Origin of the sequence: Microbacterium sp. 20-116 (assembly GCF_041079415.1) — a bacterium.
In the GTDB taxonomy this organism is placed as follows: domain Bacteria; phylum Actinomycetota; class Actinomycetes; order Actinomycetales; family Microbacteriaceae; genus Microbacterium.
The window spans coordinates 55,918-98,588 of record NZ_JBFYGP010000009.1 but is presented as its reverse complement, the minus strand read 5'-3'; the positions used below and the strand labels follow the sequence as shown (position 1 = coordinate 98,588).

General features: G+C 70.3%; 52 protein-coding genes (1 of these 52 running past the window's edge). 20 read left to right on the top strand and 32 right to left on the bottom strand.

Translation table 11 applies throughout. The annotated features are described in order from the left end of the window. Positions 1-224: 224 nt before the first annotated feature. Together AB6V29_RS15140 and rpsA are read right to left on the bottom strand one after the other, a co-directional pair. Positions 225-398 (bottom strand): hypothetical protein, encoded by a 174-nt coding sequence (locus AB6V29_RS15140; protein WP_307316423.1) that lies wholly within the window; start codon positions 396-398, stop codon positions 225-227. Positions 399-503: 105 nt separating this feature from the next. After that, complete coding sequence (gene rpsA / locus AB6V29_RS15135; RefSeq protein WP_058622362.1) at positions 504-1,958, bottom strand: 30S ribosomal protein S1; 1,455 nt, start codon at positions 1,956-1,958, stop codon at positions 504-506. Between the two features lie 467 nt (positions 1,959-2,425). Between rpsA and AB6V29_RS15130 the strand changes: the two genes are divergently transcribed. Then, positions 2,426-3,421, top strand: a complete 996-nt coding sequence (locus AB6V29_RS15130; RefSeq protein WP_369359642.1) for a lytic transglycosylase domain-containing protein — start codon at positions 2,426-2,428, stop codon at positions 3,419-3,421. A 4-nt stretch (positions 3,422-3,425) separates the two neighbouring features. On the opposite strand, the gene AB6V29_RS15125 is transcribed toward AB6V29_RS15130, so the two are convergent. The 8 genes from AB6V29_RS15125 to AB6V29_RS15090 all read right to left on the bottom strand — a co-directional run bounded on the left by AB6V29_RS15125 (position 3,426) and on the right by AB6V29_RS15090 (position 14,663). After that, entirely contained in the window at positions 3,426-6,440 is a 3,015-nt protein-coding gene (locus AB6V29_RS15125; protein ID WP_369359640.1) for a hypothetical protein, read from the bottom strand. Between the two features lie 288 nt (positions 6,441-6,728). Further along, positions 6,729-8,426, bottom strand: coding sequence for an ABC1 kinase family protein (locus AB6V29_RS15120; RefSeq protein ID WP_369359638.1), 1,698 nt, complete (start codon positions 8,424-8,426; stop codon positions 6,729-6,731). Positions 8,427-8,478: 52 nt separating this feature from the next. Then, entirely contained in the window at positions 8,479-9,057 is a 579-nt protein-coding gene (locus AB6V29_RS15115; protein ID WP_369359636.1) for a PadR family transcriptional regulator, read from the bottom strand. Positions 9,058-9,147: 90 nt separating this feature from the next. Continuing rightward, positions 9,148-10,122, bottom strand: coding sequence for a phospholipase (locus tag AB6V29_RS15110; protein WP_369359634.1), 975 nt, complete (start codon positions 10,120-10,122; stop codon positions 9,148-9,150). Positions 10,123-10,431: 309 nt separating this feature from the next. Next, positions 10,432-12,111, bottom strand: coding sequence for a glucose-6-phosphate isomerase (gene pgi, locus AB6V29_RS15105; RefSeq protein WP_369359632.1), 1,680 nt, complete (start codon positions 12,109-12,111; stop codon positions 10,432-10,434). Between the two features lie 63 nt (positions 12,112-12,174). Beyond that, positions 12,175-12,900, bottom strand: a complete 726-nt coding sequence (locus tag AB6V29_RS15100) for a CoA pyrophosphatase (protein WP_369359630.1) — start codon at positions 12,898-12,900, stop codon at positions 12,175-12,177. 37 nt (positions 12,901-12,937) lie between these two features. Further along, on the bottom strand, positions 12,938-13,597 hold the full coding sequence (locus tag AB6V29_RS15095; RefSeq protein ID WP_267786811.1) for a G5 domain-containing protein: 660 nt from the start codon (positions 13,595-13,597) through the stop codon (positions 12,938-12,940). 112 nt (positions 13,598-13,709) lie between these two features. After that, positions 13,710-14,663: an intradiol ring-cleavage dioxygenase gene (locus AB6V29_RS15090; protein WP_369359628.1), complete on the bottom strand. Its 954-nt coding sequence runs from the start codon at positions 14,661-14,663 to the stop codon at positions 13,710-13,712. 165 nt (positions 14,664-14,828) lie between these two features. Between AB6V29_RS15090 and AB6V29_RS15085 the strand changes: the two genes are divergently transcribed. Further along, positions 14,829-15,140, top strand: coding sequence for a hypothetical protein (locus tag AB6V29_RS15085; protein WP_369359626.1), 312 nt, complete (start codon positions 14,829-14,831; stop codon positions 15,138-15,140). 17 nt (positions 15,141-15,157) lie between these two features. Here AB6V29_RS15085 and AB6V29_RS15080 read toward each other — a convergent pair whose 3' ends face one another. The 3 genes from AB6V29_RS15080 to AB6V29_RS15070 all read right to left on the bottom strand — a co-directional run bounded on the left by AB6V29_RS15080 (position 15,158) and on the right by AB6V29_RS15070 (position 17,212). Beyond that, positions 15,158-15,532, bottom strand: a complete 375-nt coding sequence (locus AB6V29_RS15080; protein WP_369359624.1) for a VOC family protein — start codon at positions 15,530-15,532, stop codon at positions 15,158-15,160. Positions 15,533-15,629: 97 nt separating this feature from the next. Next, complete coding sequence (locus AB6V29_RS15075) at positions 15,630-16,325, bottom strand: helix-turn-helix transcriptional regulator (RefSeq protein WP_369359622.1); 696 nt, start codon at positions 16,323-16,325, stop codon at positions 15,630-15,632. 59 nt (positions 16,326-16,384) lie between these two features. Further along, complete coding sequence (locus tag AB6V29_RS15070; RefSeq protein WP_369359620.1) at positions 16,385-17,212, bottom strand: SDR family NAD(P)-dependent oxidoreductase; 828 nt, start codon at positions 17,210-17,212, stop codon at positions 16,385-16,387. Between the two features lie 187 nt (positions 17,213-17,399). On the opposite strand from AB6V29_RS15070, the gene msrB reads away from it, so the two are divergent. Both msrB and msrA read left to right on the top strand, forming a co-directional pair. Then, positions 17,400-17,858, top strand: coding sequence for a peptide-methionine (R)-S-oxide reductase MsrB (msrB, locus tag AB6V29_RS15065; RefSeq protein ID WP_144781908.1), 459 nt, complete (start codon positions 17,400-17,402; stop codon positions 17,856-17,858). 38 nt (positions 17,859-17,896) lie between these two features. Next, a complete protein-coding gene (msrA, locus tag AB6V29_RS15060; protein WP_210113123.1) occupies positions 17,897-18,451 on the top strand; it encodes a peptide-methionine (S)-S-oxide reductase MsrA in 555 nt (184 codons plus the stop codon). Positions 18,452-18,499: 48 nt separating this feature from the next. Here msrA and AB6V29_RS15055 read toward each other — a convergent pair whose 3' ends face one another. From AB6V29_RS15055 to AB6V29_RS15045, 3 genes are read right to left on the bottom strand one after another with little or no spacing between them, the layout of a single operon-like run. Further along, positions 18,500-19,027 (bottom strand): N-acetyltransferase family protein, encoded by a 528-nt coding sequence (locus tag AB6V29_RS15055; RefSeq protein WP_369359617.1) that lies wholly within the window; start codon positions 19,025-19,027, stop codon positions 18,500-18,502. Beyond that, positions 18,994-20,289 (bottom strand): FAD-dependent oxidoreductase, encoded by a 1,296-nt coding sequence (locus AB6V29_RS15050; protein WP_369359615.1) that lies wholly within the window; start codon positions 20,287-20,289, stop codon positions 18,994-18,996. Before AB6V29_RS15050 ends, AB6V29_RS15055 begins: the two co-directional genes overlap by 34 nt. After that, entirely contained in the window at positions 20,286-20,693 is a 408-nt protein-coding gene (locus tag AB6V29_RS15045) for an arsenate reductase ArsC (protein ID WP_369359614.1), read from the bottom strand. The genes AB6V29_RS15050 and AB6V29_RS15045 overlap by 4 nt, the downstream gene beginning before the upstream one ends. A gap of 100 nt (positions 20,694-20,793) precedes the next feature. On the opposite strand from AB6V29_RS15045, the gene AB6V29_RS15040 reads away from it, so the two are divergent. Then, positions 20,794-21,144 (top strand): helix-turn-helix transcriptional regulator, encoded by a 351-nt coding sequence (locus AB6V29_RS15040; RefSeq protein WP_210076218.1) that lies wholly within the window; start codon positions 20,794-20,796, stop codon positions 21,142-21,144. A 49-nt stretch (positions 21,145-21,193) separates the two neighbouring features. Next, complete coding sequence (locus AB6V29_RS15035; protein WP_369359612.1) at positions 21,194-22,429, top strand: NAD(P)/FAD-dependent oxidoreductase; 1,236 nt, start codon at positions 21,194-21,196, stop codon at positions 22,427-22,429. 193 nt (positions 22,430-22,622) lie between these two features. Here the strand turns inward: AB6V29_RS15035 and AB6V29_RS15030 are convergent, their stop codons facing one another. From AB6V29_RS15030 to AB6V29_RS15020, 3 genes are read right to left on the bottom strand one after another with little or no spacing between them, the layout of a single operon-like run. Beyond that, positions 22,623-23,120, bottom strand: a complete 498-nt coding sequence (locus AB6V29_RS15030) for a GNAT family N-acetyltransferase (RefSeq protein ID WP_210113119.1) — start codon at positions 23,118-23,120, stop codon at positions 22,623-22,625. After that, positions 23,117-24,070, bottom strand: coding sequence for a dipeptidase (locus tag AB6V29_RS15025; protein WP_369359609.1), 954 nt, complete (start codon positions 24,068-24,070; stop codon positions 23,117-23,119). The genes AB6V29_RS15030 and AB6V29_RS15025 overlap by 4 nt, the downstream gene beginning before the upstream one ends. Position 24,071: 1 nt before the next feature. Then, on the bottom strand, positions 24,072-24,809 hold the full coding sequence (locus AB6V29_RS15020) for a sulfurtransferase (RefSeq protein WP_267786799.1): 738 nt from the start codon (positions 24,807-24,809) through the stop codon (positions 24,072-24,074). Between the two features lie 111 nt (positions 24,810-24,920). Between AB6V29_RS15020 and AB6V29_RS15015 the strand changes: the two genes are divergently transcribed. Genes AB6V29_RS15015 through AB6V29_RS15005 form a run of 3 tightly spaced genes read left to right on the top strand, consistent with a single transcriptional unit; the run spans position 24,921 to position 27,084 of the window. Beyond that, on the top strand, positions 24,921-25,670 hold the full coding sequence (locus AB6V29_RS15015) for a glycosyltransferase family A protein (protein WP_267786798.1): 750 nt from the start codon (positions 24,921-24,923) through the stop codon (positions 25,668-25,670). Further along, a complete protein-coding gene (locus tag AB6V29_RS15010) occupies positions 25,667-26,500 on the top strand; it encodes an endonuclease/exonuclease/phosphatase family protein (RefSeq protein ID WP_369359607.1) in 834 nt (277 codons plus the stop codon). Before AB6V29_RS15015 ends, AB6V29_RS15010 begins: the two co-directional genes overlap by 4 nt. Positions 26,501-26,508: 8 nt before the next feature. Then, a complete protein-coding gene (locus AB6V29_RS15005) occupies positions 26,509-27,084 on the top strand; it encodes a hypothetical protein (protein ID WP_307316371.1) in 576 nt (191 codons plus the stop codon). A gap of 171 nt (positions 27,085-27,255) precedes the next feature. Here AB6V29_RS15005 and AB6V29_RS15000 read toward each other — a convergent pair whose 3' ends face one another. Continuing rightward, a complete protein-coding gene (locus AB6V29_RS15000; RefSeq protein ID WP_267786794.1) occupies positions 27,256-28,785 on the bottom strand; it encodes a catalase in 1,530 nt (509 codons plus the stop codon). A 182-nt stretch (positions 28,786-28,967) separates the two neighbouring features. On the opposite strand from AB6V29_RS15000, the gene AB6V29_RS14995 reads away from it, so the two are divergent. After that, entirely contained in the window at positions 28,968-29,183 is a 216-nt protein-coding gene (locus AB6V29_RS14995; protein WP_210076235.1) for a DUF2945 domain-containing protein, read from the top strand. A gap of 84 nt (positions 29,184-29,267) precedes the next feature. On the opposite strand, the gene AB6V29_RS14990 is transcribed toward AB6V29_RS14995, so the two are convergent. Both AB6V29_RS14990 and AB6V29_RS14985 read right to left on the bottom strand, forming a co-directional pair. Beyond that, entirely contained in the window at positions 29,268-30,731 is a 1,464-nt protein-coding gene (locus AB6V29_RS14990; RefSeq protein ID WP_369359604.1) for a cryptochrome/photolyase family protein, read from the bottom strand. Further along, positions 30,728-30,883: a DUF2256 domain-containing protein gene (locus AB6V29_RS14985; protein WP_150951372.1), complete on the bottom strand. Its 156-nt coding sequence runs from the start codon at positions 30,881-30,883 to the stop codon at positions 30,728-30,730. The genes AB6V29_RS14990 and AB6V29_RS14985 overlap by 4 nt, the downstream gene beginning before the upstream one ends. Before the next feature lie 112 nt (positions 30,884-30,995). On the opposite strand from AB6V29_RS14985, the gene AB6V29_RS14980 reads away from it, so the two are divergent. Beyond that, positions 30,996-31,127 carry a hypothetical protein gene (locus tag AB6V29_RS14980; protein ID WP_369359603.1) on the top strand — a complete coding sequence of 44 codons (132 nt, stop codon included), beginning with the start codon at positions 30,996-30,998 and terminating at the stop codon, positions 31,125-31,127. A gap of 49 nt (positions 31,128-31,176) precedes the next feature. On the opposite strand, the gene AB6V29_RS14975 is transcribed toward AB6V29_RS14980, so the two are convergent. Beyond that, complete coding sequence (locus tag AB6V29_RS14975) at positions 31,177-31,668, bottom strand: pyridoxamine 5'-phosphate oxidase family protein (RefSeq protein WP_210076239.1); 492 nt, start codon at positions 31,666-31,668, stop codon at positions 31,177-31,179. Positions 31,669-31,718: 50 nt separating this feature from the next. After that, positions 31,719-32,069: a biopolymer transporter Tol gene (locus AB6V29_RS14970; RefSeq protein ID WP_210076241.1), complete on the bottom strand. Its 351-nt coding sequence runs from the start codon at positions 32,067-32,069 to the stop codon at positions 31,719-31,721. Between the two features lie 229 nt (positions 32,070-32,298). Between AB6V29_RS14970 and AB6V29_RS14965 the strand changes: the two genes are divergently transcribed. From AB6V29_RS14965 to AB6V29_RS14955, 3 genes are all read left to right on the top strand, one after another. Further along, positions 32,299-32,586 carry a hypothetical protein gene (locus AB6V29_RS14965; protein WP_103210781.1) on the top strand — a complete coding sequence of 96 codons (288 nt, stop codon included), beginning with the start codon at positions 32,299-32,301 and terminating at the stop codon, positions 32,584-32,586. A 12-nt stretch (positions 32,587-32,598) separates the two neighbouring features. Beyond that, positions 32,599-32,802, top strand: a complete 204-nt coding sequence (locus AB6V29_RS14960; protein ID WP_013583139.1) for a cold-shock protein — start codon at positions 32,599-32,601, stop codon at positions 32,800-32,802. Between the two features lie 219 nt (positions 32,803-33,021). Next, positions 33,022-34,137 carry an acyl-CoA desaturase gene (locus AB6V29_RS14955; protein WP_267789391.1) on the top strand — a complete coding sequence of 372 codons (1,116 nt, stop codon included), beginning with the start codon at positions 33,022-33,024 and terminating at the stop codon, positions 34,135-34,137. 47 nt (positions 34,138-34,184) lie between these two features. Here the strand turns inward: AB6V29_RS14955 and AB6V29_RS14950 are convergent, their stop codons facing one another. Then, positions 34,185-34,790 carry a M15 family metallopeptidase gene (locus AB6V29_RS14950; RefSeq protein ID WP_369359601.1) on the bottom strand — a complete coding sequence of 202 codons (606 nt, stop codon included), beginning with the start codon at positions 34,788-34,790 and terminating at the stop codon, positions 34,185-34,187. A gap of 78 nt (positions 34,791-34,868) precedes the next feature. After that, complete coding sequence (locus tag AB6V29_RS14945; RefSeq protein ID WP_369359599.1) at positions 34,869-35,372, bottom strand: metallophosphoesterase; 504 nt, start codon at positions 35,370-35,372, stop codon at positions 34,869-34,871. Positions 35,373-35,479: 107 nt separating this feature from the next. Between AB6V29_RS14945 and AB6V29_RS14940 the strand changes: the two genes are divergently transcribed. Together AB6V29_RS14940 and AB6V29_RS14935 are read left to right on the top strand one after the other, a co-directional pair. Continuing rightward, on the top strand, positions 35,480-36,148 hold the full coding sequence (locus AB6V29_RS14940; protein ID WP_210076247.1) for a response regulator transcription factor: 669 nt from the start codon (positions 35,480-35,482) through the stop codon (positions 36,146-36,148). Further along, the gene (locus AB6V29_RS14935) at positions 36,141-37,217 is read left to right on the top strand and encodes a sensor histidine kinase (RefSeq protein ID WP_369359596.1); all 1,077 of its coding nucleotides are present in this window, start codon (positions 36,141-36,143) and stop codon (positions 37,215-37,217) included. Before AB6V29_RS14940 ends, AB6V29_RS14935 begins: the two co-directional genes overlap by 8 nt. Positions 37,218-37,225: 8 nt before the next feature. Here AB6V29_RS14935 and AB6V29_RS14930 read toward each other — a convergent pair whose 3' ends face one another. Beyond that, on the bottom strand, positions 37,226-37,663 hold the full coding sequence (locus tag AB6V29_RS14930) for a VanZ family protein (RefSeq protein WP_307316346.1): 438 nt from the start codon (positions 37,661-37,663) through the stop codon (positions 37,226-37,228). 111 nt (positions 37,664-37,774) lie between these two features. Here AB6V29_RS14930 and AB6V29_RS14925 point away from each other — a divergent pair, with 111 nt between their 5' ends. Then, positions 37,775-38,158 carry a DUF3054 domain-containing protein gene (locus tag AB6V29_RS14925; RefSeq protein WP_369359594.1) on the top strand — a complete coding sequence of 128 codons (384 nt, stop codon included), beginning with the start codon at positions 37,775-37,777 and terminating at the stop codon, positions 38,156-38,158. Between the two features lie 84 nt (positions 38,159-38,242). Here the strand turns inward: AB6V29_RS14925 and AB6V29_RS14920 are convergent, their stop codons facing one another. Continuing rightward, complete coding sequence (locus tag AB6V29_RS14920) at positions 38,243-38,752, bottom strand: glycine cleavage system protein R (protein WP_369359592.1); 510 nt, start codon at positions 38,750-38,752, stop codon at positions 38,243-38,245. Positions 38,753-38,813: 61 nt separating this feature from the next. Between AB6V29_RS14920 and AB6V29_RS14915 the strand changes: the two genes are divergently transcribed. Beyond that, complete coding sequence (locus AB6V29_RS14915) at positions 38,814-39,092, top strand: DUF6412 domain-containing protein (protein WP_369359590.1); 279 nt, start codon at positions 38,814-38,816, stop codon at positions 39,090-39,092. Positions 39,093-39,211: 119 nt separating this feature from the next. Then, positions 39,212-39,943 carry a YidC/Oxa1 family membrane protein insertase gene (locus AB6V29_RS14910; protein WP_369359588.1) on the top strand — a complete coding sequence of 244 codons (732 nt, stop codon included), beginning with the start codon at positions 39,212-39,214 and terminating at the stop codon, positions 39,941-39,943. Here AB6V29_RS14910 and AB6V29_RS14905 read toward each other — a convergent pair. The 3 genes from AB6V29_RS14905 to AB6V29_RS14895 form a co-directional block, all read right to left on the bottom strand. After that, complete coding sequence (locus tag AB6V29_RS14905) at positions 39,879-41,180, bottom strand: MFS transporter (RefSeq protein WP_369359586.1); 1,302 nt, start codon at positions 41,178-41,180, stop codon at positions 39,879-39,881. The genes AB6V29_RS14910 and AB6V29_RS14905 overlap by 65 nt on opposite strands. Before the next feature lie 135 nt (positions 41,181-41,315). Then, positions 41,316-41,531, bottom strand: a complete 216-nt coding sequence (locus AB6V29_RS14900; protein WP_210076263.1) for an SCO4848 family membrane protein — start codon at positions 41,529-41,531, stop codon at positions 41,316-41,318. Between the two features lie 55 nt (positions 41,532-41,586). After that, positions 41,587-41,928 carry a TraR/DksA family transcriptional regulator gene (locus AB6V29_RS14895; protein ID WP_369359584.1) on the bottom strand — a complete coding sequence of 114 codons (342 nt, stop codon included), beginning with the start codon at positions 41,926-41,928 and terminating at the stop codon, positions 41,587-41,589. Between the two features lie 52 nt (positions 41,929-41,980). On the opposite strand from AB6V29_RS14895, the gene AB6V29_RS14890 reads away from it, so the two are divergent. After that, complete coding sequence (locus AB6V29_RS14890) at positions 41,981-42,343, top strand: DUF2834 domain-containing protein (protein WP_369359582.1); 363 nt, start codon at positions 41,981-41,983, stop codon at positions 42,341-42,343. 41 nt (positions 42,344-42,384) lie between these two features. On the opposite strand, the gene AB6V29_RS14885 is transcribed toward AB6V29_RS14890, so the two are convergent. Further along, on the bottom strand, positions 42,385-42,671 hold the 3' portion of the coding sequence (locus AB6V29_RS14885; RefSeq protein WP_369359580.1) for an SDR family oxidoreductase. The gene runs 574 nt beyond the window's last position; only the last 287 of its 861 coding nucleotides appear in the window; its start codon lies beyond the right edge, outside the window — the gene reads right to left on this strand; it ends in the stop codon at positions 42,385-42,387.

The following is a 42,671-nucleotide window of genomic DNA, read 5'->3' as shown; positions in this document are numbered from 1 at the left end:
GTTCTGGACAGTCCGCCACTTGAGACGAAGCGGGGCCTTCCGGCCTCTCCGCTCTCCCCTGTGGGGCGAACAGGTAATAAGTTACGCGGGAACGACCGACCCGTCGAATCCGGGCACATCTCGGGCGTGTCGCCGGACCGCAGGCGCGGAATCCTGCGGAAACGTCGACGGCCCGGCGTGACCTTCCAGGTCGTCCGGGCCGAACCGCGGGAACGGTATGACGGTCAGGCGACGAGCGTCCATGTCGACGACGAGGTCATGGCATCCGCGTGTCCCCCGGTGAACTCGATCCCGCCGAAGAACATCGCGCCGATGACCAGAGCGAAGACGAACGCGATCGACAGGAAGAGCACGGCCACGCCGGCGAGGGTGATCAGGAGCGGAAGTCGAGAAGCCATGTCTTCATCCTGCCCTGATCCCCCGCTCGTTCACCAGGGCTTGCGCCCGGAAACGACCGAAGGCCGGCACCTCCGAGGAGGTACCGGCCTTCAGTGCGGGACGGATCAGCGACCGGAGAGCTTCTCGCGAAGCGCAGCCAGCGACTCGTCGTCGGCGAGGGTGCCCTGGGCGGGCGACTCGGACGAGAAGGATCCACCGAACGAACCGGTGTCCGTCGGGTTGGCTGCCTCGGCCTCGAGGGCCTTGGCGACGGCAGCCTTGTGAGCCTCCCAGCGACCCTGGGCAGCGGCGTACTCCTGCTCCCATGCTTCGCGCTGAGTGTCGAAGCCCTCGAGCCACGCACCCGACTCGGGGTCGAAGCCCTCGGGGTACTTGTACTCGCCACGCTCGTCGTACTCGGTGGCCATGCCGTACAGCGCCGGGTCGAACTCGGTGCCGTTGGGGTCGACCGACTCGTTGGCCTGCTTCAGCGACAGCGAGATGCGGCGACGCTCGAGATCGATGTCGATGATCTTGACGAAGACCTCTTCGCCGACCGACACGACCTGCTCGGCGAGCTCGACGTGCTTACCCGACAGCTCGGAGATGTGCACGAGGCCCTCGATGCCGTCGGCCACGCGGACGAACGCACCGAACGGAACGAGCTTGGTGACCTTGCCCGGAGCGATCTGGCCGATCGCGTGGGTACGGGCGAACACCTGCCACGGGTCTTCCTGCGTCGCCTTGAGCGAGAGCGACACGCGCTCGCGGTCGAGGTCGACCTCGAGGATCTCGACGGTGACCTCCTGGCCCACCTCGACGACCTCGGAGGCGTGCTCGATGTGCTTCCAGGAGAGCTCGGAGACGTGGACGAGACCGTCGACGCCACCCAGGTCGACGAACGCACCGAAGTTGACGATCGACGAGACCGTGCCCTTGCGGACCTGGCCCTTGTGGAGGTTGTTGAGGAACGTGGTGCGCGACTCGGACTGCGTCTGCTCGAGCAGGGCGCGGCGCGAAAGCACGACGTTGTTGCGGTTCTTGTCGAGCTCGAGGATCTTCGCCTCGATCTCCTGGCCGAGGTACGGCGTGAGGTCGCGGACGCGGCGCAGCTCGATGAGCGAGGCCGGGAGGAAGCCACGGAGGCCGATGTCGACGATGAGGCCACCCTTGACGACCTCGATCACGGAACCGGTGACAACACCGTCGTTCTCCTTGATCTTCTCGACGTCGCCCCACGCACGCTCGTACTGCGCGCGCTTCTTGGACAGGATGAGGCGGCCTTCCTTGTCCTCCTTCTGGAGAACGAGGGCCTCGACGTGATCGCCGACGTTGACGACCTCGTTGGGGTCGACGTCGTGCTTGATCGAGAGCTCGCGGGAGGGGATGACGCCCTCGGTCTTGTAACCGACGTCGAGGAGGACCTCGTCGCGGTCGATCTTCACCACGGTGCCTTCGATGAGGTCGCCGTCGTTGAAGAACTTGAGCGTCTTCTCGACCGCGGCCAGGAAGTCTTCGGCCGAGCCGATGTCGTTGATCGCGACCTGCTTGATAGCCGGGGCGGTCGTTGCGGTAGTCATGTAGTGGGTTGTCCTAGTTGGGTGTGGTGTCGGGCTCCGACTCCTGTACCCGTCGGTCCGAAGACCGGGGGCCGTCGGGCTGGCGCCGCCCGAGGGCGAACTCCAACCACGAGTCGAAGCGAAGCGGATTGTTTGTGCGATGCCACGGGCCCGCCAGACAGACGAACCCAGATGTGACACCCCAGTCTAACGCACCGCGCCTGGCGCGTGGTCGCGGGCTCCGCGCACCCGCCGTCGGGCACGTCGTACGGGGACACCCGACCCTGGCGACGGTGACGGACGGAGCCTGAGGCACCGGGAGCTTCGGGCGAGCGATTCGCCTCGGATCGGCGCTTTTGTCTGGCCGGTTTGAGGCGGTCTGCCCAGGTGGCGTCCAGAAACACGTGCCAGGCTCCCCGTCTTGTGCCCGCTGAACGCGGGTCGGACGGTGACACCCGCACCGTCCTCCCTCACGTGAAACCGGTTTTATGCGCTCTGACTCGACGCCCCCCACCAATCGTCGTGACCGCCGCCTCGCCGCCCGCCGCACTCGTCGTCGCCCCGTGACGACGGTGGGCACGCTCGTGCTCGGCGTCGTCGCGGCTGCGGCTCTCACCGGCACCGCGCCGGCTGCCACGGCTTCCCCCGCAGACCTGTCCACGGCGACGTTCTCTCTCGCCTCCTCGATCACTCCCACGGTCCTCGCCGCCAGTCCCGGTCCCGAGAAGACCCAGGCGAAGACCGCCGAAACCGCGGCCTCGACCTCGATCCAGGCTGCCGCCGCCGTGCAGAAGGACATCGCGGCATCCGGTCTCGACATCGGCCAGCCCGCCACGGTCGACACCACCGCTTTGCAGCACGCGACGGATCGTCTGGAGGCGGCGTCCGCGCTTCCCGAGACCTTCCTTCCCGCCCTCGCCCACGACGTCACCGCGGCCACCGCCTCGGTCGACCAGCGCGTGGCGGAGCTGCGCGGCGGCCTTGACGCCGCCGTCGCCAAGAAGGCCGAAGAAGAGGCCGCCGAGAAGGCACGACAGGAGGCCGAGGCCGCTGCTGCCGCGAAGGCCGCCGCAGACAAGGCGGCCGCGGAGAAGACCGAGTCGTCGTCGGGCTCCAACAGCGGTGGAGGCGGCGGATCGTCGGCCCCCATTCCCACAGGCGGCGGATCGGGCGACAACAGCGTCGCGGGTGCTCAGGCCGCTGCTCGCGACATGCTCGCCAGCCGCGGCTGGGGCGACGACCAGATGTCGTGCCTCGTGTCGCTGTGGAACAAGGAGTCGGGCTGGAACTACAAGGCCTACAACTCCGGTAGCGGCGCCTACGGCATCCCGCAGGCTCTCCCCGGCAGCAAGATGTCGTCCGCCGGTGCCGACTGGCAGACCAACGCGGCCACCCAGGTGTCGTGGGGCCTCGGGTACATCTCGGGCCGCTACGGCACGCCGTGCGGCGCGTGGGGCCACTCGCAGTCGACCGGCTGGTACTGAGCCCTCAGCTCCACCGCATCATCGAGCGCGCCGCTCCGGAGAACCCTCCGGTGCGGCGCGCTTCTGCGAGCAGCGAGAGGTTCTCGGGACCGTTGAGCTCGTGCAGGACGGCCGGACCCACGTGCACCTGCCAGGCGCCGTGAAAGCGGAGAGCGTCCGCCCGACGACGACCGATCTCGGAAGGCACGGCGACGAACTGCCGCGACCCGGAGCGTCCCGCGCGCTCGAGGACGCCGCGCACCCACCACGGCCCTCCGCCGCGATCGACCTCCAGCACGAAGCGCGGCGTCCGAATCGGACCGCACAGCTCCTCCAGGGCGATCCCGAACGTCCTCTGATCGGCAAGGCTCGCGTCCGCCATCCGGATCTCGGCGCGGGTGCCATCGGCATCCCTCCGCTCTCGCTCCCAGACGGGCACCGCGAGCGGGGACCGGACGCGCCCACTCTCGGACAGCGCCGTCCACACCACACGCGCCATGTTCCGCAGCGTCGCCGCGGCATCCCGAGCCTGCCGACGCGTGCGACGCCACGCGGAGAACAGGGGCACGGCCATGACGGCACCGATCAGGATGCTGACTCCCCCCACCGCGACTCCCGCGACGGGTGGCAGGAAGAACGACAACGCGAGCATCGCCGCCGGCGCTCCCGCCGATACTCCGAGCCACCCGCCGAGGGCACGCTCGGCCCGCACCGACGTCGAGAAGACCGGCGTGCGGGCCGGGCGCTCGACCACCGCGGAGAGCTCCTCGCGATCGTCGTACGGGGAGCCGATGCGCCAGGCGGATCGCGTCTCGTTCCGCGGCGGAACCGAGGTCAGGGCGTCGACACGCTCCAGCGACGCACCGGGGGCCTTCTCGAGCACCTCGTCGAGCGCACGACGACGTTCGCGCCCCAGCGCCGCCGGCAGCCCGCGGACGATGCGGTCGGGGTGGTCGGCGTCGAGTCCCCACAAGCCTGCGTGCTTGCGACGGAGGCGGGCGGCATCCGGTTGCGCGTCGAGGGGCGAGCCGGGCGGCAGAAGCGCCGAGACCGTCCAGTTGTGGGCGACCTTCTCGGGCCAGCTCGGATCGCGTCGCAGCGTACGGCCCCGCAACTGCTGCGTCGCTGACGCCGTCGCCACCGCCGTGAGGTCGATCAGGGTGTTCACCGCCGGGCAGTCCCAGCCTTCGCCGAACAGACCGCGCGTGCCCACGACCACCTCGAGCGAGCCGTCGGCGAGCAGCCGGGAGACGGCACCGACCACACCCGACCCCGTGGTCCCCCGCACCTCGAGGACGGCCACATCGTCGGGGCAGGGCTCCCCCGTCACCGGGACGCCGAGCTCGCGCGTGAGCGCCGGAAGCAGCGTGTCCGCGTGGCGGACGGCGACGCGCACCGTCGAGGACGTGACGAGGATCGCGCGCAGCGCCGAGGTGACGGCATCCGTCGCCACGATCGAGAACGTGCGGACGGCGCCGGCCGAGCCCAGGAGCCCCCCGTGGACGTTGCCGTGGGTGACGTAATCGGTCACGACGAGGGCGCGGAGGCGGTCGCCGAGCTCGGTGCGCTCGCGGGCGAGGATGTCGCACGCTCCCCTGTCCTTCGAGAGGGAGGACGCGAGGACCGTGTCGATCGGGTCGCGGGTGCGCCGCACCCCGCGGTCGGTCAGGGCGAAGCCGAAATCGGCGAGCAGGCGGCGCAGCCGGCGCCAATCGTCGGCGCGCGCGGGGTCGGGGAGAACCCGGTCCAGGGCATATCGACCCAGGAGGCGCAGCGTCTCCTCGGTCGTGGGCGCACGTCGCGCCACGGCGGGAAGACGAGCGGTGAGCGGGTCGTCGGGCGCGACGACGGAGAACATCGCCGCGGCGGCCTCGGCACCGGCGAAGTCGACGGCGAAGGCCGCCGAGAGAGCGGCATCGACCGCGGCATCGGGGTCGGACGACTCGGCGGCGGGCGGCGGGGGCTCGATCTCCGCACCGTCGACCGCGCTCCTCCCCGCGGGAGCGACCGGGGCCGGGGCCGAGACTCCCTCGACGGGCGGTTCGAGGGGATCCGCGGGGGCGGAAGGGGCCGGCGGCTGGAGCACCGCGCGGAGGAACTCTCTCCCGGCGCCCACCGCGAAGGTCGTCCGCAGCGCCTCGGCGAGAGCTTCGGCGTGGGCGGAGAGGAACGCCCTCTCCTCACCCGTCGGTTCGACCACGTGGACGAGGTCGCGGTACGGCGCGAGATCGCCCTCGCGCACGACGGCCGGCACGGGAACCTCGAGATCGACCTCGCCCAGCAACGAGACGTAGTTCTCGTATTCGTTCGCATCCTCGGGCGAAGGAAGTGTGGCCGTGAGTCCGATCACGAGCGGCTCCCGACCCACCGCGCGCGACCGCGCGACGAGCGCCGCGACCACCAGCGCCCAGTGATCGAGGAGGTGGTGGCACTCGTCGAGGACGATGGTCTCGACCCCCGCCTCGACCAGGCGCTCCAACAGCTCGCGCGATCGCGGGTGCAGAGCGGCCGTGAGCGCGGCGGCATCCTGTCTCGCCAGAGTGCGCCGAAGAGCGCGGGAACGAGAGCGGATGCCACGGCCGTACGCCGCGGCATTGCTCTGGCTGAGCGCCTCGAGCCATCCCTCGGCCTGGTCGGGAGTGCGATCGTCGGCGATCAGCTCGTCGACCCAGCGGGCGCGCGCCAGGGCCGCGAAGGGTTCGCTGGAGTCGACCACGCTGATCGCCTGGTACGTCAGGGCGGTGAGGTCGGCGGGGCGGTCGGGGTCGTCCGACACGGCGGCGTCATCGTTCGCCAGCACGCGGGCAGCGCCCACCCACTGCGCCCGGATGGCCGTCGTGGGCGCGAAGACCACGGTGCGGCGCCCCCGGCGTGCGGCGAGGAGGAGCCCGAGCAGAGTCTTCCCGGCACCCGGCGGGGCGACGAGGTGCAGCGGCTCCCCCGCGTCGACGTCGACACGGTCGAGCGCGGCGCGCTGGTAGGCCCGGAGCGTTCCGTCGAATCGCCACGCCGACAGGGGACGGCGTGATTCGGTCGACACCGCGCCAGTCTAGGGAGGGGCCCCCGGCGGGCGGGCGGACCGACACCCGCCGGAGAGGACGACCCGTGGACCTTCGGTGGCTCGACGCTGCCGACGACGACGTGCGGCGGGAGCTGCCGACCACCCCGCCACGGGTGGTGGGCGAACGTGCGCGTGGTCTCGTCGTTCATGGTCGGAACGGCGGTCTCCGGCATCCCGGTGTTCTTCGGCGTCGTCACGCTTCTGGGCATGTTCGACGGGCGCTGAGCCGGGCGGCATCCTTCGCCGTCCCACGCGGCTCCGACCCCGTCAGGCGCCGTTGCGTCGAGCGACCCACCCGGCCAGCAGGGCGTGCGAGAGCGGCGCGATCGACACGACCATGAGGATCGTCCCCAGCACCGCCTGCTCGGACTGCAGCAGCACCCCGCCGATGAGCAGGCCCGTGAACAGCACCGACGACACCACCCGGCGCACCATGCGCTCGAGATCGCGCATGCGCCGTTCGATGCGCGGAGTATGCACCGAGACCGATCCGTCTTCGAACCGCGAGATGAGGTTATCGGCGCGACGCGGGAGGCGCGCGGTCACCGCAGCGACCGCTCCGACCTCGCGGACGAACGCCTGCGCGGTATTGCCGCTCTCTTCGCGGATGAGGCGCTGGGCGTAGGGCTCGACGGCATCCCAGATGTTGAAGGCCGGATCGAGGGCGCTGCACATGCCGCTCGTGAGCGACATCGCGCGCACGATCAGCAGGAAGTTCTCGGGCAACTGGAACGGCAGCGACCGCACGACGTCGCCGAACTCGATCGCGAATGAGCGGAACTCGCGCGGATCGACCTCTTGCAGTTCGGCGAAGCCCATGCCACCGAAGCGTGAGAAGAGCTGCGTCATCGCCCGCTCGAGTTGGATCGTGTCGGCCGAGGGCAGCAGGACGCCCACATCGCGGATGCCGTCGACCAGGCCCTTGCCGTCACGGGAGGCGGCCGCGATGAGCACTCGGCGGAGCCCACGGCGCAGGCTCGGCGGGACTTCTCCCATCATGCCGAAGTCGATGAACGTGAACCGCCAAGCCGGGGTGCCGGCATCCGTCGTCCCGGGAAGGGGGGTGACGAAGACGTTGCCGGGATGCGGGTCGGCGTGGAAGAAGCCGTCGTCGAAGAGCTGGTCGAACATGACCTGCGCGAAACGTGCGGCCACCTCGGCCGGATCGATGCCCGCGGCGCGCAGTGCATCGACGTCGTTGATCTTGATCGCCGTGACGTCCTGCAGGGTCAGGACGCGGCGGGTCGTGCGCTCCCACACGACCTCGGGGACGGCGACACCGCCCTCTCCCCCGAAGTCGGCGGCGAAACGCTCGGAGTTCGCGGCCTCGTGGAGGTAGTCGATCTCTTCGAGGCTCGTGACGGCGAACTCCTCGACGAGCGAGGGCATGTCGACACGGTCGCGCACCAAGGCGACCTTGCTGAGCCACACGCCGACCTTGCGCAGGGCGCGCAGGTCGACATCGACGATGCGGTCGATGCCGGGGCGCTGGATCTTCAGGACCACGGCGCTCAGGCCGGTCTCGGCGGCGAGATCCTCCGTCAGCACGGCGCGGTGCGCCTGGCCCAGCGACGCTGCGGCGAGAGGCCCTTCGTCGACGCTCGCGAAGGCGCGCTCCAGAGGCATGCCGAGCTCTTGTTCTGCGCGGGCGCGCATCTGCGCGAACGGGACCGCGGGCACTTCGTCTTGAAGGCCTTCCAGCTGCTTCGTGATGGAGGGCGGCAGGACGTCGAGGCGCGACGACATGAACTGGCCGACCTTGATCATCAGACCGCCCAGGTCGACCGCCAGCACGTGGAAGCGCTGAGCGATGCGTTCGAGCCGCCGGGTGCGGCCCCGGGCGGAGATCCACCCGAGACCGAACCGCGGCAGAAAGAGCTCGAACCACCAGGCCTGCACCAGATAGCGCGCCGCGAAACGGGTGATCCGCCGGTAGCGGGCTTTCATGAGGGCGTCGTCGGTCATCGGTTCTCCTGGATGCCGACGGGCGTGGAGCCCCCGTCGAGCGGGCGTGACCTCAACCCTGGGCGAGGATGGAGTAGAGCTTACGGCGGGCCTCGTCGAGGATCTCGACGGCTTGCGCCACCTGCTCTTTGTCGCCCGTGCGTGCGACCTGGGCCGCGGCCTGGGCCAGCTCGACGCCCGCCTTGGGGAGCGCCGTCATGCGCCCGCCGTCACGCGAACCGGCCGACTCCCACGGGGCGGTGCGCTCGGTGGTCTCGTCGCCGGCGGCGGCACGGCCTTCGGCGGTGAGCGAATAGGTCTTGCGGCCGCTTGATTCCTCGGCCTCCACGAGACCCTCGTCGGTCAGCAACTGCAGCGTGGGGTAGACCGAGCCCGGGCTCGGCTTCCAGGACCCACCGCTGCGATCCTCGATCTCGCGGATGATCTGGTACCCGTGCATGGGCTGCTCGAGCAGCAACGACAGAACCGCCGAGCGCACGTCGCCCTTGTTCATGCGGGGCGTGGAACTGGTCTTCTGCTCGAACTGCGCGCGCAACTGCTCGAGACCCTCGAGGATGTTGGACATCGGCCAGCCGGGGGTGTTGTTGCCACCGCGTCCGCCGAACGCGTCTCCCAGGAATGAACCACTCATGACGACCTCCTTCGCGCGGACCCGATCTGGGCCAGCGATATATAACGATATATCGCTGAGCGCGATCGGGGGTCGTCTTCGAGGGGATTCTCAGTACCAGTTCATCGCCTGCGAGTGACCCCAGGCGCTGCACGGGGCACCGTAACCGCGCGAGATGTAATCGAGACCCCAGGCGATCTGGGTGGCGGCGTTGGTCTTCCAGTCGGCACCGAACGTCGCCATCTTGCTGCCGGGGAGCGCCTGCGGGATGCCCGTAGCGCCGCCGTCGTTGTTGTAGGCCTGGTAGTTCCAGCCGGACTCCTTGGTCCACAGCGACGACAGGCAGGAGAACTGATCGCTCCCCCACCCGTACTTCTCGGAGGCGAGTTGGGCCGCGTACGCCTTCGCACCCTCGGTGGTGTTGACGCGTGCCAGCGCGGCCGCGGCGTCGGCCTGACGCTGAGCTTCTGCGGCAGCGGCGGCCTCGGCCTGGCGCTGAGCCTCGGCGGCGGCGTCGGCGGCGGCCTTGTCGGCCTTGGCCTGGTCGAGGCTCCCACTGACCTCCGCCACGCGAGCGTTGACGCGCTCCGTCTCGGCCTGGGCGTTCTGACTCAACGCGGGCACGAGCAGCACGGGGAGCAGATCTCGCGAGTTGAGGCGGTCCACGGCATCCTGCAGCGCGCTCGTGTCGATGGACGCGTCGCCGATCGAGAGCGGGAGACCGGTCGCGGCGACGTCGGACTGCACGGTGCTCGCGCTCGAGAGCGCCGTCTGCGCTCCGTCGAGGGCGGCGCTCGCCCCGGTGCTGACGGCGTCCAGGGTGGGCGCCGTCGAGACGGGCACGGACGTGCTGGGAGCGGAGAACGAGGACGCCGACGCGTCGGGGAGCGACAGGGGCGCGGCCATCGCGAGACCGGTCGTGGCGACCGTGCCGAAGGCGAGACCGGCACAGGTCGCCGCCGTGACGAGGGTGCGCCTGGCGCGGTTGACGTGGGTGAGCTTTATATCGGAACGCAGCAAGGGAGATCTTTCGTCGAGGGCGCGCTCGTCGGGATCGAGCACGCTGTCGCGCCGTCGGGTCGGCACGGGCCCCGAGTGTGGGTGCTGGTTCTGGACGTTATCTTTTCGTTACCTGGAAGACCGGTGGGAGCGTAGGGGCCGGGCCGCGGTGGGACACGTCGCCGACGACCGCGATTCCGCGCGACATCCGCGCGAGCCGGAAAGCAGCAGAATTACCCCCCTCACCAGGTGATTCGAGGAAAACGCGCGCGCTACGACGCCGCAACATCGACGGGGCGTCGAGCCCAGTCGGCAAGAGGCCGACCCGACGAGGAAAACTTCTCGCCGAATCGGCCTCTTTGCGAAGGCTCTCGCCCACGCAGAGCGTTTTGCGGACTAGCCGCGGTGAGCCCGGTAGTAGTCGAGGAGCGCTCGGGTCGAGGAGTCCTGCGCGGCCAGGGCCTCGTCGTCGCCCTCGATCGCGGGGGCGATCTGGAGGGCGAGCTGCTTGCCGAGTTCGACACCCCACTGGTCGAAGGAGTTGATGCCCCAGATCGTGCCCTGAGTGAAGGTGATGTGCTCGTAGAGCGCGATCAGTTGTCCGAGCACGGAGGGGGTGAGGGAAGGAGCGAAGATCGAGGTCGTCGGGCGGTTGCCCGGGAACGTGCGGGCTGCGACGAGTGCTCCCCGGGTTCCCTCTGCCTCCACCTCTTCGGCGGTCTTGCCGAAGGCCAGCGCCTTGGTCTGCGCGAGGAAGTTCGCCAGGAAGAGACCGTGCACATCGCGACCGTCATCGGCACGGGGGTAGGCCGGGTTTACGAAGGCGATGAAATCCGCGGGGATGAGCCGCGTGCCCTGGTGGATGAGCTGGTAGAAGGCGTGCTGGCCGTTCGTGCCGGGCTCGCCCCAGAACACCTCGCCGGTGTCCGTGGTGACGGGCGTGCCATCCCACCGGACGGACTTGCCGTTGGACTCCATCGTGAGCTGCTGCAGGTACGCCGCGAAGCGGTGCAGCTGCTGCGCGTAGGGCAGCACCGCATGCGACTGCGCGCCCAGGAAGTTCGTGTACCAGACGTTCAGGAGCCCCATGAGGATGGGCACGTTCTGCTCGATCGGGGTGGATGCCACGTGCTCGTCGACCGTGTGGAAACCGGCGAGCAACTCGCGGAAGACGTCGGGACCGAGGGCGACCGCGAGCGACAGCCCGATCGCGGAATCCACGGAGTAACGTCCCCCCACCCAGTCCCAGAACCCGAAGGCGTTGGCGGTGTCGATGCCGAACGCCGAGACCTTGTCGAGGGCGGTGGAGACCGCGACGAAATGGTGGGCCACGGCGTCGGTGCGCGCGGCATCCGAATCGTCGATCGCGCCCTTCTCGGCGAGCTGTGCCCAGAGCCAGTCGCGCGCGAGGCGGGCGTTGGTGAGGGTCTCGAGGGTGGTGAACGTCTTCGACGCGACGACGAAGAGTGTCGTCTCGGGGTCGAGGTCTGCGGTCTTCTGCGCGATGTCGGTGGGGTCGATGTTCGACACGAACCGCGCGTGGATACCGGCGTCGGCGTAGGGAAGGAGAGCCTCGTAGACCATGACCGGTCCGAGGTCGCTGCCACCGATGCCGATGTTGACCACGGTCGTCACCTTCTTACCGGTGACCCCGCGCCATTCGCCCGAGCGCACGCGGTCGGCGAAAGAGCTCAGGCGGTCGAGGACCTCGTGCACGTCGTGGTCGATCTGCTGGCCGTCGACCACGAGGGCGGGCTCGGCGCCGGCGGGACGACGCAGAGCGGTGTGCAGCACGGCGCGGTCCTCGCTGGTGTTTAGGTGCGCGCCGCGGAGCATGTCGGCGAAACGCCCGCGCACACCGGTCTCGTCGGCGAGCGCGACGAGGGCGTCGAGGATCTCCGGGGTGACGAGGTTCTTCGACAGGTCGACGTGGAGATCGCCGACCGTGCGGGTGAGGTCGCGAGTGCGGTCGGCGTCGGAGGCGAACCAGCCGCGCAGATCGGGGGTGAAGCCCTCGCGCAGGGCGCTGAGGCGGGACCAGGCGGAGGTGGTGGTGGGGTCGATAGGCGCAGTCACGGGTTCCACGCTAGCGACCCGCGTCCTTCGCCACGCCGCGGATGACGAAGTACACCGGAAGGGCTACGGGCGACGCACGCCCGAGGAACGTCCTCCGCCGCCGGCGATCGCCTCGGGCAGCGCGATCACTCTCGAGTGATCCCACGGCTCCGTCCACTCGAGAAGATCGAAGAGGCCGTCGAGCAGCATCGCCGTGAACCCCCAGACCGTCTGCGGGCCGCGGGCCGTCTGCAGTGAGAAGGCGGGCCCGCGCCACTCCCGTCCGTCACGCCGGACGACGGTCACCCCACGACGCGCAGGGTCGAGCAGGTCGGCCACGGGGGCTCGGAAGACCGCGGCGGACTCCGCTTCGTCGACGGCGCGGACCGGCGTCGGTCGGACCCACCAGCCGATGACCGGGGTCACCTCGTGCCGAGAGAACGCCAGCGGCACCGGATCGAGCGTCCCCAGCACCTCGACGCCGTGCGGATCGAGCCCGGTCTCCTCGCGGGCTTCACGGAGCGCCGCTGCCACGGCATCCCGATCTCCGGGATCCACCCGACCACCGGGAAAGGCGACCTGACCGGGGTGGGCGCGCAGGGTGCTCGCCCGCGCCAACAGGAGGACGTCGAGATCGCTGGGCACGTTCACCGCCTCGCGAGAGCTCGGGATGCCGTCGAGGACCCCGAACAGGATGAGCACCGCCGCGGCGCGGGCCTCACCCTCGACCGGGACCGCCCGCAGGGCCGGCGAGACGTCGCCGAGCCCCCGGGCGAGGAGGTCTTCGAGTTGGGCGCGGGGAGACGGCATGGATCGAGGCTAGCCGCGGCCTCTGCTCAGCGGGTTCTTAGCGCGGCCCGTTGCAGGCGAAGCCGTCACCGTCGCCATCGAGCTTGTAGACGTCGGCACCGACGACCCGGGCGACACCGTCGAAGTAGGACGGGCCGTTGCCCTTCCCACCCGCGCAGTCGACGTCGGAATCGATGGGCACGCACGCGTCGGCGTAGTTCGGGTCACAGCCCTCGCCGCCGGATGCCGCTTCGACCGGCGCGGGCGGAGGGGGTGCGACGTACGTTCCTCGCGAGGTGACCTCCGCGACCGGCGCGCGACCGACGGATTCGCTGAGCAGAACGCGCTCGGACTCGACCCCGTCGATCGTCGTCACGCGGTAGACCGAGACCTTCTCGCCATCGACGCCCGCCGTCGACACGCGTGACTCTCCCGACGGCAGGGAACCGTCGTCCACCGTCGTCCGTTCGAAGGGCAGGGCGGACGTGACGGTCTGCTCCGACACCGCGACGACGGGTGTCGGCGACGGCGTCTCGGTGGGCGACGACGCCACGAGGCGTCGCGCGTCGCCGGTGGCCGCCGGCTCGGCGGATGAGACGGAAGAAGAGCATCCCGCCGCGAGCAGCACGGTCACGACGACCGCCGTCACCCCCAGGGCGACGTGCCGGGGTCGGTGGGCGCGCAGGCGCGCAGAGATTCGATCGTTCGCAACGGTCATCGTGGTGTTCCCCCCAGAACAGGAGCGCGGCGTCTTCGCCATGCTGATGCTCAGCAGACCAGATCGGAGGCGCCGAGGCAACCACGACTTTCACGCGCCAGCCGCGTCAGGGTCAGCGGCCGCCGGGCATCGCCCCCGCGGCCGCCGTCGTCGTGGTGTCGACGCGAACCGTGAGGGCGACCGTCCACCCCGTGGCGTTGTCTCCGGTCGTCGTGGCCAGTTCGAGCACTCCCCCGTCGTCGCCGAAGACGTTGTCGCTCTCGAGGGAGACGCGGGAGAGGTTGGATGCCGAGGAGGTGTAGGCCGCGTCGGCGTAGACGACGTCGCAGGTCGCGGCGGGCAGGGCCACCTGCGACGTCGCGATGGCGTTGGCGGCGTCGGTGATGGCGTCCGCGTTCGGATACACCTCGAAGTGGATGTGGGGCCAACGCCCGTCGTAACAGGCGGGGAAGATCGAGGTGAAGGAGACGACTCCGTCGGCGCCGACGACCTGAACCCCCCGCAGGTAGGTCTCGTTCTGGATGCCGGACGAGTACATGGAGTATCTTCCCTCGGCGTCGCAGTGCCAGACGTACACCGCAGCCCCGGCGAGGGGGACGTCGCCGTTGGCCATGTCGAGGATGGTGAGGTCGAGCGTCATGGGCACGCCCGCCGCGGTCGCCCCGCCGTCCAGGCTCGAGCGCAGGTCGCTGCGCACGACCCCTGACCTTTCGAGGATGTCCGCGCCGTTCGAGCCGTCACCCGGGTAGGGGCCCGCCGTCTCTTGCGGGATCTCCCCCGCGGGCAGCGCGACAGCCGGTGCGGTCGTCGAGGTGCTCGGGGACGGCGCGCTCAGGGCGGTCGCGCTGGGGCTCGCGGTGGCCGCGGTGCCGGTGGGCGCGCACGCCGCGAGGGTCGCCGTTCCCGCTCCGACGGCGAACAGTCCCAGGAGACGACGGCGGGATACAAGCGTGCGGATGTCGAAGGGCGCACCCTGGTCGACGACCGGCTCGTCGACTCGGTCGAGCAAGCGGCCCTCGAAGGCGGGACCTTCCGGGGTCATCTGGGTGTCGGGGATGCGGCTCATGGTCGGTTCTCCAAGGTTGAGGCGGGCGTTCCCCCGAGGATGGGGAACGCGGCCTGCCCCCGCCCTCACCGATCCTGTGCGCCGCCTGTGACATGGCATCCCCCGTCGGAAAGACCCGCCCCTCACCGGACACGCGCGTGTGAGGATGAGGAAGGGAGGTGCGCGATGACCGGAGTGCTGCACGCGGTGACCCTCGTCGTGAACATGCCGATCACCAAGATCGACGCGCTCGACGCGATCGCCTTCGCCGCCGACGGCGGGGTCGAAGATGCGGGTACCGCCCGCCCCCGCGTCTGGCTCGCCCCGCACGCGTGGGCCGAGGTCGAGATCCCGAAGTTCGCGGATCCCCCGCCGTTCGCCATCGACATCTACTCCGACGTCTCGGGGCAGGTCGCGTGGGCGCAGGCCCGGCGTCTGCACGACGCTCTCGAGCGCTTCGGTTGGAACGTCTCGCCGCCGCGGGCGGGCGTCCGGTAGGCGAGGCCGACGCGCGGCTAGTTTGCCGTGGGCGTACTGAAGAGGTTCACGACGTTGCCGTCGGGGTCGCGGACGAGTGCGGACCGGTTGCCCCACGGCATCGTGGTCGGTTCGAGAACGACATCGTCATCGGTCCGTCGCAGTCTCGCGAACTCGGCGTCGACGTCGGCGACTTCGAACTCGATGAGCACGGATCGATTCGTCGCGGGGACCACAGCACCGCCGAGCGTCGCGACGGTGGCGCTGCTCGCGATCGCGAGGTTCACGCCGGAGCCTCGGAACTGCGCGAAGACGGGGGCGGGGCGTTCGGCCGACTGGCCGGTGACCCGCTCGTAGAAGGCGACGAGAGCGTCGAGGTCGTCGGTGACGATACGGGTGGAGGCAAACGGCATGGCGTTCCTTCGATGGGGTCGACGAGATGAGAGCACCAGCCTCGCGGAGCCTCGCGACACCGTCCTGTCGGTGTTTCGCGAAATCCTCCGACGAGTTTCAGCCCTCGACCACCGACCGCAAGCGCCCGTAGGGGATCGCGAGGTCCGCGGCACGCAGGGCTCGTTGCGGGGGTCGCTCTCGCGTCACCTCGATCGACAGCATCCGGTCTCCTCGAAACGCCCGTACCCCGTCGCGCAGGCGGCACCACGCGATGAGGTACCACCGCCCGTCCTTGCCGATCGATCCCAACGGTTCGAGGTCTCGGGTGGATTCTGCGCCGCTGGCGTCCTGGTATCGAAGGCGAACGACACGGTCCGCACGAAGGGCCGCGGCGAACTCGGACGGTACGACAGCGTCATCCTCACTCTCGAGCAGATGCACGCGCGAAGCGAGCGCGCTGGCACGCGCCGCATCTTCTTCCGGCATGACCGCCAGCAGCTTTCGCATCGCCGTCCGGGCCGAATGCCGGACCGGACTGTGGCGAAGGGTGCCGAGCCCGATCAGCACCGAGAGGGCCTCGTCGAGCGTGAACCCCGCCGGTCCCAGCGTCGCCGACGCGTCGATCACGTACCCGCCGGTGCGGCCCGGCTCCGCCCAGATGGGCAGCCCCGACTGCTGCAGCGCCGCGAGGTCTCTTTCGATGGTCCGAACCGATACCTCGAACCTCTCCGCGAGACGGCGAGCGCTTCGCGGCCGCGGCGAGACGGCCCGAAGCTCCTCCACGAGGCCGTAGAGGCGATCGGTACGATTCACTGCCCCATCATGCGTCACGTCTCCCGCAGGACGACAATGCGGGCGGGTGATCACGGGGATCAGCCGTCGAGACCCACCAGCACCTCGCTGCGCTCCCACAGCTGCCGAGCGAGAACGGGGTCGTCCGCCAAGCGGCTGGTCTTCGCCTGTTTGTTGTTGGAGTAGAAGCCGCCGGGGGCCCAGTCCACGCCGGGCTTTCCGAGGGCGAGCCACGTCAGACGCGCACCGCCGACCGACGTCGAGGTCATCAGACGTTGGGCGAGCGGACCGCCGTAGAGGAACTTCCACGGCCCATCGCTGGTGGAGCCGAAGTTCGAGGCGATGACGCCCGGATGAAAGGCCACCGCCGACAGCCCCGCATCGCCGAAGCGACGGTTCAGCTCCTTCGTGAACAGTACGTTCGCGAGCTTCGCGTTGCCGTAGGCCGCGGTCGAGGAGTACCGGTGCTCGCCCTGCAGGTCGTCGACGTCGAACCGCGGGAACAGCTTCGCCGCGGCGCTCGAGGTCTGGATCACCGACGCCCGCGACTCCACGAGCCGCTCGCGCAGAAGATTCGTGAGCAGGAACGGCGCGAGGTGGTTCACCTGGAAGGTCATCTCGTACCCGTCTTTGGTGAGCGTGCGCTGCCCGAACACCCCGCCGGCGTTGTTCGCGAGGACGTCGATGCGCGGATAGCGCTCGAGGAGGGATGCCGCGAGCTCGCGCACCTGAGACAGCTCGCTGAAGTCCGCGACGAGCGACTCCACCCCGAGCGTTCGGGCCACTCGCGCGGTCTTCTCGGGGTTGCGCCCCACCACGACCACCTCTTCGCCGAGCTGGGCGAGCTGTTTCGCGGACGCGGCGCCGATGCCGTCGCTGGCTCCGGTGATGACGATCGTGCGGGTCATGCGTACCTCCTGGTCGATGGCGCCACGTTAATGCGGGCACCGATGAGAACCGCGGGGCTTGCCCTCGGCATCCGGGGTCGATGAGAACTCACAGCCCGCTCCCAGCCCCGCGGGACCAAAACCGGCGGGCCTCGCGTTCTTACCCATGACGCTCGACACAGGGCGTCATGACGAAGGGATACGCACCGTGAGCACGGAGTACCGGAAGACGTCGGAGGCGCTCAGCCGCCTCACCGACCGCCAGTTCGCCGTCACGCAGGACGACGCGACCGAACCGCCGTTCCGCAACGAGTACTGGGACAACCACGAGGACGGCATCTACGTCGATGTCGTATCGGGACAGCCGCTGTTCTCCTCGACCGACAAGTTCGAAAGCGGCTCGGGCTGGCCGAGCTTCACCAAGCCCATCGACGACGCCGCCGTCGTGAACAAGACCGACCGATCGCTCTGGATGACCCGCACAGAGGTGCGCTCCGCCGGCGCCGACAGCCACCTCGGGCACCTGTTCGACGACGGCCCCCGCGACGCCGGTGGACTGAGATACTGCATGAACTCGGCGGCGATGCGCTTCGTGCCCGTCAGCGAGCTCGAGGCGCAGGGCTACGGCGCGTACCTTCCCCTGTTCCGCGAGAGCCGGGCCTCATGAACCTCTTCCCCTTCCGCAACCGCAAAAGGAGCATCATCATGACCAGCGGACCTTCCGACACCGGCGAGATCACCCGTCGTCCCGGCACCGAGACCGCCGTCCTCGCGGGCGGCTGCTTCTGGGGGGTCGAGGACCTCATCCGTCGCCAGCCCGGTGTGCTCGACACGCGCGTCGGCTACACCGGAGGTCAGAACGACCACGCGACCTACCGCAACCACCCCGGTCACGCCGAGGCCGTCGAGATCGTCTTCGACCCGACGCAGACGTCGTACCGCGACATCCTGGCGTTCTTCTTCCAGATCCACGATCCGTCGACCCTGAACCGTCAGGGCAACGACGTCGGCACGAGCTACCGCTCGGCGATCTTCCCGCTCTCGCCCGAGCAGGAGAAGGTCGCGCGCGACACGATCGCCGACGTCGACGCGTCGGGCATCTGGCCCGCCAAGGCCGTCACCACGATCGAGCCCGAGGCGCCCTTCTGGGAGGCCGAGCCCGAGCACCAGGACTACCTGATCCGCATCCCGAACGGGTACACGTGCCACTTCGTACGCCCCGGTTGGGTGCTGCCCAAGCGCGAGCAAGCCTCCGCGTAAGCGACGAGCGAGGGCCCGGATGCCATGGCATCCGGGCCCTCTGTCGTGTCACGTGACTGCTCGGCTGCGTCTCTCGATCAGCACGGTGTCGCGCCACATGCCGGCAGCGTCGCGGCCGATGCGCTCGCGAACCCCGATGGTGCGGAAACCGTGGCGCGCGTGCAGGGCGAGCGAGGCGTGATTGTCGGCAAAGATCGACGACTGAATCGTCCAGACACCGGCGGCCTCCGTCGAGGCGATGAGAGCCTCGAGCAGCAGGTGACCGATCCCCCGACCGCGGGCGTCGGCCTCGACGTAGACCGAGTGCTCCACGACCCCGCGGTAGACGGGGCGTGCCGACACGGCGGAGACGGCCGCCCAACCGACGACCCGGTCGTCGACGACCGCGACGACGCGATGCGCGACCACCTTGCCCTCGTCGAACTCGCCCCACGTCGCCGGGGGCGCCGTCTCGAACGTCGCGTGGCCGGTCGCGATGCCCTCCGCGTAGATGCGGTGGACCTCCGGCCAATCGTCCGCGGCGAGCGGGCGCAGCGACGCGCTCACGCGCAGCAGGACCCCGCGTCGGTCGTGCACACGCCCGTCTCGGGCAGCACGAGATCGACCTGCCGTGCCGCCACCCGGTCGCCGGCGATTTCCGCCGCGATCGAGCGCACCTGCTCGTATCCGGTGAGCAGAAGGAAGGTGGGCGCCCGCCCGTACGACTTCATGCCCGCGAGGAAGAAGTCGGGCTCGGGGTGCGTCAGTTCGGCGACCCCGTGCGGCGGCACGGAGCCGCACGAATGCAGATTCGGGTCGATGAGCGGGGCGAGCGCGCGCGGTGCCTCGACGATCTCGTCGAGCCCCACGCGGATCTCGCGCAGCATCGTCAGGTCGGGACGGAATCCCGTGGCGTTGACGATCACGTCGACCTCGAGGGCGAACGGCTCTCCCGACCGCCGCCCCGTCACCCGCACGCCGTCGTCGACGACACGCACGTCGTCGATCTCGAACAAGACCAGCTGCTCGACCCGGCCGTCGGCAACGAGCCGGTGGGCCGCCCCGCCGAGGCGTCCACGCGCGGCGAGGTCGTCGGCGGCGTCGGCGGCCAGGCGTGCGGTGCCGTCGTTGCGCACCGCCCACGACACACGCGTCGCCGGATCCTCCTCGGCGAGAGCGGCGAGGGCGATCAGGGTGTTCGCCGCCGAGTGCCCCGCACCGACGACGAGCACGCGCCGACCGGCGAAGCGATCGCGGTCGCGTCCGCGCACATCGGGGAGCGCCGTCGTCACGCGATCACCGAGGTCGTCGTGCGCGAGACCCGACGACAGCAGCGACCGCGGCGAGCTCGTGGTGCCCGAGGTGTCGATGACGGCGCGAGCCGTGGCATCCGTCGTCTGCTCGGCCGTGCGCAGTCGCAGCACGAAAGGAGTGGCCGCCCGACCCACCGACCGCGTGCGGTCCATGCCCTGGCGGGCCACGGCCTCGACGCGCGTGCCGTACCGGATGACGGATGCCAGGGCGGCGGTGCGCGCGAGGGGTTCGAGGTAGCCGTCGACCAGCTCGTCTCCGGTGGGGAGTCCCTCGGCATCCGGGGCGGTCCACCCCTCGGCCTCGAGCAGGCGACGCGCGGCGGCGTCGACGACGTAGCGCCATGGCGAGAAGAGACGGGTGTGCCCCCACGCGCGAACGGCCGCGCCGGCGGTGTCGCCCGCTTCGAAGACCACGACCGGCAGCCCGCGTTCGATGAGGTGCGCGGCGGCAGCCAGGCCGACGGGGCCGGCTCCGATGATCGCGACGGGCAGACCCGCGCGGCGATCGGCCTCGAGCCGCGGCGGGACCGTGAGGGTCAGGCTCATGCGTCGACCCCGAGCTCGCGCAGCAGCGTGGTCACCCGCGCCTTGATGTCGTCGCGGATGGGGCGTACCTCGTCGAGACCCTTGCCGGCCGGGTCGGTCAGCTCCCAGTCCTCGTAGCGCTTGCCGGGGAATATCGGGCACGCGTCTCCGCAGCCCATCGTGATGACGGCGTCGGACGCACGCACGTCGTCGGTGAGCAGCAGCTGCGGTACCTCGGAGCTGATGTCGATCCCCTCTTCGGCCATCGCGGCCACCGCCATGGGGTTGAGGGCCTCGCCGGGGGCGCTGCCACCGGACAGCACGCGCACGCGGTCGCCGCCCAGGGTGCGGGCGTAGCCCGCGGCCATCTGCGAGCGGCCGGCGTTGTGCACGCAGACGAAGAGGATCGTGGCGGTGTCGGACATGGTGCTTCCTTCGGGTCGGGTCGAACGGGAACAGCATGACGCAACACATCGACGTTCGTCAATATTGACGTTCATCGATGTGAGGGCGATGATGGATGCCATGACCTCCCCCATCGCCCTGCCCCTGCTCGACGCCGGCTGCTGCGTCTCGTCGAGCGACGCGGCGATGGCCCCGGCCGAAGCGGAGACGCTGGCGAAGACGCTCAAAGCGCTCGCCGATCCGGCGCGGCTGCGGATCGTGTCGATCATCGCCGCGCAAGACGCCGGCGCCACGTGCGCGTGCGACCTGCAGGAACCCCTCGGCCTCTCGCAGCCCACGGTCTCGCACCACACGAAGGTGCTGGTGGATGCCGGCATCCTGACCCGCGAGAAGCGCGGCACCTGGGCGTACTTCTCGCTCGTGCCGGGCGCTCTCGACAGCGTCGCCGCGGCCATCGCGCCCCGTCGCTGACACTCGCAACCCCCGCTTCCGCTCGCCTTCGCCTGCTTAGGCTCGCGGCATGAGCGAGTACGACGTCGTCGTGGTGGGAGCAGGGCTTGCGGGACTCCGCGCCGCGACCCGGCTGGCCGAGGCCGGGCGCGACGTCGTGGTCCTCGAGGCGAACGACGCGGTCGGCGGGCGCGAGCGCACCGACATCGTCGACGGCTTCCGCCTCGACCTCGGCTTCCACGTGCTGAACCCGGCGTATCCGGCCGTGCGGCGCTGGGTCGACATCGACGCCCTCGCGCTCCGGCGCTTCCCGGTCGCCGTCGGCGTGCGGCTCGACGACCGGGTCGCGCGGTTGGCCCATCCGCTGCGGCATCCGTCATCTCTCCCGACGACTCTCGCGAGCGGGCTCGTCCACCCCGCCGATGTCGCCGCACTCGCACGATGGGTCGGCCCCACCCTACTGTCGGCGCGCGCCGCGAAGAGGGGCCGCGACTTCTCGCTCGACGAGGGCTGGGACCGGGCCGGGCTACGCGGACCCCTTCGCGAGGCGGTGCTCGAGCCCTTCCTCGCCGGGGTGATCGCCGACGACCGGCAAGAGACCTCCGACGCCTTCGTACGCCTGCTCATCCGCAGCTTCGCGCTCGGGCGCCCCGGCGTTCCCGCCGCGGGGATCGGCGCCCTTCCCGCGCAGCTCGCCGACACCGCGCGGCGTGCGGGTGTCGGCATCCGCCTCTCGCACCGCGTCGTGTCGACCCGGCGGCGCACGCGCGGCTGGCACCTCGGGGTGGAGGGTCGGGATGCCGTGACCGCCCGCAGCGTCGTGCTCGCGAGCGGCCTGGATCACGCTCTCGATGCCCCGCACCCCCGCACGCGGGGCCTGCAGACGTGGTGGTTCGCCGCCGACGAGGCCCCCTCGGACGATGCCGCGCTACGCGTGGACGGCCGTCGCCGCGGGCCGATCGTCAACACCGCGGTCATGACCAACACCGCCCCCACGTACGCCCCGCGCGGACAGCACCTCATCCAGGCCACGTGCGTGATGCCGTCGGCCGCCACCGAGAACGACGTGCGGCGTCAGCTCGGCGAGGTGTGGGAAGCCGACGCCCGGCCGTGGCGCCTGCTGCGCCGCGACGACATCACCCACGCGCTCCCCGTGCAGGACCCGCCGCTGCACCTGCGCCGCCGCGTGCGGCTCGACGATGGCCGATACCTCGCCGGCGACCACCGCGACACCGCTTCGATCCAGGGCGCTCTGGTGTCGGGGCAGCGCGCCGCCGAGGCGGTGCTGCGAGACCTCGCGCGGTGAATTCGCGCGGCCACCCGGCGCGATGCGCGAGACGTCGCGCGCCACCTCCATCGCGAGACGGCATCTCGCTGACAGCTCCGCTGCAACCTGACGCGGGTTTGTCAGCGAGATGCTTTCGGTGCCCCGCCGCCCGCGCACCGCGCGCTGCTCGGTCCGCGCCGCGACCCGGGAATGCACGGGCGCAGAACCCGAGCTACCCCCGCGCCGCCAACGCCGCCAGCGCGTCGCCGGTCACCCGGCGGGTCGTCCACTCGTCCATCGCCTCGGCGCCGAGCGCGCGGTAGAAGCCGATCGCGGGCTCGTTCCAGTCGAGCACGGTCCATTCCAGACGCGAGTAGCCCTTCTCGAGGCACTCCGCGGCGAGCGCGGCCAAGAGGGCGACGCCGTAGCCGTTCGACCGGTACGGCTCGTGGACGTACAGGTCCTCGAGCCAGATGCCGTGGCGACCGGTCCACGTCGAGTAGGTGAGGAACCAGATCGCGATGGCCCGGATCTCCCCCTCCCTCTCGACGACGAAGGCGAATGCGCGGGCGTCATCGCCGAACAGCGTGTCGGCGATCATCTCGGCGGTGTTGTCGACGGCATCCGGTTCGCGTTCGTAGTCGGCGAGAGCCTGGATGCACGCGAGGATTCCCTCTTCGTCTCCCGCACGAGCGGGGCGCAGCACGGCGCCGTCTTTCAGGTGGGTCATGTCAGGGGCTCCCAGCTCTCGGCCGCGACGCGGCGGAAGTTCCCGCCGAGCACGGCGGCGACGTCGGTGTCTTTCCATCCTCGCGCGGCGAGCGCCGAGCCGAGGAGCACGAAGGTCTCGGGCGGCATCCACTCCATCGGCCCCCACCGGGTGTAGCTCGCATCGTAGAGCTCGGGCATGCGGACCACCTCGTCGCGGAAGGTCTCCCAGTCGAACGAGAAGTCGGTGCTGACGCCCACGTGCTCGCTACCGACGAGCTCGACCGCGTACTCGAGGTGGCGGATCATCGCCTCGAGGGTCGGGGTGTTCGGCCCCAAGAAGATGCCCACGCCGGTGATGCCCACCACTCCCCCGGTGGCTGCCGCCGCGCGCGCCTGGTCGTCGGTGATGTTGCGGGGGTGCTCCCACACGGCGCGCATGTTCGAGTGGCTGAACACGACCGGGCGGGTCGACGCGGCGCACATGTCGAAGGTCGTGCGGGCGCCGACGTGCGAGCCGTCGGGAACCATGCCGCGCCTGTTCATCTCGGCGACGAGATCGCGGCCCCACGCGGTGAGTCCGTCGTCGACCGCGTCGAGGCACCCGCCGCCGGCGCGATTGGCATGGTTGTAGGTCGGGCCGAGGGTGCGCACTCCCCGGGCGACGAGGGTGGCCACGGCATCCAGGTCGCCCCCGAGGGGGCCGCTGTCTTCGAGGTCGAAGGCCACGGCTGTGTCGCCCCGGGCCGAGACCCGGTCGATGTCGGCCACGGTGGCGGCCAGCTCCAACCCGTCGATCGCGTCCACCTGCGCGCGGAAGGAGCGAAGGAGGGATGCCGTGAGCTCGGGCGTGTGCGGGGCGTAGCCGACGTTGATCGAGACGTAGCCTCCCCCGGCTTCGCGGTAGCGCCGCAGGTCGCCGAGGTCGGCGGACTCGACGAGCTCGACGCAGGCGTGCTGGTCCCAGAGCACGTCAGGCCACGACCCGGGCGGAGAGGGCGGGGTCGAGGGCCTCGCGCTCGTCGAAGACGAAGCAGTCGCCGTTCCAGTGCGCGGCGCCCTGGGCCTCGAACCACCCGAGGATCCCGCCCTCGAGCTGGTAGGCCTCGAGCCCCTCGGCCCGCAGATGCAGCGCGGCCTTCTCGCAGCGGATCCCGCCGGTGCAGAAGCTCACCACGGTCTTGCCCTCGAGCTCGTCGCGGTGCGAGTCCGCGGCATCCGGGAACTGGGTGAAGCGGTCGATGCGCCAGTCCTTCGCACCGGCGAACGTGCCGTAGTCGACCTCGAACGCGTTGCGCGTGTCGACGAGCACGACCTCGCGACCCTCGTCGTCGGCGCCCCGGTCGAGCCAGCGGCGCAGGGTGGCGGGGGTGACGACGGGAGCCCTTCCGTCCTGCGGGCGGACCTCCGGCCGGTCCATGCGGATGATCTCGCGCTTGACCTTCACGAGGAGCTTGCCGAAGGGCACCTCGTCCGACCAGCTCTCTTTGGCTCTCAGGGCCGCGAACCGCTCGTCGCAGCGCACCTCGTCGAGGAACCCGCGCACCGCGTCGCCATCGCCCGCGAGGAACAGGTTGATGCCCTCCTCCGCCAGCAGGATCGTTCCGCGCAGCCCCGCCTCGCTCGCGCGCTCGCGAAGGACCGTGCGCAGGGACGCCGGATGATCGATGCGCGTGAACAGATACGCCGAGACGTTGAGGACGGATGCCATGGCATCCACGATACGAAAGGTGCGCGCTGTCGGCCGACGGCGCGGTCGTCAAGCCGGGAGGCTCCGATCGCGCATCGCCTAGCGTGGAAGCACTCGTCCCCGGGAGGAAGCGTGCCTCAAGGCCCCGTTGCGTCGGCCGTCACCGTCTCCGTCGTCATTCCGTGCCGCGACGACGGCGCCCACCTGTGGCGCTGCCTGCGCGCCCTCGCCGCGCAGACGCTCGCGCCGGACGAGGTCGTCGTCGTCGACAACGCCTCGACCGACGACAGCGCCGACATCGCCCGAGCCGCGGGCGCGCGGGTGGTGTTCTGCGGCGAGCGCGGGATCCCCGCCGCGGCCGCGGCGGGCTACGACGCGGCGCGGGGCGAGCTCATCCTGCGCCTGGATGCCGACAGCATCCCCACCCCGACGTGGGTGGAGAGCATGGTCGAGGCGCTGAGGGACACGACAGTGGATGCCGTGACCGGCGGCGCCGTGTTCCACGACGGCCCCGCGCGAGGACGGGTGGCGATGGCGCGGCTCTTCCTCGGCACCTACGCCACCTTCGCCACCCCGGCCCTGGGTCACACGCCGCTGTGGGGATCGAACATGGCGTTCCGCCGTCGCGCGTGGGAGGACGTGCGCGGCGAGGTGCACCTCGACCCCGAGCTGCACGACGATCTCGACCTCGCCTATCACCTCGGCCGGCGGCACCGGATCGCGCGGGTGTCGGGCGCGCACATGCGGGTCTCGTCGCGCACGGTCGAACCCCGCCGCTTCGCGCGATGCTTCCGCCGCGGCGCGGGCACGGTGTTCGTGCATTGGCCCGCCGACATCCCCCCGGCCCGGTGGATGCGTCTGGGCATGCGGGGGCGCTCGTGACCGGCATCCTGTTCCCGAACGTCGAGCCGCCCGAGCTGCATGTGATGAGCTTCAACATCCGCCGCCGCTTCGACCGGATCACGTGGCCGCCCGCCGACCGGTGGCCGATGCGCAAAGAACGCCTGCGCACCTTCTTGAGCGCCAACAAGCCACATCTGCTGGGCACGCAGGAAGCGATGCCCGATCAGGCGCGGTGGGTGCAGGGCGCGCTCGGCTCGGACTACGGACGGATCGGCCTCGGGCGGGGGCCGCGCCGCGACGGCGAGGGCACCCCGCTGTTCTACGACCGCGAGCGCATCGAGGTCGAGGATTGGCAGCAGGTCGCCCTGTCCGATACGCCCGAGGTGCCCGCCTCGACCGGGTGGGGGAACACGATCCCGCGCATCGCGGTCATCGCGCAGCTGCGCGACCGCGCCACCGGCTCCCGGTTCACCTTCGTCAACACGCACTTCGACGCGTTCTCGCGCCGGGCCCGGCGCCGATCGGCGACCTGGCTGCACGAGCTCGTCGCCCGACGCGAGCACCCGTTGCTGTTCACGGCCGACGTGAACGCGCACGTGCGCTCGAGCGAGCTCGCGGACATGTTCGCCGACGGCCTGCTCGTCGACACGTGGTCGTACGCCCCCGCCCGCCGCACCGCGGAGTGGGGCACCTTCAACAACTACGCGGCGCCCAGGATCGGCGCACGACGCATCGACGCCCTGCTGGCGACCCCCGACGTGGGAGTGAGGGCGGTGGGCATCGACCCGCGCCCGACGGGCACGCAGTGGCCGAGCGACCACCTTCCGGTGCAGGCCGTGGTGCGCATCCATCCCCCGGGGACGCCGTGATCCCGGCGATGTACGCGAACCTGAAGCGTCCGCCGCGAAGCCTCACCGACTGGCTGTCCGACGCCGTGCGGGCCCTGGCGATCGTCGTCGTCCTCGCGTCGTCGTTCACCCTGCCGTTCACGGACTTCGCCGTGCTGTCCATGTCGTTGCCCGCCGTCATGCTCTCGCGGATGATCGGTCTGCGGTCAGGGCTCGACCTCATCGCGTGCGTCACGGTGTTCGTGGCCGCGGGCAGCAACGTCATCGATCTGTACCGCACCTGGACGGGTTGGGACCTGGTGGTGCACGTGGTGTGCACCGGGGTTCTCGCCGCGATCGCTCTCGTGCTCCTCGACGACGCGGGCGTGATCGGGTCGACCGGCCGCCGCCGCACGCCGATCGTCGTCGCGACGATCGCGGGCCTCGCGCTCAGCGCCGTCTGGGAGATGGTCGAGTGGTTCGGCTACCGCTTCATCACCGACGCGATCTTCGTCACCTACGACGACACCATCGGCGACATGATGGCCGGCGGCGCGGGCGCGCTGATCGCCGGCGTCTTGGCATCGCGGCTGCCGCTGACCCGAGCGGATCGCGCCGCGCTGTGAGGACGCACTCCGACGCGAGACGGCGTCACGAGGACGACCGAGGCGTGTGAGCGACGTACCGCCGGTGAGAGGCGGCTTCGGCACGATATCGCCGCGTCGGAGCCGGCCCCCGCGCCGGACGAGAAGACCGGCGGCCCCCCGAAGGAGGCCGCCGGTCCGGTCTGTCGACGCTCAGATGCGACCCGCAACGTCCCGTCCGACGAGGTCGCCGTCGGGGTTGGGCTCGCTGAGCTGCTCGCCCGGAGCGGTCGATCCCTCGAGTGGCGGGAGTCCGGCCTCGACGCGGGCACCGAGCTCGGCATCGACGTTCTTCCAGTACTGCACGGCGCGATCGCGCACCTCGGCGCGGGTCACACCGCCGACGTGCCCGGTGATCGTCTCGACCAGGCGGTCGCGCTCCTCGGCCGACATGACCTCGCGCACGAGCGTTCCCGCCTGACCCCAGTCGTCATCCTCGGGGTGGAGGGTCGCCGCCGAGCGCACGAGCTCGCCGTCGCTCTGCCAGCCGCCGTCGCCCGCGCGGCGCGGGTCGGCCGCAGGGCCGCCGACCGAGTTGGGGGCGTAGACGGGCACCTCGGGCGGGTTGTACTCGTAGCGCATGGCGCCTTCCTTCGAGTACGAGTGCACCTCGGTGTGCGGCCGGTTCACCGGCAGCTGCTGGTAGTTCGTGCCCACGCGATAGCGGTGCGCATCGGCGTAGCTGAAGATGCGCGCCTGCAGCATCTTGTCGGGGCTGCCGTCGATGCCGGGTACGAAGTTCGACGGCTCGAAGGCCGCCTGCTCGATCTCGGCGAAGTAGTTGCCCGGATTGCGGTTCAGCTCCATCGTGCCGACCTCGATCTCGGGGTAGTCGCTGTGCGGCCACACCTTGGTCAGATCGAAGGGGTTGAAGCGGTAGGTCTTCGCATCCTCGTACGGCATGATCTGCACCTTGAGCGTCCACGTGGGGAACTCGTTCCGCTCGATCGCGGCGTAGAGATCGCGGATGTGGAAGTCGGCGTCCTGCCCCGCGATCTGATCGGCTTCGTCCTGCGTGAGCGTCTTGTGGCCGAGGTCGGTGTGGAAGTGGTACTTCACCCAGAACCGCTCGCCCTCGGCATTGATCCACTGGTACGTGTGCGACCCGTAGCCGTTCATGTGGCGCCAGGATGCCGGGATCCCGCGGTCGCCCATCAGCCAGGTGACCTGGTGCGCGCTCTCGGGAGAGAGCGTCCAGAAGTCCCACTGCATGGTGTTGTCGCGCAGGTGGCTGCCGGGCAGACGCTTCTGCGAGCGGATGAAGTCGGGGAACTTGATGCCGTCCTTCACGAAGAAGACCGGGGTGTTGTTGCCGACGAGGTCGTAGTTGCCCTCGGTCGTGTAGAACTTCAGCGAGAACCCGCGCGGGTCGCGCCAGGTGTCGGGGCTGCCCTGCTCGCCGGCGACCGACGAGAAACGCGCGAGCATCTCTGTCTCGACGCCCGGCTGGAACAGCGCCGCGCGCGTGTAGGCCGACACGTCACCGGTCGTGCGGAACGTGCCGAACGCCCCACCGCCCTTGGCGTGTACGACGCGCTCGGGAACGCGCTCGCGGTTGAACTGCGCCAGCTTCTCGATCAGATAGTGGTCGGTGAGAGCGATCGAGCCGTCGGCTCCGACGCTCTGGGAGTGCTCGTCGCTGGCGACGGGGGCTCCGTTGTTGGCGGTGGTCGGCTCGGTCATGGCTCTCCTCACGTCGTGGGCCGAAGACGAAAGGCCCACCTCCACGGTAGGCGGGGCCTCCGACATCGCGGAGGCATTGCGCAATGGGTCTCGACCACGTAGGGCTCCTGAGGCTGTCAATCCCCCGCTGAGCAGTGTCCCGCCTCGACAGCATGGCGGGACCGAACGAGAGGAACGAGCACATGTCGAAGGATCTGTCGAAGGGCGACCGCGTCAGCTGGGACACCCCGCAGGGGAAGACCCAGGGCAAGGTCGTGGAGAAGAAGACGAAGGACTTCCAGCACGACGGCCAGAAGTTCACGGCATCCGACGACGAACCGGCCTACATCGTGGAATCGGAGAAGTCCGGCTCGAAGGCCGCGCACAAGGGTTCGGCACTGAACAAGCTGAAGAGCTGAGCGAGCGCGTCGCGTGCCGAACTCCTGAATCCACGCGTCTGCGTCGCGATACAGCGGTCGCAGACCTGGCCCACCACCGGTATCTCAGGAGTTCGGCCCGCCGCCGTCCGCCTCGCGGGCGTCCCGCCGCTTGCGCATCTGCGCCAGGGCCAGCCCGAGCCTGTGGTTGCCGGCCAGCACGTCCTCGTGCCGCTCCAGGAACTCCCAGTAGGCGTCCGTGAAGACCGAGTCCTTGGCGTCCTGAGCCGACGGCCACCACGAGCCCATCTTCTGCAGGTAGGCCCCGCCCGAGACGTACGGCTTCGTCGCGACGAACCCGCCGTCGGCGAACTGGCTCATCCCCATCACGTTGGGGACCATCACCCAGTCGTAGGCGTCGACGAACAGAGCGAGGAACCACGCGTTCACCTGCCGCGGCGCGTACCCCTGCAGCAGCAACCAGTTGCCCAGCACCATGAGCCGCTCGATGTGGTGCGCGTAGCCCCAGCGGTGCACCCGTTCGAGCACCGTGCGCACGGGGATCGGCAGGTCCCGCGGCATCCGTTCTGCCGTGTACCAGTACTTCTCGATGCGCTTCTCGAGGTGCAGCGCGTTGACGTGCTCGAGCTTCGGGTGGGCTCGGTACATGCCGCGCATGTACTCGCGCCACCCGATCACCTGACGGAGAAAGCCCTCGACGGATGCCAGGGGGGCATCGGTCCGTGTGGCGGCGGCGACCACTTCTTCTACGGTGAGCAGACCGATGTTCAGCATCGGCGAGATGATCGCGTGGAAGAGGAAGGGCTCGTCGGCCTTCATCGCGTCTTCGTACCGACCGAAGTCGTGCAGGCGCTCGGCGACGAAGACGTCGAGCCAGTCGCGAGAGTCCTCGGGGGTGACGGGAAGCCAGAAGTCCGCGGCGCTGCCGGGGTGCTCGGGATAGCGTTCGTCGACCTCGGCGATGACGGCTCGCGTGATGTCGTCGTGGTCGAGCTGCGGCAGGGGCGGGATCTTCACGCCCTTCTTCGGCAGCGCTTTGCGGTTGTCGGCGTCGAAGTTCCACCGACGACCGGCGGGCTTGCCCCCGTCCATCAGAATGCCGGTACGCCGACGCTGCCAGTGGTAGAAGTCCTCCATGAGCGGCGTCGGGTGCTCGGCGAACCACCCGTCGACGTCGTCTTCGGGGGTGAGGAACAGGGCGTCCGAGAGGACGTCGGTGTCGACGTCGTGATCCGCGCAGATGCGGGCGATGCGAGCGTCCACCGGGCGGTTCGGGTCGCTCATCCAGGTCAGCTCGGTGACCCGGTGCTTCTGCAGCAGGCGCTCGAGACCGGCCTTGAAGGTGAGGTCGTCGTCGAGGGTGATCCGCCGAACGATACGTCCCTCGGCCTCGAGTCGGGCAGCCGTGTGACGCATCGCCGAGATCAGCAGCACGATCTTGTGACGGTGATACGGAAGCTTCGCGAAACGCGGTGCCGACTCGATGAAGAAGAACTCCTGCACCTCGTCGTCGTCGTACGCCGGGTGCTCGGCGAACTGCTGCGTCGCGAGGATCAGCGCGGCCTTCACGCGCGCCGCCTCTGCTTCGCGGCGTTCGCCCGGCAGCCGCGCGAGCAGTACAGCACCTGGTCCCACTGGTCACGGCCGCTCCACCGTTTGCGATCGGTGAACGGGCGTCCGCAGTAGGCGCAGGGCTTGGAGCGCACCTCGGGTCGTGACATGCCGTCATCGTCGCAAAGCGCACCCGCGGCATCCGGGGGCTTGCGCTCGCACGCCGACCCGGTTTGCGCAAGGCCCGCGCGGCGGCGGGTCCGGACGTGGTCCGCTAGCGACATGGATACCGCACCGGAGCGCACGAACGACACCGCCGACGACCCCGACGAGCTCGAGACGGCCGACGCCCCCTCGATCCCCGACACGACCGACGACGGCGAGGCCCCGGTCGACAACCCCTCGGGCGGCTGACACACGGGGAGCCCCGCACCGGTCCGGCGCGGGGCTCCTCGATGGGTCGTCAGTCAGTGAGGTCGAACTTCTCGTTCTCGCCGCCCTTCGGGCGCTGGCCCGTCACCTTCGAGGTGACCAGGGCGATCGCCGTCGCGAGACGTCCCCCCGCGCTGCCCCAGTACTCGCCGGTCAGCGCGGACACCTTCAGCAGCGTCACCCCCGGCGACTCGGGGCCGTCGGGGAACCATGCCTCGACGCTCGTCGACCACAGCTCCTTGAGCTTGGCGAGGTCGTCGATCACCTCGGCCTCGCCCGCCAGCGACAGCCAGGTTCCGTCGGTGCTGAACGACAGACCCACCTTCGGTTCGCGGCGCACGTGCTGGACGGCCGAGGCGTGCGTGCCGACGATGAACCAGAGGTCGCCATCGGACTCGCGCTCCTGCACCGTCAGCGGGTGCGCGTGCAGAGCACCGTCCTCGGCGCGGGTGGTGACCATGGCGAAGCGGAACTTCTTCAGCAGTTCGTTGAGCGTTTCGAGCTCGGACGCGGTGGTGGACATGAGACTCCTTCGGTTCGATCCTTCAGCGAATCGCGCGAGATGACGCCGCGCTATGCGTTGACGTCGGCCGCACCGTCTGCTCTGTCGGTGGCCGCCAACGCGTCGAGAGCTTCCAGCGCGTCGCGGGCGCGGCGCACACGCGCGTCGACCTCGTCGTCCCACCAGCGCGGTCCCCGCTCCCCCAGGCCGCGTTTGGCGATTCCCACGCGCTCGCGCGCGGCGGCCACGGCGTCGTCATCGCCGGTCCCCTTCGCCGTGCGCACCGCGGATCGCGCCCGCCCGAGATGCGAGCGCAGACGCACGGCCAGGTCCTCGGGGAGCCGCGGATCGGTCCGTCGCCATCGTCTGCCGTCGATCACGAGCCAACGCTCGTCGTCGGTGGTTTCGTCCGCGGATGCCATGACCCCAGTGCACCCTTCAGACAGGGGTCGCGAAATCTCCCCGGCACAGAGGGGACATCCGTGCTAGCCTCGTCAGTATTCGTTCTGGGACTTGCTTCATCGACGCCCGCCTCATCGCTGAGATGCCGGGCGCACGGCGCCGAGCCGTTTCCGACAGCAATCCCCCTCTCACCATCGCGTGCCTCGCTCGACGGCTTCGGTCCTCGCCTCGCACTCGCGGAAAGTTCTTGTGTCTCTGCTTCACCCCTCGCCGCTATCGTGGCGCCAGGCCGATCTCGACGTGTACGTCGCGACGGTCGGATCCGACTACGCCGGTTTCGTCGGCGCGGGAACCTCGGGCTTCGAAGCCCAGGGCCCCCTCGGCGAAAATCTCGGTGTCCACACGTCCGTCGACGCGGCTCAGGCCGCCGTCGACGGGCACCGCGTACGCGCCACCACCACGGTGACGCGGCGTCCCCGTCCGCTCCGCACTCGTCGGAGCGGCGCCCACGGCCGCATTGCGGCCCAACATGAATAAAGGAAGAACACGATGGCCACTGGCACCGTGAAATGGTTCAACTCCGAAAAGGGCTACGGCTTCATTGCTCCCGACGACGGCTCCGCCGACCTGTTCGCGCACTTCAGCGCGATCCAGGGCAACGGCTTCAAGGAGCTCACGGAAGCACAGAAGGTCGAATTCGACGCTGAGCAGGGCCCCAAGGGCATGCAGGCGGCGAACATCCGCCCCCTCTAAGCTCCGCTTACCTCGAGAGCCGGGTTCGTCGCCATCGCGACGACCCGGCTTTCGTCGGTTTCCGGCCCCTTTTCGCTCGCTGGGTTTCGGTTTCCCGAGAGCCCGCTGAGCATCGCGACGTATTCCGAGTCGCCCATACGGCCAGCCGTAGTGTGGGCCTCAGCGCGGAGTAGCCGCTCCGCCGTCCACCCCGGTCCTTCCCGATCCGAGGAGCAGAACATAGCCTCCACCGTCGTCGAGTCCCGTCTCGGCCCCGTTCGTCAGACCTACTCCGGAACCACCGAATTCCCCCCGATCACCAAGGCCTACACAGAGCTGTCTCAGGTCGTCCGTGAGAGCGGACTGCTCGTTCGCACGCCGGTGTTCTACTCCGTCGTCGCCGGCGCCATCGTGCTCGGCTTCGCCGGGTGCGTTACCGGCTTCATCCTCCTCGGCGACAGCTGGTTCCAGCTGATCGTCGCAGCGGTCCTCGGCATCCTGTTCACCCAGGTCGCATTCCTCGCCCACGAGGCCGCACACCGTCAGATCTTCGCCTCGGGCCCCGCCAACGACCGCCTGGGCCTGCTCATCGGCAACGGCATCGTGGGCATGAGCCGTTCGTGGTGGGCATCGAAGCACACACGACACCACGCCAACCCGAACCGGGTGGACAAAGACCCCGACATTGAGATCGACACGATCTCTTTCCTCGACGTCGACGCCGCCAAGGCCCGCGGCATCCAACGCTGGATCACCCGGCGTCAGGGCTACCTGTTCTTCCCGCTGCTGGCTTTCGAAGGCATCAACCTGTACGTCCTGGCCTTCCGACACCTTTTCTCGCGCGGCGAGGTCAAGGGGCGCTGGGTCGAGATCGCCCTGCTGACGCTGCGGCACGCGCTCTTCATCGCGCCGATCTTCATCTTCTTGCCGGTCGGTCTCGCCTTCGCGTTCTTCGGCGTCTCGGTCGCGGTGTTCGGCATCTACATGGGAGCGTCCTTCGCCCCCAACCACAAGGGCATGCCGATCATCGCGCCCGGCGCGAAGCTCGACTTCTTCAGCAAGCAGGTGCGCACCTCGCGCAACATCTCCGGCGGCTGGTGGGCCACGTGGCTCATGGGTGGTCTGAACTACCAGATCGAGCACCACCTGTTCCCGAACATGCCGCGAACGCACCTCAGCAAGGCCCGTGTCATCGTGCGCGAACACTGCGCCACCCTGAACGTGCCCTACGTCGAGACCACGCTGTTGCAGTCCTACGGCATCGTCATCGCGTACCTCAACCGGGTCGGCCTGGCCGCCCGCGACCCCTTCGACTGCCCGCTGACCTCTCCGACGCGTCAGCTCAACGTCGAGTAGGCATCCCGACGACGGCGCCGTCCCCTCCGGGGCGGCGCCGTCGTCGTTCACCCGCGCGCGTCCGCCATCGGCGCGGGGCATTCTCCTCCGGCGTCCGTCGCCCTCTCGAAGTGCCACCGCTCGTTGGCGTAGGTCTGGCACAGACCCCACTCGCGTCCGTGATCGATGATCCACAGCTGCGCGTCGAGCGAGCCGATGTCGACGGCGTGACCGGTGACGTGACTCGACCCCTCGGGCGAGGCGACGTACTGTCGCGCGATCGCTTCGGAGCGGTAGGTGCGAATCGCATCCCCCAGCAGCCACCGCTGGTAGTCGGCGCTGCGCCACCCGCTGGTGACGTCGAAGACGATCCCGTCGACCTCAGCGGCCCGCTGGGCCGCGCGCAGAGCATCGCGCAGCTCACCGTCGAGCCCGGTCATCGCGGGGTGCTGATCGTCGTAGACCGTCAGCGGCGCCTCGGCGGGGATCATCCCCTCGGCCTCGGTCGGCGAGAACGGCGCGTGCGCGCTCAGCCCGGCCGACAACGACGACGCCGTGGTCATCGCGAGCAGTGCCGCGACCGCGGTGAGGACGACGGCGAGACCGACCGCGACTGCGACGAATGCGATACGGCCGCGGGACGGGGATTGAGTGCGGGATGCCGAAGATGCCATGCCCCCATTCGAGCCGGGCCCGCGTTGCCGGGCCGTATGGCGGGGACCATACGACGGCGATACGCCAGAGCCGATAGCTCAGTCGCGTGAGACCTCGTGCAGCACCACGTCGCGGATCTCGCTGGCAGAGAGGGTCGCGGTCATGAGGGTGCACGCGGGCTGACGGCGGCGGTCGGTGGGCGAGCCCGGGTTGAGAAGGCGAAGGCCGTTCGGGGTGACGGTATCCCACGGGATGTGGCTGTGCCCGAACACGAGCAGGTCGGCGTCGGGGAATGCGGCATCCATCCGCTTCTCGCGCCCGAGCGACGCCCCGGTCTCGTGCACGACGGCGACCCGCACCCCGTCGATCTCGGCGCGCGCGATCTCGGGCAGGCGCGAACGCAGGTCGTCGCCGTCGTTGTTGCCCCACACACCCAGCACGGGGCCGAGCGTCTCGAGTTCGTCGAGCACGCTCGCGCTCACCCAGTCACCCGCGTGCACGATGAGATCGACGCCGGATGCCGCTTCGCGCACCGCCGCGGGAAGCACGCGCGCCCTCCGGGGAACGTGCGTATCGGCCACGATGAGCAGTCGGGTCGCCATGCCCCCACGCTATCGAGGCCGAGGTTGTCGGGGGCGGGAACGACTCCCACTCCGGGCTCCGGCTCGCGCATACGTCGGCGATACGCCCCCGCACCTACGATGACGGGATGCGCGTGCTGATCGTCGAGGACGAACCCTTTCTCGCCGAGGCCATCCGCGACGGCCTCCGTCTCGAGGCGATCGCGGCCGACATCGCCGGCGACGGCGACGCCGCCCTCGAGGTCCTCGGCTACACCGCCTACGACGTGGTGGTGCTCGATCGCGACATCCCCGGTCCGAACGGCGATGAGATCGCACGCCACCTGAGCGCACAGCCTGCGGCTCCGCGCGTGCTCATGCTCACGGCCGCAGACCGGCTCGACGACAAGGCCAGCGGCTTCGAGAGCGGTGCCGACGACTACCTGACGAAACCGTTCGTTTTGCGCGAGCTGGTGATGCGCCTGCACGCCCTCGCCCGTCGTCCCGCGGCCTCGCTCCCGCCGGTGCTCGAGCAGCACGGCATCCGCCTCGACCCCTTCCGCCGCGAGGTCTATCGCGACGGGCGCTACGTCTCGCTGACCCGCAAGCAGTTCGCGGTGCTCCAGGTCCTCATGGGCGCCGGCGGCGGCGTGGTCAGCGCCGAGGACCTGCTCGAGCGCGCATGGGACGAGAACGCGGATCCGTTCACCAATGCCGTGCGCATCACGATCTCGACGCTGCGCAAACGCCTGGGCGAGCCGTGGCTCATCCAGACGGTCGCGGGTGTCGGCTACCGCATGGGTCCGGTCGATGCGTGAGCGTGCCCCCGGGCTCTCGGTACGACTCAAGCTCACCCTGAGCTACGCGGGCTTCGTCGTGATCGTGGGGATCGCTGTCTTCGTGGTGGGGTTCCTCGTGCTGCGCTTCCTCCCCGAGGGCAACCTGTACTCCCAGAGCGGTCTGTTCACGCCGGGTCGCGGCGACCTCACCGAGGTCTTCGTCCGCTACGCGTGGTACGCCGTGCTCGCGCTGGCGGTCCTCGGCCTCGGCGGCGGCTGGATCGTGTCGGGGATCATGCTGCGTCCGCTGCACCGGATCGCGGATGCCGCCCGCGCGGCGCGGGATGGCGACCTCGCGCACCGCGTCGAGTTGCCGGGGCGTCGTGACGAGCTGACGGACCTCGCCGACACCTTCGACGCGATGCTCGCGCGGGTCGAAGAGACCCTGGACGAGCAGAAGCGCTTCGCCGCGAATGCCTCCCACGAGCTGCGGACACCGCACGCCACGATGCGAACGCTGCTCGAAGTGGCCCGGGTCGATCCCGCCGGCGTAGACGTGGACCAGCTGCTGCACCGCCTCGAGCTCACGAACGAGCGCGCGATCCGTCTGATCGAGGCGATGCTCGCCCTCGCCCGGTCGACACGCGAGGACGCGCTCTCGCTCGAACCGACGGGAGTCGACGATCTCGTCGCGACCGTGGTGGCGGAGGCCGAGGGCGACGACCGGGGTCTCGACCTGGCGATACTCGGCGCCTCAGGCGGGGTGGCGCGGATCGACGAGACGCTCGTGCACCAGGCCGTGACGAACCTGGTCCGCAACGCGCTCGTGCACAACGTGGCGGGCGGCTGGGTGCGCGTCGCGGTGAGCGGCGAGGTCGACGAGGTGGTCGTCGACGTCGTCAACAGCGGCGACACGCTCTCGCACGAGCTCGTCGCGACGCTCCCCGAACCTTTCGTGCGCGCGGTCGGCCGTACGCGCGGGCGCGCCGACGGCACGGGCCTCGGACTCGCGATCGTCGCCTCGATCGCTCGCGCGCACCGTGGCCGCCTCGAGCTGTGGCCCCGCGACGGCGGCGGCCTCCACGCCCGCCTCCGGCTGCCCCGCTGACGACGAGCTCAGCGTCGAGCCGCGTGCCCGCCCCGGGCGGCAGCCCTCATCGCGACGACGAGGACCGTCCCGATCGCGGCACCGATCGTGTTCGACAGGACGTCCTCGGCATCCGGAACCCGACCGGGGATCCCCGCCTGCAGCGTCTCGACCGCGAGCGAGACGAGAGCGCACAGCAGAACGGATGCCGGCGACCACCGCAACGGTAGAAGCAGCGCGAGCGCCGCCCCGAGGGGGACGAAGAACGCGATGTTGAGGGCGACGTCGGCGCCCGCGCCGAACATCAGCGCGCGCCACGACGACGGAAGGTGATCGAGGGCGTCGAGGACGACGGTGCGGGCCGGCCACGCGATCGCGCGGGGCGCGAGGGTGAGCACCCCCACCGCCGCGAGCACGGCCCCCGCCGACAGCACGCGAGCGGGAGTGAAGACGGGACGATCGGACACGCGGACCTCCAGGATCGGGAGATCCCATCCCAGCCTGCGAGGTGTTGCCCCGATGTCTCGGCCCCGGGATACGCGGACGATACGCCCGCGGTGCGGCGGGACAATGGGAACGTGTCCTCTTCGCGCCGTTTCCCCGTGTTCGCTCTCGTCATCGACCTCGTCCTCGTCGTCGTCTTCGCCGCGATCGGGCGGGCGACCCACGACGGCGACGTGCTGGGCCCCGCCGGTTCGGGACTCGCCACCACCGCCTGGCCGTTCGTAGTGGCGTTGCTGGTCGGCTGGATCGTGACGCGCGCCTGGCGTCGACCCGCCGCCATCGCGAAGACAGGACTGCCCGTGTGGGCGATCACCGTCGCGCTGGGCATGGTGCTTCGCGCGCTCAGCGGTCAAGGGGTCGCGGTGGCGTTCGTCGTCGTCGCCACGATCACCCTCGCCGTCATGTTGCTGGGGTGGCGCGGGATCGCCCGCCTCGCATCGCGGTCGCGACGGGCGTAAGGCCGGGTCCGGGTCGTCCCCGGAGCGAGAGCGGTGGACGACCCGCGCCCCGCTGCCGGTGACGGCGGGTCGCGAGCCGGCCGGTCAGTCCGCGAGGGTCACGTCGACCTGGATCTCGGTCGCGAGACGCTCGAGCTGTGCGACGAGGTCGTCGACGGCGACGTCGGCCGCCACCGTCGCGGTGATGGAGGCCTCGAACAAGCGTCCGCCCGCCATCGCGGCATCCGTGGTCTGCGTCGACATGCGCTCGATACTCGCCCCGTGGGCGCCGAGCGCGGCCGACAGCTCGCGCACGATGCCGGGGCGGTCGTTGCCGACGACGTCGAAGGTGACCGTGCGGCCCGTGGTCTCGGCCGACCCCGCTCCCGCGTGGACGGTCACGGTGAGCGTGCCCGCGAGATCTTCGAGCGCGGCGCGCACGACATCGGCGCGGTCGGAGGCCACCGAGACCTCGATGATCCCGGCGAACGCGCCGGCGAGTTCGGCGAGCTCGCTGTTCTCCCAGTTGCCGCCGTGGGCGTCGACGATGTCGGCGACCGCGGACACGAGGCCCGCGCGATCGTCGCCGACGACGGTGAGGACGAGGGTGGTCATGGCGACAGCGTAGCGACACGCGCGCTGCTACCGTGGATGTTCAACCACAGGGGGTGAGCACGTGATCGCATCGCTGATCGCCGCCCTCAACCTGCTCCTGGCCACCGCCGAGCTGGCGCTGACCCCGGGCGGCGGCGCACCCCTGCTGGCGGTGGCCCTCGCCGCGGCCGTCGTGCTGACCGCGGTCGTCGTGCTCGTCGTCGCTCCGGCCCTCGTCGCCGCCACGCCGCCCCCGTCCGCGCGTCCGATCGACCCCTCGGCATCCCTCGCCCAGAGCGATCCCGACGCCGCGGGTCATCCGCGGCCCCGAGCTCCGGGGTTCGCGGTCCGCGTCGCGTAGCCCCCTGCCCCATCGCCTGACGACGGTCCGCAGCGAGGCCGCGACGCCGGTCGCTCGCGTGGTCTCCGCGCGCTGGGCGACCGATCAGTCCGTGATCGCTCGCTCTGATGGGATGCCCCGTGGACCTCTTCGCCTTTCCGCCCCTCGCACTGCTGCTCGACCTGACTACTCGCGCCCTCCTCGCCCTCACGTCGTTCTTCGACCCCCTCGCCGGCGGTCTCTCCGCCGCCCTCGCCGTCGTCGTCGTGACGGTCGCGGTAAGGGTCCTGTTGATCCCCGTGGGAGTGTCGCAGGCGCGCGCCGAGCAGACGCGTGCACGCCTCGCCCCGCGACTTCGTGCACTGCAGGAGCGGTGGCGTAAGGATCCCGAGCGTCTCCAGCGCGAGACGATGCAGCTGTACCGCGACGAAGGCGCCTCCCCCTTCGCGGGCTGCCTGCCCGTGCTGGCCCAGGCACCCGTCGTCGGGCTGCTCTACGCGGTGTTCCTGCACCCGCAGGTCGGCGGACACGTCAACACACTGCTCGAGCACGAGGTCTTCGGCGTTCCGCTCGGCCGGAGCCTCGTCGGAGCCCTGTCGGCGGGGACGACGGATGCCGGCACCCTCGCCGTCTTCGCGGTGCTCGTCGCCGTGATCGCCGGGGTGGCCGAACTCACACGTCGACTCCTGCGACCCTCGGTCGATCCGTCGGCGCCCGCGTGGACGACGGGGATGCTCGGCGTCCTGCCGTTCACGACGGCCGTTGTCGCGCTGTTCGCCCCCCTCGCGGCGGGGCTCTATCTCACCGTCACGACCGCGTGGACGTTGGTCCAGCGCCTGCTGCTGCGGCGGCGCTACCCGCTGCCGCGCTGAGTCCCGCCGCGGCGAACGCCCGGTCCCACCTCGGTGCGGCCGAGGCGTTCACCGCCGCCATGGCGAGCACGAGAAGGGCCGCCCCCGCGGGCAGGAGCATCGCGGTGGAGACGGAGACGTTCTCGGCCACCGCCCCGGTCACGGCTGACGACAGCGCCTGCGCGAGGGTCAGGGCCGAGGCGAGGATGGTCATCGTCGAGGCCGTGCGGCCGCGCGGTGCGCGGTGTCCGGCAAGGCTGAAGAGCGTCACGAGCGCCGGGCCGACGCCGATGCCCATGAGGCACAGCACCAGGGTGACGGTCGTCACGGATCCACCGACCGTATAGGCCCCGGCGGACGCGGTCAGCACACTGGCGAACAGCACGAGGCGCCAGCGCAGCGGGAAACGCTCGGGCACGAGGGCGACGGCGAGGGCCAGCACCGCCGACCCCACACCCATCACCCCGTACAGCAGCGCGCCCGCCTCGGGCGCCCCCTGTGCCTCCATGAACGCCGTCAGCGAGGTGAGGGTCGAGCCGAAGAACAGCCCGACGCCGAACACGGCGGCCACGAGCACGAGCATGCGCGGGTGCAGCACCTCGCGCAGCGGCGCCATCGCGGTGCGCTCCGAGCGTTCGGGCACGGCGCGGCCGGTGGGGTGGAGGGCGAAGGCGGTCACGAAGACGAAGCTGAGGATCGCGGCCCCGACGATGGGAGCCCAGGCAGCGACCAACGCCGCCAGCACACCGACCACGAAGGGACCGATGACGAACGCCGTCTCATCGGCCGCGGACTCGTAGGCCATGGCCCGGGAGAACGTGCGGTCCCGCCGCTCGGGATGCACCCGCAGACCGATCAGCGCCATCACACGGCTGCGCGACATGGCCGCGGTCTGCGGGCCGGTCATGCCGATCACCGCGGCTGCTCCCAGCAGCAGGGCGTCCGACGTCGCGTACTCCACCACGAGGGGGAAGATCGCCAGCAGGATGCCGTTGGCCAGGCCCACCGGCACGAGCACCCGCCGCTGCCCGTAGCGGTCGGCGAGATCGCCGAGCACGGGACCGGCGACCACGACGCCGAGACCCACCGCCGCGGACGTCAACCCGCCGAGGGCCACGGACCCGCGCGACGCGACGACGAGGGCGAGGACGCCGACGGTCATCATCGCGAACGGCAGCCGAGCCACGAAAGCGATCGGGAAGTACCAGAAGCCGGTGTGATGGACGAGGGGCCGATGGTCGACGGCGGGCGCTGTCATGACGCGGGTCTCCAGGGAGGGGGCGATGGAACGTGCCGCCTTGCCGGACCGGTAGGTAGTTGCACAGAGTGCGGCGGGGGGATCCCGCGTTCCCATGCTACCGCGGGCACCTCCCGGGCACCTGGGTGCGCGAGATCAGCCGACGAGGGCGGCGACCGCGGCGATGACCGAGGCCGCAGCCAGCACGAGGGCGAGCCCGATCAGCACCGCGTGCACGATGAGGAACGGCGTGGCCTTGCCCGCGGCGTTCTTGGCGCGAGGGTCTTTCGCCACGCGCACGAAGAAACGCGGCCAGACGACGACGTTGAAGACGGCGTTGGCGAACAGCAGCGCGATGAGGACGGGTTCCATGCTTCGAGCCTAGGCGCCGCGCCTCACCTGACACGTCGACCGCCGCCGCCGCGGATCAGGACGCGCACGAGATGCAGCGCCGCGCGAAGGGCAGCACCTCGAGACGAGCGTCGGCGATCGGCCGCCCGCAGTTCTCGCACACGCCGAAGGTGCCGGAAGCCACCCGCTGGCGCGCCGCGGCGATCTCGCTGTGCTCCGCTTCGGCGCCCCGCCGCAAGGCATCGACCTGGGCCCACTCCCCCGACAACGTCGAGCCCTCGGGATCGTGCTCGTCGTCGGCGGTCGCGTCGGCGCGATCGTGACGCAGGCTCGCTTCGTCGTCGAGCAAGCGCGACAGACGGTGCTCCACCTCGCGCTCGCGTTCGTCGAGCATGCGCGTCGCGGTCCTGGCATCCATGCTTCGACGCTAGCCCTCACCACCGACACCGAGGCTGCGGAAAGATCTGTCTATGACCGCACTCCGACGACACTGGACCCCCACCGCCGTGGCCTTCCTCGTGCTGGCCCTGGCCGGCCTCGCGGGCACCTGGACCTTCAACGCCTTCGCGATCGTGCAGATGCGCAACTTCATCGGCGACCTCGTCTCGAGCGGGCCGGCGGTCTCGTCGATCACCGTCGATCTGCTGGTCGTGGCGGTCGCGGGGAGCATCTTCATCCTCGTCGAGGGGCGACGGCTCGGCATGCGCTTCACCTGGCTCTACGTGGTGCTCTCGGGGGTGACCGCTTTCGCGTTCACCTTCCCCCTGTTCCTCGCGATGCGCCAGCGCCGGATCACCGCCCTCGCGGCCCCGGGCCCGGCACGCCCGTCGTGAGGCGCACCGGACCCCGGGCCAGCTGCCGCGGTGCCCGACGCTCAGCGAGCGGCGAGACCCTCGCGCAGGCCCTCGATCAGCGGCGTGGTGGGACGCCCGATGATGCGCGAGAGCGAACCGTCGGTCTTCTCCAGTGCGCCGCGAGCGATCGCGTCGTCGATCCCCGCCACGAACGCCGCCGTGCCGGCATCCAGTCCCGCCGCTTTCAGACCCTCCGTCAGCTGCTCGACCGAGACGCGCGTGTAGCTCACCGGACGGCCGAGCACCTCCGTCGCGGCTGCGGCGAGTTCGTCGTAGGTCCACGCGACGTCGCCGCCGACCTCGATCG

Excerpts from the sequence above, each read along its gene's own strand:
- AB6V29_RS15140 (WP_307316423.1), bottom strand. The coding sequence starts at position 398 with ATGGCTTCTCGACTTCCGCTCCTGATCACCCTCGCCGGCGTGGCCGTG.
- rpsA (WP_058622362.1), bottom strand. The coding sequence starts at position 1,958 with ATGACTACCGCAACGACCGCCCCGGCTATCAAGCAGGTCGCGATCAAC.
- AB6V29_RS15130 (WP_369359642.1), top strand. The coding sequence starts at position 2,426 with ATGCGCTCTGACTCGACGCCCCCCACCAATCGTCGTGACCGCCGCCTC.
- AB6V29_RS15120 (WP_369359638.1), bottom strand. The coding sequence starts at position 8,426 with ATGACCGACGACGCCCTCATGAAAGCCCGCTACCGGCGGATCACCCGT.
- AB6V29_RS15115 (WP_369359636.1), bottom strand. The coding sequence starts at position 9,057 with ATGAGTGGTTCATTCCTGGGAGACGCGTTCGGCGGACGCGGTGGCAAC.
- AB6V29_RS15100 (WP_369359630.1), bottom strand. The coding sequence starts at position 12,900 with ATGCCGTCTCCCCGCGCCCAACTCGAAGACCTCCTCGCCCGGGGGCTC.
- AB6V29_RS15095 (WP_267786811.1), bottom strand. The coding sequence starts at position 13,597 with ATGACCGTTGCGAACGATCGAATCTCTGCGCGCCTGCGCGCCCACCGA.
- AB6V29_RS15090 (WP_369359628.1), bottom strand. The coding sequence starts at position 14,663 with ATGAGCCGCATCCCCGACACCCAGATGACCCCGGAAGGTCCCGCCTTC.
- AB6V29_RS15085 (WP_369359626.1), top strand. The coding sequence starts at position 14,829 with ATGACCGGAGTGCTGCACGCGGTGACCCTCGTCGTGAACATGCCGATC.
- AB6V29_RS15080 (WP_369359624.1), bottom strand. The coding sequence starts at position 15,532 with ATGCCGTTTGCCTCCACCCGTATCGTCACCGACGACCTCGACGCTCTC.
- AB6V29_RS15070 (WP_369359620.1), bottom strand. The coding sequence starts at position 17,212 with ATGACCCGCACGATCGTCATCACCGGAGCCAGCGACGGCATCGGCGCC.
- msrA (WP_210113123.1), top strand. The coding sequence starts at position 17,897 with ATGACCAGCGGACCTTCCGACACCGGCGAGATCACCCGTCGTCCCGGC.
- AB6V29_RS15050 (WP_369359615.1), bottom strand. The coding sequence starts at position 20,289 with ATGAGCCTGACCCTCACGGTCCCGCCGCGGCTCGAGGCCGATCGCCGC.
- AB6V29_RS15045 (WP_369359614.1), bottom strand. The coding sequence starts at position 20,693 with ATGTCCGACACCGCCACGATCCTCTTCGTCTGCGTGCACAACGCCGGC.
- AB6V29_RS15040 (WP_210076218.1), top strand. The coding sequence starts at position 20,794 with ATGACCTCCCCCATCGCCCTGCCCCTGCTCGACGCCGGCTGCTGCGTC.
- AB6V29_RS15035 (WP_369359612.1), top strand. The coding sequence starts at position 21,194 with ATGAGCGAGTACGACGTCGTCGTGGTGGGAGCAGGGCTTGCGGGACTC.
- AB6V29_RS15030 (WP_210113119.1), bottom strand. The coding sequence starts at position 23,120 with ATGACCCACCTGAAAGACGGCGCCGTGCTGCGCCCCGCTCGTGCGGGA.
- AB6V29_RS15020 (WP_267786799.1), bottom strand. The coding sequence starts at position 24,809 with ATGGCATCCGTCCTCAACGTCTCGGCGTATCTGTTCACGCGCATCGAT.
- AB6V29_RS15005 (WP_307316371.1), top strand. The coding sequence starts at position 26,509 with ATGTACGCGAACCTGAAGCGTCCGCCGCGAAGCCTCACCGACTGGCTG.
- AB6V29_RS15000 (WP_267786794.1), bottom strand. The coding sequence starts at position 28,785 with ATGACCGAGCCGACCACCGCCAACAACGGAGCCCCCGTCGCCAGCGAC.
- AB6V29_RS14995 (WP_210076235.1), top strand. The coding sequence starts at position 28,968 with ATGTCGAAGGATCTGTCGAAGGGCGACCGCGTCAGCTGGGACACCCCG.
- AB6V29_RS14985 (WP_150951372.1), bottom strand. The coding sequence starts at position 30,883 with ATGTCACGACCCGAGGTGCGCTCCAAGCCCTGCGCCTACTGCGGACGC.
- AB6V29_RS14980 (WP_369359603.1), top strand. The coding sequence starts at position 30,996 with ATGGATACCGCACCGGAGCGCACGAACGACACCGCCGACGACCCCGAC.
- AB6V29_RS14975 (WP_210076239.1), bottom strand. The coding sequence starts at position 31,668 with ATGTCCACCACCGCGTCCGAGCTCGAAACGCTCAACGAACTGCTGAAG.
- AB6V29_RS14970 (WP_210076241.1), bottom strand. The coding sequence starts at position 32,069 with ATGGCATCCGCGGACGAAACCACCGACGACGAGCGTTGGCTCGTGATC.
- AB6V29_RS14960 (WP_013583139.1), top strand. The coding sequence starts at position 32,599 with ATGGCCACTGGCACCGTGAAATGGTTCAACTCCGAAAAGGGCTACGGC.
- AB6V29_RS14950 (WP_369359601.1), bottom strand. The coding sequence starts at position 34,790 with ATGGCATCTTCGGCATCCCGCACTCAATCCCCGTCCCGCGGCCGTATC.
- AB6V29_RS14945 (WP_369359599.1), bottom strand. The coding sequence starts at position 35,372 with ATGGCGACCCGACTGCTCATCGTGGCCGATACGCACGTTCCCCGGAGG.
- AB6V29_RS14940 (WP_210076247.1), top strand. The coding sequence starts at position 35,480 with ATGCGCGTGCTGATCGTCGAGGACGAACCCTTTCTCGCCGAGGCCATC.
- AB6V29_RS14935 (WP_369359596.1), top strand. The coding sequence starts at position 36,141 with ATGCGTGAGCGTGCCCCCGGGCTCTCGGTACGACTCAAGCTCACCCTG.
- AB6V29_RS14920 (WP_369359592.1), bottom strand. The coding sequence starts at position 38,752 with ATGACCACCCTCGTCCTCACCGTCGTCGGCGACGATCGCGCGGGCCTC.
- AB6V29_RS14905 (WP_369359586.1), bottom strand. The coding sequence starts at position 41,180 with ATGACAGCGCCCGCCGTCGACCATCGGCCCCTCGTCCATCACACCGGC.
- AB6V29_RS14900 (WP_210076263.1), bottom strand. The coding sequence starts at position 41,531 with ATGGAACCCGTCCTCATCGCGCTGCTGTTCGCCAACGCCGTCTTCAAC.
- AB6V29_RS14895 (WP_369359584.1), bottom strand. The coding sequence starts at position 41,928 with ATGGATGCCAGGACCGCGACGCGCATGCTCGACGAACGCGAGCGCGAG.
- AB6V29_RS14890 (WP_369359582.1), top strand. The coding sequence starts at position 41,981 with ATGACCGCACTCCGACGACACTGGACCCCCACCGCCGTGGCCTTCCTC.